48 protein-coding genes are annotated in these 54,278 nt (G+C 70.8%); 27 read left to right on the forward strand and 21 right to left on the reverse strand.

Annotated features, from left to right (window positions below):
- Positions 1 to 319: 319 nt before the first annotated feature.
- Positions 320 to 1,339 carry a class I SAM-dependent methyltransferase gene (locus AAGI91_09845; GenBank protein ID MEM1042919.1) on the reverse strand — a complete coding sequence of 340 codons (1,020 nt, stop codon included), beginning with the start codon at positions 1,337 to 1,339 and terminating at the stop codon, positions 320 to 322.
- Between the two features lie 260 nt (positions 1,340 to 1,599).
- Here AAGI91_09845 and AAGI91_09850 point away from each other — a divergent pair, with 260 nt between their 5' ends.
- From AAGI91_09850 to AAGI91_09860, 3 genes are read left to right on the forward strand one after another with little or no spacing between them, the layout of a single operon-like run.
- Positions 1,600 to 2,229, forward strand: coding sequence for a S24 family peptidase (locus tag AAGI91_09850; GenBank protein ID MEM1042920.1), 630 nt, complete (start codon positions 1,600 to 1,602; stop codon positions 2,227 to 2,229).
- Positions 2,230 to 2,278: 49 nt separating this feature from the next.
- Positions 2,279 to 2,947, forward strand: a complete 669-nt coding sequence (locus tag AAGI91_09855) for an ECF-type sigma factor (GenBank protein MEM1042921.1) — start codon at positions 2,279 to 2,281, stop codon at positions 2,945 to 2,947.
- Positions 2,944 to 4,164 carry a serine/threonine-protein kinase gene (locus tag AAGI91_09860; GenBank protein ID MEM1042922.1) on the forward strand — a complete coding sequence of 407 codons (1,221 nt, stop codon included), beginning with the start codon at positions 2,944 to 2,946 and terminating at the stop codon, positions 4,162 to 4,164. The genes AAGI91_09855 and AAGI91_09860 overlap by 4 nt, the downstream gene beginning before the upstream one ends.
- A 5-nt stretch (positions 4,165 to 4,169) precedes the next feature.
- Here AAGI91_09860 and AAGI91_09865 read toward each other — a convergent pair whose 3' ends face one another.
- Together AAGI91_09865 and AAGI91_09870 are read right to left on the reverse strand one after the other, a co-directional pair.
- Complete coding sequence (locus AAGI91_09865; GenBank protein MEM1042923.1) at positions 4,170 to 4,598, reverse strand: hypothetical protein; 429 nt, start codon at positions 4,596 to 4,598, stop codon at positions 4,170 to 4,172.
- A gap of 33 nt (positions 4,599 to 4,631) precedes the next feature.
- Positions 4,632 to 5,411, reverse strand: a complete 780-nt coding sequence (locus AAGI91_09870; protein ID MEM1042924.1) for a ParA family protein — start codon at positions 5,409 to 5,411, stop codon at positions 4,632 to 4,634.
- 194 nt (positions 5,412 to 5,605) lie between these two features.
- Between AAGI91_09870 and AAGI91_09875 the strand changes: the two genes are divergently transcribed.
- The 5 genes from AAGI91_09875 to AAGI91_09895 all read left to right on the forward strand — a co-directional run bounded on the left by AAGI91_09875 (position 5,606) and on the right by AAGI91_09895 (position 10,693).
- On the forward strand, positions 5,606 to 6,124 hold the full coding sequence (locus AAGI91_09875; GenBank protein MEM1042925.1) for a S26 family signal peptidase: 519 nt from the start codon (positions 5,606 to 5,608) through the stop codon (positions 6,122 to 6,124).
- 176 nt (positions 6,125 to 6,300) lie between these two features.
- Complete coding sequence (gene trbB, locus AAGI91_09880; GenBank protein ID MEM1042926.1) at positions 6,301 to 7,290, forward strand: P-type conjugative transfer ATPase TrbB; 990 nt, start codon at positions 6,301 to 6,303, stop codon at positions 7,288 to 7,290.
- Positions 7,291 to 7,414: 124 nt separating this feature from the next.
- On the forward strand, positions 7,415 to 7,753 hold the full coding sequence (locus AAGI91_09885; GenBank protein ID MEM1042927.1) for a TrbC/VirB2 family protein: 339 nt from the start codon (positions 7,415 to 7,417) through the stop codon (positions 7,751 to 7,753).
- Positions 7,750 to 8,094 carry a VirB3 family type IV secretion system protein gene (locus tag AAGI91_09890; GenBank protein ID MEM1042928.1) on the forward strand — a complete coding sequence of 115 codons (345 nt, stop codon included), beginning with the start codon at positions 7,750 to 7,752 and terminating at the stop codon, positions 8,092 to 8,094. The genes AAGI91_09885 and AAGI91_09890 overlap by 4 nt, the downstream gene beginning before the upstream one ends.
- Positions 8,095 to 8,131: 37 nt before the next feature.
- Positions 8,132 to 10,693 (forward strand): hypothetical protein, encoded by a 2,562-nt coding sequence (locus tag AAGI91_09895; protein ID MEM1042929.1) that lies wholly within the window; start codon positions 8,132 to 8,134, stop codon positions 10,691 to 10,693.
- Between the two features lie 38 nt (positions 10,694 to 10,731).
- Here the strand turns inward: AAGI91_09895 and AAGI91_09900 are convergent, their stop codons facing one another.
- On the reverse strand, positions 10,732 to 11,727 hold the full coding sequence (locus tag AAGI91_09900) for a hypothetical protein (GenBank protein MEM1042930.1): 996 nt from the start codon (positions 11,725 to 11,727) through the stop codon (positions 10,732 to 10,734).
- Between the two features lie 94 nt (positions 11,728 to 11,821).
- Here AAGI91_09900 and AAGI91_09905 point away from each other — a divergent pair, with 94 nt between their 5' ends.
- The 3 genes from AAGI91_09905 (at position 11,822) to trbL (ending at position 14,099) form a co-directional block, all read left to right on the forward strand.
- A complete protein-coding gene (locus AAGI91_09905; protein MEM1042931.1) occupies positions 11,822 to 12,583 on the forward strand; it encodes a type IV secretion system protein in 762 nt (253 codons plus the stop codon).
- Between the two features lie 85 nt (positions 12,584 to 12,668).
- Positions 12,669 to 13,145: a hypothetical protein gene (locus AAGI91_09910; GenBank protein ID MEM1042932.1), complete on the forward strand. Its 477-nt coding sequence runs from the start codon at positions 12,669 to 12,671 to the stop codon at positions 13,143 to 13,145.
- A 3-nt stretch (positions 13,146 to 13,148) separates the two neighbouring features.
- On the forward strand, positions 13,149 to 14,099 hold the full coding sequence (gene trbL / locus AAGI91_09915) for a P-type conjugative transfer protein TrbL (protein ID MEM1042933.1): 951 nt from the start codon (positions 13,149 to 13,151) through the stop codon (positions 14,097 to 14,099).
- Between the two features lie 109 nt (positions 14,100 to 14,208).
- On the opposite strand, the gene AAGI91_09920 is transcribed toward trbL, so the two are convergent.
- The gene (locus tag AAGI91_09920) at positions 14,209 to 15,363 is read right to left on the reverse strand and encodes an AAA family ATPase (protein ID MEM1042934.1); all 1,155 of its coding nucleotides are present in this window, start codon (positions 15,361 to 15,363) and stop codon (positions 14,209 to 14,211) included.
- Positions 15,364 to 15,497: 134 nt separating this feature from the next.
- Here AAGI91_09920 and AAGI91_09925 point away from each other — a divergent pair, with 134 nt between their 5' ends.
- From AAGI91_09925 to AAGI91_09940, 4 genes are read left to right on the forward strand one after another with little or no spacing between them, the layout of a single operon-like run.
- Positions 15,498 to 16,385 carry a type IV secretion system protein gene (locus AAGI91_09925; protein ID MEM1042935.1) on the forward strand — a complete coding sequence of 296 codons (888 nt, stop codon included), beginning with the start codon at positions 15,498 to 15,500 and terminating at the stop codon, positions 16,383 to 16,385.
- Between the two features lie 37 nt (positions 16,386 to 16,422).
- Entirely contained in the window at positions 16,423 to 17,466 is a 1,044-nt protein-coding gene (locus AAGI91_09930; GenBank protein MEM1042936.1) for a TrbG/VirB9 family P-type conjugative transfer protein, read from the forward strand.
- 31 nt (positions 17,467 to 17,497) lie between these two features.
- A complete protein-coding gene (locus AAGI91_09935) occupies positions 17,498 to 19,096 on the forward strand; it encodes a TrbI/VirB10 family protein (GenBank protein MEM1042937.1) in 1,599 nt (532 codons plus the stop codon).
- A gap of 1 nt (position 19,097) precedes the next feature.
- Complete coding sequence (locus AAGI91_09940; GenBank protein MEM1042938.1) at positions 19,098 to 20,996, forward strand: type IV secretory system conjugative DNA transfer family protein; 1,899 nt, start codon at positions 19,098 to 19,100, stop codon at positions 20,994 to 20,996.
- On the opposite strand, the gene AAGI91_09945 is transcribed toward AAGI91_09940, so the two are convergent.
- From AAGI91_09945 to AAGI91_09990, 10 genes are all read right to left on the reverse strand, one after another.
- On the reverse strand, positions 20,942 to 23,503 hold the full coding sequence (locus tag AAGI91_09945) for a heavy metal translocating P-type ATPase (protein MEM1042939.1): 2,562 nt from the start codon (positions 23,501 to 23,503) through the stop codon (positions 20,942 to 20,944). The genes AAGI91_09940 and AAGI91_09945 overlap by 55 nt on opposite strands.
- Complete coding sequence (locus tag AAGI91_09950) at positions 23,496 to 24,140, reverse strand: methyltransferase domain-containing protein (GenBank protein MEM1042940.1); 645 nt, start codon at positions 24,138 to 24,140, stop codon at positions 23,496 to 23,498. Before AAGI91_09950 ends, AAGI91_09945 begins: the two co-directional genes overlap by 8 nt.
- A gap of 2 nt (positions 24,141 to 24,142) precedes the next feature.
- Positions 24,143 to 24,946, reverse strand: coding sequence for a cation transporter (locus AAGI91_09955; GenBank protein MEM1042941.1), 804 nt, complete (start codon positions 24,944 to 24,946; stop codon positions 24,143 to 24,145).
- A gap of 127 nt (positions 24,947 to 25,073) precedes the next feature.
- Positions 25,074 to 25,811, reverse strand: a complete 738-nt coding sequence (locus AAGI91_09960) for a methyltransferase domain-containing protein (GenBank protein MEM1042942.1) — start codon at positions 25,809 to 25,811, stop codon at positions 25,074 to 25,076.
- Positions 25,812 to 25,989: 178 nt separating this feature from the next.
- The gene (locus tag AAGI91_09965; GenBank protein MEM1042943.1) at positions 25,990 to 27,048 is read right to left on the reverse strand and encodes an efflux RND transporter periplasmic adaptor subunit; all 1,059 of its coding nucleotides are present in this window, start codon (positions 27,046 to 27,048) and stop codon (positions 25,990 to 25,992) included.
- A 46-nt stretch (positions 27,049 to 27,094) separates the two neighbouring features.
- Positions 27,095 to 31,618, reverse strand: coding sequence for a CusA/CzcA family heavy metal efflux RND transporter (locus tag AAGI91_09970; protein MEM1042944.1), 4,524 nt, complete (start codon positions 31,616 to 31,618; stop codon positions 27,095 to 27,097).
- Positions 31,619 to 31,815: 197 nt separating this feature from the next.
- Positions 31,816 to 32,181: a hypothetical protein gene (locus tag AAGI91_09975; protein ID MEM1042945.1), complete on the reverse strand. Its 366-nt coding sequence runs from the start codon at positions 32,179 to 32,181 to the stop codon at positions 31,816 to 31,818.
- The gene (locus AAGI91_09980) at positions 32,178 to 32,600 is read right to left on the reverse strand and encodes a metalloregulator ArsR/SmtB family transcription factor (GenBank protein ID MEM1042946.1); all 423 of its coding nucleotides are present in this window, start codon (positions 32,598 to 32,600) and stop codon (positions 32,178 to 32,180) included. Before AAGI91_09980 ends, AAGI91_09975 begins: the two co-directional genes overlap by 4 nt.
- 61 nt (positions 32,601 to 32,661) lie before the next feature.
- Positions 32,662 to 34,473 (reverse strand): relaxase/mobilization nuclease domain-containing protein, encoded by a 1,812-nt coding sequence (locus tag AAGI91_09985; protein ID MEM1042947.1) that lies wholly within the window; start codon positions 34,471 to 34,473, stop codon positions 32,662 to 32,664.
- Position 34,474: 1 nt separating this feature from the next.
- Positions 34,475 to 34,843, reverse strand: coding sequence for a MobC family plasmid mobilization relaxosome protein (locus AAGI91_09990; protein MEM1042948.1), 369 nt, complete (start codon positions 34,841 to 34,843; stop codon positions 34,475 to 34,477).
- A gap of 125 nt (positions 34,844 to 34,968) precedes the next feature.
- Here AAGI91_09990 and AAGI91_09995 point away from each other — a divergent pair, with 125 nt between their 5' ends.
- From AAGI91_09995 to AAGI91_10040, 10 genes are all read left to right on the forward strand, one after another.
- Entirely contained in the window at positions 34,969 to 35,328 is a 360-nt protein-coding gene (locus tag AAGI91_09995) for a hypothetical protein (GenBank protein MEM1042949.1), read from the forward strand.
- Positions 35,329 to 36,330: 1,002 nt separating this feature from the next.
- On the forward strand, positions 36,331 to 37,845 hold the full coding sequence (locus AAGI91_10000; protein MEM1042950.1) for a replication initiation protein: 1,515 nt from the start codon (positions 36,331 to 36,333) through the stop codon (positions 37,843 to 37,845).
- Positions 37,846 to 38,043: 198 nt separating this feature from the next.
- Complete coding sequence (locus AAGI91_10005) at positions 38,044 to 38,430, forward strand: hypothetical protein (GenBank protein ID MEM1042951.1); 387 nt, start codon at positions 38,044 to 38,046, stop codon at positions 38,428 to 38,430.
- Positions 38,427 to 39,536: a site-specific integrase gene (locus AAGI91_10010; GenBank protein ID MEM1042952.1), complete on the forward strand. Its 1,110-nt coding sequence runs from the start codon at positions 38,427 to 38,429 to the stop codon at positions 39,534 to 39,536. The genes AAGI91_10005 and AAGI91_10010 overlap by 4 nt, the downstream gene beginning before the upstream one ends.
- Positions 39,537 to 39,630: 94 nt before the next feature.
- On the forward strand, positions 39,631 to 39,936 hold the full coding sequence (locus AAGI91_10015) for a DNA-binding protein (protein ID MEM1042953.1): 306 nt from the start codon (positions 39,631 to 39,633) through the stop codon (positions 39,934 to 39,936).
- 2 nt (positions 39,937 to 39,938) lie between these two features.
- Positions 39,939 to 40,394: a PIN domain-containing protein gene (locus AAGI91_10020; GenBank protein ID MEM1042954.1), complete on the forward strand. Its 456-nt coding sequence runs from the start codon at positions 39,939 to 39,941 to the stop codon at positions 40,392 to 40,394.
- A gap of 146 nt (positions 40,395 to 40,540) precedes the next feature.
- The gene (locus AAGI91_10025) at positions 40,541 to 42,286 is read left to right on the forward strand and encodes an N-6 DNA methylase (protein MEM1042955.1); all 1,746 of its coding nucleotides are present in this window, start codon (positions 40,541 to 40,543) and stop codon (positions 42,284 to 42,286) included.
- Positions 42,283 to 44,586: a sensor histidine kinase gene (locus AAGI91_10030; protein MEM1042956.1), complete on the forward strand. Its 2,304-nt coding sequence runs from the start codon at positions 42,283 to 42,285 to the stop codon at positions 44,584 to 44,586. Before AAGI91_10025 ends, AAGI91_10030 begins: the two co-directional genes overlap by 4 nt.
- Positions 44,587 to 44,596: 10 nt before the next feature.
- Positions 44,597 to 45,793, forward strand: coding sequence for a hypothetical protein (locus tag AAGI91_10035; GenBank protein ID MEM1042957.1), 1,197 nt, complete (start codon positions 44,597 to 44,599; stop codon positions 45,791 to 45,793).
- A gap of 37 nt (positions 45,794 to 45,830) precedes the next feature.
- Positions 45,831 to 46,610 (forward strand): hypothetical protein, encoded by a 780-nt coding sequence (locus AAGI91_10040; protein MEM1042958.1) that lies wholly within the window; start codon positions 45,831 to 45,833, stop codon positions 46,608 to 46,610.
- Between the two features lie 14 nt (positions 46,611 to 46,624).
- On the opposite strand, the gene AAGI91_10045 is transcribed toward AAGI91_10040, so the two are convergent.
- The 3 genes from AAGI91_10045 to AAGI91_10055 are packed head-to-tail and all read right to left on the reverse strand — an operon-like array spanning position 46,625 to position 51,007.
- Entirely contained in the window at positions 46,625 to 46,852 is a 228-nt protein-coding gene (locus AAGI91_10045) for a hypothetical protein (protein MEM1042959.1), read from the reverse strand.
- Between the two features lie 54 nt (positions 46,853 to 46,906).
- Entirely contained in the window at positions 46,907 to 47,620 is a 714-nt protein-coding gene (locus AAGI91_10050; GenBank protein ID MEM1042960.1) for an HNH endonuclease signature motif containing protein, read from the reverse strand.
- Between the two features lie 3 nt (positions 47,621 to 47,623).
- Positions 47,624 to 51,007, reverse strand: a complete 3,384-nt coding sequence (locus AAGI91_10055) for a DNA methyltransferase (GenBank protein MEM1042961.1) — start codon at positions 51,005 to 51,007, stop codon at positions 47,624 to 47,626.
- A gap of 113 nt (positions 51,008 to 51,120) precedes the next feature.
- Between AAGI91_10055 and AAGI91_10060 the strand changes: the two genes are divergently transcribed.
- Positions 51,121 to 51,603, forward strand: a complete 483-nt coding sequence (locus tag AAGI91_10060) for a hypothetical protein (protein ID MEM1042962.1) — start codon at positions 51,121 to 51,123, stop codon at positions 51,601 to 51,603.
- A gap of 85 nt (positions 51,604 to 51,688) precedes the next feature.
- Positions 51,689 to 52,153, forward strand: a complete 465-nt coding sequence (locus AAGI91_10065) for a hypothetical protein (protein MEM1042963.1) — start codon at positions 51,689 to 51,691, stop codon at positions 52,151 to 52,153.
- 16 nt (positions 52,154 to 52,169) lie between these two features.
- On the opposite strand, the gene AAGI91_10070 is transcribed toward AAGI91_10065, so the two are convergent.
- The 3 genes from AAGI91_10070 to AAGI91_10080 all read right to left on the reverse strand — a co-directional run.
- The gene (locus AAGI91_10070) at positions 52,170 to 52,481 is read right to left on the reverse strand and encodes a hypothetical protein (GenBank protein ID MEM1042964.1); all 312 of its coding nucleotides are present in this window, start codon (positions 52,479 to 52,481) and stop codon (positions 52,170 to 52,172) included.
- A gap of 109 nt (positions 52,482 to 52,590) precedes the next feature.
- Positions 52,591 to 53,388, reverse strand: coding sequence for a JAB domain-containing protein (locus tag AAGI91_10075; GenBank protein MEM1042965.1), 798 nt, complete (start codon positions 53,386 to 53,388; stop codon positions 52,591 to 52,593).
- 169 nt (positions 53,389 to 53,557) lie between these two features.
- Positions 53,558 to 54,278: hypothetical protein (locus AAGI91_10080; GenBank protein ID MEM1042966.1), on the reverse strand; the 721-nt coding region annotated here is incomplete at its 5' end.

The raw sequence follows: 54,278 nt of genomic DNA on the forward strand, positions 1-54,278 counted from the left end.
CCTGGGACTCGGTCGCGTGAGATGCGACGCTGGATGTAGAGGGAGCCACGGGATTTCCTGTTGGCTGGTGGTGCGGAGCTCAGCCCAGCCCGCGGCCCGTGGAGGGCCGCTCTGGGGGACTCCGGCCCGCCGCGTTGACGGGCTCGCCCATCGGCCCGGCATTGCGGCAGGCCGCGCACGTCCCGTCTCGTGTATCACACCCCTCCGTCGCTCAACCTCCCCTCCTCGGTGAGCGTGCCGCTCCCCGTCTCACGTCAGATGCCCCGACCCCTCGGTCTGCCCTGCCGATTCTTTCGATTAGCGAGGCTGTTTCTTTCGATCAGCCGAAGTAGCGGTCCGCCTGGACGGGCGCGAGGACGCCCAGAGCCTCGGCCACGCTTCCCACGGACGCCTCCACGCATGCTCTGCTGCGCGCGGGAGCGTTCTCCGGCTCCCGGTCCACGACGAGGACCCGCGTGCGCACGGAGGTCCCGTATGGCCGGTACACGGCCCCGCCGACCTCGACGTCGGCCCGGAGCCGGAACGGGGTGCGGTCGACGGCCTCGAAGAAGGCCCGGTGCGTCGTCTTGCCACGCCGGACGCCCGCGCTGAGCACGGCCACGAGACGCCCGCCCGGGTCGAGGCGCTTCAGCGCCTGGAGGACGTGGTCGGTCCCGACGGTCACGACGCGGCGACTCCCGAGCCGCCCGGCCGTCCTCGAGAAGGGGGGGTTCATGAGCACAACGTCGGCGCGAGCCTCTGGCGGGAGGATGGCATCCAGGTGGTCTGCGTTCTCGCGCGTCATTGTGCGGGACGGGTCGCGGCCCGCCTCGTCCAGCAGGACCGCTAGCAGGTCGGCCCGACGGTCGCACAACTCGTTGGCGTGGACCGTCGCGTCAGAGGCCAGGGCGAACGTGCAGAGCGCGCCGGTCCCGGCTGAGGGCTCGATCACACGCGACCCGCGCGCGGAGCCGCGCGCACCCACCCCGCTCACCCACGAGCAGAGCGCCGCGTAGGCGGCGGGCGTCGAGAACTGCTGGTAGTCGTTCTGCGCCGCCGTCCGGCGCGTCTGGCTGGGCAGGAGCGCCGAGAGCCGCTCGACCTCGGCGAGCCCGTCCGAGGGGTCATCCTCGAGAGGGAGGTCGAGGCGGAGCAGGTGAAGGTGGAGCCCGAGCTCGGCGGCGTCGTAGGCGTCGCGGGGCGAGAACGCGCCCTCGGCGAGGGTCCCGCCGAAGGCGTCGGCCGCGAGCGCGAAGAGTTCGGCGGACGAAAGCGGTGTCCCGGCTGCGACGGAGCGCCCGACGGACCGAGCGAGGGCGAGGTTGGCGGTCGAGTTGGGCGGGTTCGGGTTGTGGGTCATAGCAGAGGTGGACGGGGTCCGGTCGAGTGGGTGGTGCCGACGGTGCGTCACCGGGGGTCGCGCCGTCGGCACCGCTAGCCGGGCGCGGCTCACCGACAGTCCGCCAGCTCCCTGCGTCGCGTTTACTCTTATTTCCGAACGACTTGCGAGCGCACGGACCTCAGCGTGACGACCTCTCCCTCACTCCGATAAAGATTTCCGGGACCCAGTTATCACCTAGAGGTGTAAACTGACAGCCACCCCGTCACACGCCCCTCCCCGTGCTCTACCCTCGCCAGTCCGAGCTCCTCGGTCTCATTCGGGACGCCGTCCGCCGCTGCGGCGAGGCCCCGAATGGCCGAGAGCTCGCCCGGCGGATGGGGCTTCAGAGCACGTCGGCCGTTTATGCCCACCTCCGCAAGCTCGAGGACGCCGGGTTCGTCCGGCTCACGTCGGGCGGGCGAGGCGTGCCGCTCCAAATCGCTCTCACAGATGAGGGCCACCGGAACGAGCGCGTCCAGCTCTGGCCTCGCCTTGGGACCATCCCGGCCGGGCCGATCACCGACGTCTCGCAGATGGCCGACGAGTTCGTCGCCACGCTCCCCGACCTCGTGCCCCAGATGCGGCCGGGCGACTACCTCCTCGACGTCGAGGGGTACTCGATGATCAATGACGGCATCGGGCCGGGCACGACGCTTGTCATGCGGCCCGACGTCGAGCCGACCGAGCGGGACATCTGCTCGGTCTACGTCGAGGGCGAGGGGAACACGCTCAAGCGCGTCGCCCGCGACGGGTCCTACGTCGTCCTCGTCGCGGCCAACCCCGACTTCTCCGACCAGCGCCTGCCCGCGCGCATGATCCGGATCCAGGGCGTCGCCATCGCCACGCTGGCGGTCCGCGCCCTCCGCTGATCCGGCCGCTAGCCCACCTCTCGTCCCTCCGCCTTCCTTACCCCGCCCGATGATCGCCACGGCCCACCTCCCCGACCGCACGACCCGACGGACGCTTTCGGTCCGTTCGATCCGCACGGCCCTCGACGCCGAGCGCGCCGTCTACGCCGACCTCCGGACGATGGCGAGGCGACTCCGCTCGCGCGAGAGCCCTGGGATCACGCTCGGGACGACGGGGCTCGTCCACGAGGCGTACCTCGCGCTCCAGCGGGAGTCCACGCGCGAGGCGAGCGAGATCGGGCAGCGCGACGCCGTGCCGCTCGGGCTCTACGCCCGCGCGATGCGGAACGTGCTCGTGAGTGCGGCCCGGAAGCGCCGCGCCGACAAGCGCGGGGGCGGCGTCCGGGCGCTCCCGCTCAGCGAGCACGACGTCCGGGCGGGCTCCGATCCGATGGGCGCCGAGGGGTGGGCCGCGCTCACCGTCGACCTCGACGCGGCGATGGAGCGGCTCCGTCGCGTCGGCCCGCGCGGCGAGCGGCTCCGCCGGGTGGTCGAGCTCAAGTTCTTCGCGGGGCTCGAGATCACGGAGATCGCCGAGGCCACGGGCACGAGCCCGGCGACCGTGAAGCGGGACTGGGAGAAGGCCCGCGTGCTGCTCTACGCCTACGTCACCGACGACGCGGTCTCTGGAGAGGCAGTCTCCGAGGCCGCCTCAGCCGAAGCGCCAGAGCACAGATGAGCCCCTCCCCCGCCCAACCGGACGGCGGGGACGCCGCCGGGCCGCACGCACTTGATGCCCTCCGACGCCTGATCGACGAGGCGTTGGGGGGCGACCCCGTGGGGAGCGCCGTCCGCGTGGACGGGGTCCTCCTCGACCTGCTCATGGACGCCGCCCCCGACGGGCGGGAGGCCATCGTCGAGCGGGCACGGTCGTTGTCGCTCGACCTCGGCGAGCGGGCCGCCCGGCTCGCGCGCGCCGTCAGCGCCGCGCCGGAGGCCGGATTCCTCTCGGGGTCGGCGGCCGAGTCGTTCGCGGCGTGCGTCGCCGACCCGTCCCTCGCGCCTGGAGACGCCGTCGGCGAGTACCGCGTCCTGGGCGAGATCGGGCGGGGCGGTATGGGCGTCGTCTACCTCGCCGAGCGTCCGGACATCGGACTTCGGGCCGCGCTGAAGGTGCTCTCGGGGATTGTCGTAGACCCCGATGCCGACCCCGAGACCGAGCGGTTCCTGGAGGAGCGGCGGCACCTCGCGGGGCTCTCCCACCCCAACGTGGCCCGGCTCTACGACGCGGGCACCACGCCCGACGGGCGGCCCTACTTCGCGATGGAGCACGTGGACGGCGAGACCGTCACGGCCTACGCCCGTCGCCGGGGGCTCGGCCTCCGCGACCGGCTCGCGCTCTTCGAGCAGGTCTGCCAGGCCGTCCGGCACGCGCACAACCGCGGGCTCGTCCACGGCGACGTCAAGCCCGAGAACGTGCTCGTCACCGACGACGACGAGGGCCGTCCGGTCGCCAAGCTCCTCGACTTCGGCGTGGCTGCGCGCTGGCGCTCATCGAGCGAGTGCTCTGCTGGCGATGGTGCCCCTCCCCCGTCGTGGCGGCCCTTCACCTACGGGTTCACGGCCCCCGAGGTCGTAGCAGGAGGCGAGCCGACGCCCGCGTCCGACGTGTACGCTCTCGGCGTGCTGCTCCGCGATCTGGTGGAGCGGTCTGAGCGTCGTCGGGTGCCTCACGCAGTCACTGAGGTCCTCCGGTTGACTATCGACCGGGCGGCCAGCACCGCCGCGGGCGACCGCCAGCCCTCGGTGGTCGACCTCTCTGCCGAGCTCCGAGCGCTCCCGTGGGAGGTCCGGCGGACGCCCCGCGCCACGCCGTGGGCGGTCGGCGTCGTGCTCGGTGCCCTCGCCGCGCTGGCGGGGGCCGTCGCCGTCACGTGGAAGTCCGAGCGCGAGTAGCGGTGCTACCTCCCGCCGCGCCGGAGGCCGAAGTGACGGGCTTCGAGGGCGAACCCTCCTCCCCTGCCCCGCTCGGTCTCCTCCAGGTGCTGTCGGAGCGCCTCCTGGACCACGTCGTTCTGGCTTACGCCGCCCTCCTCGGCCGCCGCCCGGACCTTCGCGCGCATCCAGGCCGGGACGTTCCAGTTGCCCTGGACGATCCGGTCGTACTCGTCGTCGCCCGGCGCGGGTGCCTCGGGCCGCTGGACGGGCTTGGCCGGTCCGACGGCTCCTCCAGAGGCCGTTTGCCGCGGTTTCTTCTTCGGCTTCGGGCTCTCGGTCTTGAGGGGCTCGTCCGTCACCGGCGGGGTGGCCGCGCCGAACGCGCCCTCGAAGGCGGTCCCCTCGGTCGTGGCCGGTTCGATGTTGAGGCGGGGCTTGCGAGACTTCGCCATAGGTACTAGGGTCTAGGCGTTAGAGACTAGGGGCTATACAATTCGCGGTGACGGCCGCGACTCGATCTCGTCGGCGAGCGCAGCGTAGTCCTGCGCCGCCGTCGAGGACGGGTCGTAGAACGGGAGCGGGACGCGGGCCATCTCGGCCTCGCGGACACGGACGGTCTCGCGGACGTATGTCTTGAGTCCCCCCTCCCCGTCCGGCCCAGCCGCCTGCTCGGCCACGTACGCGGCGAGGTCGAGGTCGTGGTGGCTCGACACGTTGACGCGCGTCGCGAAGGCGCCCGAGACCGGCGTCGTCCCGAACCGCTTCGAGAGCTCGACGACGTCGACGAGACCGTCGAGCGCGCCGCGCCCCGAGGCCACGGGGACGTAGACCTCGTCGGCGGACGCGAGCGTGGCCGTCACGAGCGCCGACGCCTGGGGCGGCGAGTCGATGACGGCGAAGTCGTAGTCGGCCTCGACGGCGTCGAGGAGCCCGACGAGCCGGTTCGCCAGCCGGGCGACGGCCTGGCCTTCGAACTGGACGAGTTGGCGGCTGGCGGGGACGAGATGGAGAGCCCCGCCGCCATCGCCGAGCGCGCCGTCCCAGTCCGGCGTCTCGACGGCGTCCGACGCCTCGACCTCGCCCTTGAGGAACCGTGCGGCGGCGTGGGACGGGTCGAGTCCGGCCGACTTCGTGAGCGTGGCTTGGGGGTCGAGGTCGACGAGAAGCACGCGGTGGCCCCGCCGAGCCAGCTCGGCGGCGACCGAGAGCGAGGAGGTCGTCTTGGACGACCCGCCTTTGAGGTTGCTGAAGGCGATGACGCGCACGAGGGAGAGGGCTGGGTCCTGCCTCCTAGATACTACTAGCTAGGGTCTATTGTCGAGCGTCTAGACGCTAGACTATATGATATGAGCCTCTGGGCGGTGCCGACGCGCTGTGGAAAAGGACAACTAGAGCCTTGATGCTAGAACGACACTGTGCCACCACCGCTGTCAGGGGAGCGACCACAACTCGATTTCGCATGTGGCCGCTAGCGCTGGTCGTCGGAGTCCTCGTGGTTCTCGTGGCGACGGCGTCCGGCGTCCGCGTCAACACGACGCCAAGCCTACCACGCGGCCTCTACATCGCCTCGGCGGTAGGGGAGCGGCCCGTCGCGCGCGGCGATATCATCGCGGCCTGCCCCGACACGCTGGCGGTCCTACGGCTCGGGCGGTACTGGACGAACGGGCGGTGCCCAGGTGGCGCGAACCGCTCCGACGGCGTGCGGCCCCTGGCGAAGCCCGTCGCGGGACTCCCCGGCGACACCGTCCGCGTCGACAGCGCAGGCGTGTGGGTGGGGGAAAGGCTCCTGCCCGCGAGCCGCCCGCTCCTCCGCGACCGCGCGGGCCGCTCCGTCCGGCCTCAGTTCGGGGTCCACGCCCTCGGTCCCGGTGAGTACTGGCTCCACTCGGGCCGCGTCCCGACCTCCATCGACTCCCGCTACGCCGGTCCCGTCCGCGTCGTCTTGGAGCGCGTCCGACCGCTCTGGACAGAGCCATGAGCCATGCTCGTGTTCGCCTAGAGCATAGGGTCTAGATCCTAGCAATAGTCGTGAGCCACGTTCAAGCTGCACCGCGCTCTACCCAGCGGATCCGCCCGAACCGCTCTCCGAACGAGGTGATAGCCCGGTGAGCCCGGCCAAACGCGGGTCCCCACTTTCCAGCCGCCGTGCCCCCGATGATTTCCTCGCCCTCGCCTGAGGCCCCACCGCCGGGCGGGGGCGGGGACCGCGAGGCCCGTTACCGCGAGCTCATGGAGCGGTACCTCGGCCCCGACGTCGTGCGCGCGTTCGCCGACGACGACGTGACCGAGGTGTACGCCAACGCCGACGGCCGCCTCCGTCTCGACACGCACTCGCACGGCAAGGTGCTCGCGGGCGCCCGGCTCCGCCCGGCCCGCGTCGAGCAGTTCTTGCACGCGGTCGCCGCCTTCCACGGCGACGCGCTCCACGGCGGGACCCCGTCGGTCCAGGCCGAGCTCCCGGACGAGACGTTCGGGGGCGCCCGTCTCCAGGGGTTCCTCTCGCCGCTCGCGGCGGCGGCCTCGTTCGTGATCCGCAAGCGGGCCGCGCGGGTGTTCAGCCTCGACAGCTACGTCGACACGGGCGTGATGACGGCCGAGCAGCGCGACGCGCTCCGAAAGGCCGTCCGCGAGCACGAGAACGTCCTCGTCTGCGGCGGGACGGGGTCGGGGAAGACGACGCTGTGCAACGCGCTCCTGCGGGAGATGACCGGCCAGTTCCCTGAGGAGCGGATCGTGGTTCTCGAGGACACGGGCGAGCTCCAGTGCACGGCCGACGACCACCTCGCGCTCCGAACGTCCGACGACGTCTCACTCGCCGACCTTGTCCGCCACACGCTCCGCTGCACGCCCGACCGGATCGTCGTCGGCGAGGTCCGCGACGAGGCCGCGCTCCACCTCCTCGACGCCTGGGCGACCGGCCACCCCGGCGGGTGCGCGACGCTCCACGCGACGACGGCGCTCGGGGCGCTCCACCGGCTCGGACGGCTCGCGCAGCGGGCCAACGTGCCGCCCCAGCACGAGCTGGTGGCCGAGGCCGTCGGCGTGGTGCTGGTGATCCAGGGCGGCAACCAGGGGCGGCGCGTGACGGAGCTCGTCCGCGTCGAGGGCAAGACGGGCGGGGCCTACGAGCTCACGCCCGTCTGAGCGCCTCTGTGAGCGCGACGTCGCCCGGGTGAGCCTCGGACGCGGCCCGCCGCGCTCTCGCGCAGTAGGCGGCCCTCCAGAGCCTCTGGCGAGCCGCCGCGACCCCTCACTCCACCCCACGCCCATGCCCCGCTCGCTCCAGCCCGACTCTAGCCGCCGTGTCCTCGTCGGACGCGCCCTCACGCTCCTCGCCCTCGCGGCCGTCCTCGCCGACCCCGCCGCGGCCTCTGGCGGCGCGGCCATGCCGTGGGACGGCCCGCTCCAGACCATCGCCGACGCGCTCACCGGCAACACGATCCGGCTCGTCGCCGTAATCGCGCTCGCCGCCGGCGGCATCGTGTGGGCGTTCACTAAGAACGAGGAGGGCGTCAAGCGGATTGGCCAGGCCGTGCTCGGTCTCGGCGTCGCCATCGGCGCGGCCTCGTTCGCCGCCACACTCGGCATCTCGGGCTCGACGTTTTGAGCGCGGCCCGCAGCGGGGGAGGGGGGAAGCTCCCCGAGCGGCCCGTCCACCAGTCGCTCGTCCGGACGCCGCGCTACGCCGGGGTCGACCGGACCTTCCTCGTCTTGGAGGTCACGCTCGTCGTCTGCCTGGGCTACCTCATGGGGCTCTCGTGGGCGACGGCGGGCGTCGTGCTCCTCACCGTCGGCGTGGTCCACCCACTCATGGTCCGGCTCTCGGCCGACGACGAGCTCCTGCCGCACCTCGTCGTGCGGACGCTCACGCAGGCCGACGCCTACGACGCGCTCCCACACGCCTCTGGCCCCGTCCGCAAGCCGAGCCCGGCCGTTCCCACGCCCTAGCCGTGACGGCTAGTCCCTAGCGTCTAGACCCTAGATCATGAGCTTGATTTCTGCCGCCGCCGGCCTCGCCGCGGGGTCCCTGGGCGCCGCCGCGTTTGGGAAGCTCCGCGAGCACCGGAAGGCGCCGCGTGCACTCTCGGACCTTCTCGGCTGGGGATTCCTAGTAGGGGAGGGAGTTGTGCTCACGAAGGACGGCTCGTTCCTGGCCGCCTGGCGCGTCCGGGGTCGCGACCTCGCGTCCTCGACTACGGGCGAGGTCGCCGCGCTGGCAACGCACGTCGGCGCCGCGCTCTCGGCCTACGGCGACGGCTGGATGGTCCACGCCGATGCCGTCCGCCGCGAGGCCATCGGCTACGCGCCGCCCGAGCAGTGCCACTTCCCGGACCCTGTGAGCGCGCTCGTCGACGAGACGCGGCGCGCCCGCTACACGGCGACCGCCGAGCACTACGAGACCGAGTCGGTCTTCTCGCTCACCTACACGCCGCCGCCGGGACTGGTCGGCCGCCTGCAAAAGGCCGTAGTCGCCGGACGAGACGGGGCCTCTGGCGTCGACTGGGACCGGCTCCTCGGCCAGTTCGAGCGCGAGGCGCGCGGGCTTCGCGACCGCCTCTCGTCGGCCGTCCGGATCGAGCGGCTCGGGAGCGCGGACCTGCTCCTGCATCTCCACGAGTGCCTGACCGGGCTGCCCCACGCCGTCGGCGTGCCGGGGCATGGGGCGTACCTCGACTACGCGCTCGCCGACCAGCCCTTCGTCGGCGGTTTCGAGCCGCGCGTGGGCGGCAAGCACGTCCGCGTCGTCGCCGTGCAGGGCTACCCGAACGCGACGACGCCTGGGCTCGCCGACCCGCTACTCCGGCTGCCGTTCCCGTACCGGTGGAGCCTTCGGTTCCTGCCGTTCTCGCCCGCAACGGCGACCAAGGTGATCGGAAAGGCCCAGCTCGGGTGGTTCCAGAAGCGGCGCGGCGCGGGCGACTGGGTCAAGGACATGGCCTCGAAGGAGAAGCGCCACGACACCGATATGGACCTCGCCTTCCAAGACGCGAACGCGAGCCAGATGGTGCTCGACGCCGGCGCCGCGCGGGCCTCGAACACCGGCGGCGAGCTCCGCTTCGGCTACCTCACGGCCTGCGCCGTCGTGATGGCGGAAAGCGGCCGGGCGGCCGACGACCGGGCGGCCGGGCTCCTCAAGGCCGTCCGCGACCTCGGGTTCACGGGCCGCGTCGAGGACGTGAACGCCGTCGACGCCCTTATCGGCTCCCTGCCGGGCCACGGCCACGCCAACCTCCGCCGCCCCGTCCTGTCGACCGACAACCTCGTCGACTTGCTCCCGCTCACGGCCCCGTGGGGCGGGCACCGCGAGGTACCGAGCGGGCTCTTCCCCCCGGGCTCGCCGCCGCTGCTGTGGGCGAAGACGGACGGCTCGACGCCCTTCCGGCTCTGCCTTCACGAGGGCGACGTCGGCCACACGCTCGTCGTCGGCGCGACGGGTGCGGGCAAGTCCGTCCTCGTCGGCCTCATCCTCGCGCAGTGGCGCCGCTACGCCGGGGCGCGCACGGTGACGTTCGACGTCGGCTACTCGCACTACGTCTCCGGCCGAGCGATGGGCGCGGCGCACTACGACCTCGCCGGGCCGCTGGCGGCCGGTCGCCCCGTCGAGATGCAGCCGCTCCGCGACGTGGACCGGCCCGAGGTGCGGACGTGGGCCGTGGACTGGGTCGAGTCCCTCGTCGAGCTCCAGGGCGAGCGGCTCTCGCCCGACGAGCGAGGTCGCCTGGCCCACGCCGTCGGCCTGCTGGCGGAGAGCCCGCCCGAGGACCGGACGCTGACGGCGCTCCTAGTCGGACTCGGCGACGAGCGGCTCCGGGCGCTCGTGCGGCCCTACACGCTGGAAGGCCCGTACGGCCAGCTCTTCGACGCTGACCGCGACTCCTTCGGGAGGGGAGAGGAGGCCGTCCGGCATCAGGTCGTCGAGCTCTCGCACCTGGTCGGGATGTCGGACCGCGTGCTCGTGCCCGCGCTGACGTACCTCTTCCGCCGCGTCGAGGAGGGCCTGGACGGCTCGCCGACGCTCATCGTGATCGAGGAGGCCTGGGCGGCGCTCATGCATGGCCGCTTCGCCGACCGCCTGCGGCAGTGGCTCCTGACCCTCCGCAAGCGGAACGCGGCCGTCGTGGTTGTGGCACACAGCCCAGCCCAGTTCCGGGACCCCGGCGTCAAGGGTGCGCAGCTCCTCGTCGAGAGCTGCCCCACGCGGATCTTCCTGCCCAACCCCGACGCCGCCGAGCCCGACACGGCGGCGCTATACCGCTGGCTGGGTCTCAACGAGGCCGAGGTGTCGCGGCTGGCGCGGGCACGGAAGAAGCGGGACTACTACGTCCGCTCGCCGTCGGGCGCCCGGACGTTCGACCTCGCGCTCGGTCCGCTCGAGATGGCGTTTCTGGGCACGCTCCCCGGCCGCTCGGCCGACGAGACCGTCCGCGAAGCGGCACGGCTGGCAGACGCTGACGGAGAGCGGTGGCCCGCCAAGTGGCTCCGCCTCTGCGGGCTAGATGCCGAATCGGAGGCACTGTTGTCTCACCTCGGCTCGGGATCACCTTGACTCGCTGTAGAATCTCCGGGTGTCGGTTACAGCCACTATCAGTCCTGTTCCGGCCTTTCTGACTGGCCCGAATCAAAGATCTTCGCGCGTCTACGGGTCGCTTGGCCGAGGCGTCGCCGGTCTCCTTCTAGGGCATCCAGCAGGCTGTCCGGGGGGCGTGCGATCTGGTCGAGGTAGTCCAGCACCTCCGCTAGCCCGCCGCCGCCGTGCTCGTATTGAGCCACGACCACAGCAGATGGGCAGTAGTGATTGACCATAACGCTCGTGAAATGCTCGACATCGCTGGTAAACGCCGATAGACTCTCGCCCAGGCGATCTCTACCACACCTCGTCACAAAGTCGTTGTAAACCCGCTCGGCGTGAGCCTTGAGCTGGGCTCCCCCTCCAGCGTTGAGCACGACAACCTTATGCGATGAGGCAACATCCTCGATGTCGCCAGCACCGAGCACGTCTGCGATCGTGGCGTCGTCGTGGAGGCGCAGCAGAGGTGCTGTCGTCACGACGACTGGTACGTGACTGAAAATGGTGTCGGCGAAGTGCCCTCCTCCGAGCTGAGTCTCGCAAGACCCTGCGAGTTGCTCGGGTAGGGCGTACACGAGTTGCGAGACTGCCCGCGTAATCGCGTTGGGGTTCGGGCCAGACTGAGTGATCTCGACACCGCTCGCGCAGAGGGGGCCGAGAACTGGGAAGGGGCGGTGTCTGAAGGGGAAATTGCGCTCGATGAAGTAGTCCTGAGCGTGGAGGACGTCCGTCGGAAATGTCTCATCTAGCGCACCGTAACGGTGCGGCGTGAACACCCACCGCGTTGATGGATGGCGGTATTTGCACTCCACCGCGAGGGAGAAGAAGTAGGGATCCGTGATGAACGTCGCGTCGACGTCGAACGAGAACTCGCGCTCGACGCCCTGCTCGTCCGAACGGAAGTAGGTGTACTCACCTCCAATGACGCCGCTTCTACCCTCCAGGAAGCGACGAACGTCAGCTTCGAGGGGGAGTCCTGAGCGTAGAAGGTGATCTTTCCAGGTCTTGGCCATAGGACAGATTCTACCGCCATAGCTGACAGTGAGCCGCCAGAGGCCCGGACCGCGCTCTCGGGGTGACGCCCCCCTCCACGAGCCCCCAGACCCCATGCTCCGTCCCAGCCTGTCCCTGCGCCTCGCGCGCATTCTCCGCCTCCGGCGCTCCGTCGGCCTCGCGGCGATGCTCGCCCTCGTCGCTCTCGCGCCCGCCCAGGAGGCGAAGGCGCAGTGGGCCGTCGTCGACCCGGCACACATCGCGAAGTCGGTCATGAACGGCCGCCAGATCATCCAGCAGCTCCGCGCCCAGCGCGACCAGCTCCGGGCCTTCCGCGACAACGTCCGCAAGCTCCGGTCCTACAACGTCCGCGACGTGACGGGCTTCATGTCGCACCTCGACCGGACGATCGCCTCCGGCGGCCAGCTCGCCTACTCGTCGGCCAACCTCGGGCGCGAGTTCGACCAGGCGTACCGCTCGTTCGACCTCGCCGACCCGACGGCCGAGATCGGGCGTGTGCTCGAGAACCAGCTCTCGGGATCGCTCAACACGCTCCGAGCGCTCCGCGAGCACGCAACGCAGCTCCAGGCGTCGCGCCGCGACCTCCAGGGGTTCCAGAGCCAGGTCCGCGCGGCGACGAGCGCCCAGCAGGTCGCCGAGCTCCAGGGGACCATCCAGGCCTACCAGGCCCAGGAGACCCAGATGCTCCGGCAGGTCATGATGCTCCAGGTCGACCAGGCGGCCCGGGCCGAGGCGAGCGAGGCGGCCGTGCAGGCCTACGCCCGCGAGGTCGGCAAGGCGCAGACGGCGCGGAGCCGCGACTACGCCCGCCGGATGGGCGGTCGCGACTACGGCCGCGGCCCGGTCATCGAGTAGCGCCCGGCTCACCGGATGACGGGAGGGCCGTCACCGCCGTCGCCTAGCGTCGGTGGCGATGGCCCTCTCACTCGTTTCCAGACCCATGCCCCGCTCCGTCTCCTCCGTGCTCCTGGCCGCTCTCGTCGTCCTCACCGCTGACTGTGGCCCTGGCGATGCGCCAGAGGCCACGCCGAGCGAGGCCGCGCCGGGCGTCGCCCACCTCCAGGCGTGCCTCGACGTCGCGCCGACCGAGCCCTGCCCCGCCAACCCCGACGCGGACGGGGCCTACTGGACGGCCCAGCAGGAGGCCCAGAGCGGAGCCTACCTCGACGCCGCCGAGCTCTGCCTCCGCGCCGCCATCGACGGGCACAAGGCGGCCCGCGAGGGCGCCTGCGTCGACGTCTACCGGGCCTACGTCGCCGAGGGCGTCCGCTCCGACCTGGGCGGCCGCTTGGACGAGACCGAGGCGCGGCGCGGGTACGCCAAGGCCCGGATCGCGCTCCAACGCCAGCGCTCCCAAACGTTCATCGACGGGATGCGGGCTGGCCCCGGCCCGGACGTCCCTCAAACCATCGACTAGCCCGTGACGAGCCTGCCCCTCCGACCTCTCGACGCCGACCGCCAGCGGCCCCGCGCGCGCCGCGTGCTCGGTGGAGCGGGACTCGCGGCCCTCGCCCTCGTGCTCGCGCCAGAGGCCGCGGCGCAGCTCCCGCCCCCGGAGGTGCTCGACACGATCGTCGAGGACTTCCGCACGGCGGCCGACTCGGCCCGGCCCGCGCTCCTCGCCATCGCGCGCGGGACGTTCGGCGTGCTGGCGATCATCGAGATCGCGCTCAGCGGGCTCTTCTGGACGCTCCGCGCCGAGGGTCCGTACAAGGTGCTCACCGGGCTCGTCGTCAAGCTGGGGTGGCTCGCGTTCGCCTTCGGGCTCATCGCGACGTTCGACCAGTGGTTCCCGCCGGTCATCAACGGGTTCCTCGCGGCGGGGCAGTCGGCCTCCCCGGGCACGTTCAGCCCCGGCGAGGTGCTGGGTCTCGGCGTGCAGATCTCGACGTCGATGGTGGGGGCCATGTTCGAGGAGCTGTCGTTGCTCGACATCGACGGCCCAACGCTGACCAACATCGTGCTCGTGGCCATCGCCGCGCTCGTGATGGAGGTGCTCTTCGCCGTCATCGCGGGCATGGTCGTCCTGGTGCTCGTCGAGTCGTTCCTCGTCTTGGCGTGCGGGTCGCTCGTGCTCGGGTTCGCCGCGTTCCGCGGGACGGCGTCGCTGGCGGACCGGTTCGTGGCCTACGTGTTCGCGGTCGGGATCAAGCTGTTCCTGCTCTTCCTCCTCGTGTCCGTCGGGATGGACATCGCGGAGGCGTGGCTCCCCATCATCGAGTCGAACCCGGGCGACGTGGCGCCGATGCTGGCCGTCCTGGGCGGGGCGATCACGTTCGCGCTGCTCGTGATCGTGCTGCCGTCGAAGGCGTCCTCGTTCCTCACGCGCGACTTCCAGCCCGGCTTCGTCAAGGCGCTCGCGTCCGTGTAGGCCCCGGCGCGTCCCCTCCGTTCTGGCTCGGCCCGCAGGGTGTAATCGTGGTTACATGGAATCGTAGGTACACCCTGTGCCGTGGCCCAGCGCTCTCATGCTGCAGGCTTCAAGACCCGGCGACGAAGAGCCTGAGCCAGGCCGCGAAGAAGGGGTCCTCCAGCCGCACCCGGACCCCTCCCTGGTGCTCCTCCTCGCGCGCGACGCCGGCCTTGACGAGCCCGGCGATGGCCGCCTGCATCGTGCTCGGCGAGGAGAGGTCGTAGGCGCGGAGGAGCTCGCCGGCGTACAACCCGGTCCCACCCTCTCGCGCGACGGCGAGGAGCGCCTGCTTCTGGGTCCGGCTGAGCCCGTTCCACGTCTGGGTGTAGAACGGGTCGTCTCGGCTCGCCAAGCGCTCGAGCGTGGCCCGGACGCGCTCGGCCGTCACCGGCTCGCCCGTGGCGAGCGCTTCGGCCCACGCCTCGTGGGCGAGCCGCTGGACGTTGTACGGGACATCCTCGGCGAGGTCGAGAATCGCCTCGACGGCGCCCTCGGACACGTCGAGCCCGGCGTCGGCGAAGCCGGACGCGAGGGCGGGGCGGAAGTCCTCGCGGGGCACCGGGCCGACGAAGAGCCGCGCGCCCAGGCGGTAGAACGGGCGGCTCTCGTCGCCGGTCATCTCGGCCAGCATCCGCGTCTTCGAGCCCGCGAACACGTAGCCGACGTGGTCGTGGGTCTGGACGGCGGCGCGGACCTGTCCCTCGGCGCTCACGCCGCCGTCCTCGACGACGCGCTGAAACTCGTCGATCACCACGGCGACGGGGTGCTCGGCGTCTGCCGCGAGGGCGTCGATGCCTGTGAGCGCGTCGGCGATGAGCGTGGCGTCGGGGCTGCGCGCTCCGGCCGCGAGCGACGCCGAGAACGTGTCGGTGAGGGGGTTGTAGCTCAGCTGGGGGCGGAGCGCGCCGAACGCCTCCTGCACCTTGCGCCCCGCCTTCTGGACCGGCCCGGTGAGCCGCTTCGCGCCGTCGGCGACGATCCGCTCGGCGAGCGCGGTGAGCGACGGGTAGCCCTCGGCGTTGTACCGCAAGACGACAGCGCCCTCGGCCTCCGCCCGTTCGGCAGCGGCGCGGAGGATGGACGTCTTGCCGAAGCGGCGCGGGCCGATGAGGAAGAGCCGCTCGCGCCCGCGGAGCGCGCGGACGACGGTGTCGACCTCGTCCGTCCGGTCGACGATCTCGGTGGCGGAGAGCTCGCGGCCGAACTCGAAGGGGTTGTTCATGGGTTATGCCGATCAACGTTACGCCAATCTACGTAGTGAGCGGATCGGGGCTAGCGCCTGCAGCAGATGGGCGAGAGGGAGTGAGCCTCCGAACCCTGCGAGCGCGCTCAGGGAGCAGAAGCCTCCCGCCGTCCATGCCGCTGTCTCGTCTCCGCCGCCCGTCTTCCAACGGGACCGTTCCGTCGACGCGGCAGAGCCCGAAGCCCGAGGGCTGGGACTACGACGGGAAGACGCCGCCGGAGGTACTCCGCGGCCGGTCCGAGTTCCACCGCGCGTTCTCCGACCTCGCGCGTGGCAAGCGGAACTGGCAGGTCGCCGCCTTCTTCGCGTTCGCCGTGCTCGCGCTCGCCATCGCCGGGCTGGTGACGCTCGCGGCCCAGAGCCGGGTCGTGCCGTACGTCGTCGAGGTCGACCGGCTCGGCCGGGCGTCCGCGATCGCGCCTGCCGAGGCGGTCCCGGCGGTCGCCGACCGCGTCGTGATCGCAGCGCTCTCGGCGTTCGTCTCCAACATCCGGACGGTATACGCCGACCCGGTCGCGCAGCGCGACGCCGTCTACCGGGCCTACGCCTACGTCGGCGGCGACGCGCGGACGTTCCTGGAGGGCTACTTCTCCGACCCGCAGAACGACCCACGCCGATTGGGCAAGGGCGCCCGGCGGAGCGTCGAGGTCGTCGCCGTGATCCCGGTACCCGGAGCGGCCTCTGGCGCCCGGACGTACCGGGTGACGTGGAACGAGACCGAGTCGTCGCCCCAGCGCGGCGACACCGAGCGGGCGTGGGAGGGCTACCTGTCCGTCGTGGTGGCGCCGCCGACGACGACCGAGGGCGTCGAGCGGAACCCGTTGGGCGTGTTCGTGACCGACCTCTCGTGGAGCCCGCTCGCGGGCGCGACCGACGTGGAGGACGACGAGCCCGAGGCGCCAGAGGCCGAGCCCGACGAGGCGCCCGCGCTCCGGGGCGTCCTCGCGCGCCCGACGCCCGATTCCCGACCCACGGCCCGTCCAGACACCCTCCGCCCCTAGCCACCTAGGGTCTAGACCCTAGCCGACACCCTGCTCCATGTTCGCCCGACTCCCCCTTCTCGCCGCCCTCCTCGTCTTCGCCGCCTCGGCGTCAGCGCAGTCGCCAGAGGCCACACCAGACGTTCAGACCGTCGTAGACCTCAGCGCCACACCGGCCTCTGGCGTCGCGGAGCGCGCCGTCGGTCGTCCGGTCGGCGACGGCTTCGACGGCGGCGCCGTAGTGGTGACCGCGGGCGAGATGGAGGAGGCGCTCGGCGAACTCGTCCGCGAGTACCAGCGGACAGGCCGCGCGGGCGTGCTCCGCCAGTCGGCCGTGTGGGTCTTCCCATTCGGCCACACCCAGCCGGTGCTCGCCTGCGCGCCGCTCCGGGCGTCGGTGGTCGAGCTCGAAGAGGGCGAGACCGTCCTGGGCGTCGTCGCCGGCGACACCGAGCGGTTCGCCATCGACCTCACGACGACAGGGCCGGGTGGGCGGACGCCGCTCGTGGTCGTGAAGCCTCTGGCGTACGACGTGACGACGAACGTCGTCATCTCGACCGACCGCCGCGTTTACCACGTCACGCTCGACTCAGCACCCCGCCCCAGCAGGGGAGGGGACTTGAATCCGCAGTCGCGCTACGCCCGCCACGTCCGGTTCTACTACCCCGACGACGCGTTGGCCGCGCTCGCGGCCGCCGAAAGCGGAGCGCCCATGCCGGCGGCGCTGTCGACCACTGGCTCGGCCTCTGGCGACGGCGTCTCGCTCGACGACTTGTCGTTCGGCTACGAGTGGTCGGGCTCGCCCGAGCTCCGCGAGCGCCTGGAGCGCGTGTTCGACGACGGGGTCCACACCTACCTCCAGCTCTCGGCTGATCCGAGTGGCGAGGCCCCGGTGCTCTACGCCATTGGCCCGGACGGCTCGCGCGAGATCGTCAACTACGCCTACCGCCCCGGCCGCGCGGGCGCCGGGACTTACGTCGCCGACCGGGTGCTCGACCGGGCCGACCTCGTGGTCGGGGCGACGGTCAAGAAGGGGCCGTTCGGGCTCTTCGGCCGCCGCCAGGTCGAGCGGTTCGTCCGCATCGCCCGCGTCTCCCGCTAGACCGACGCCGTCCACCCAACCGCCTTTCCAGATGGCCCACGATTCTTTCGACGCCCCCGACGGCGACGCCCCTCGCCACCCCGCCCTCGACGAGTTCGAGCTGGCGGACTCGGCCCAGCCGGACTCCGACGAGCCGTTCTCCTTCGACGACGACGAGCCCGAGGCCCCGCGCGGCGACTTCCTCTCGGGCACCGACGACGGCCGCTACGAGCCCGTCCGCGTCAACCGCCGCCTGGTGCTCGGCGGGCTCCTGATCGCGGGCGCCGCCGTGCTCCTGGGGCTCCTCGTGCTCTCGGGCGACCCGGCCACGCCCGACGCCGACCTCACGGTCGAACGGCCCGAGGCGGCACCCCCGGAGTTCCTGGAGCGGGGCGACCCGTACGTGGCCGACGACGGCGCCGGGCTCGCGGCCGAGCCCGAGGTGCTCTACGCCGATCCGTACGCGGACCCCTACGGCGCGACCTACGTGACCCCGCCCTACGCGCCGGACTACGGCTCCACGGCGTCGGTCGGCCCGACGGCTTCGGCTCCGTCGTACACGTCGCCCTCGTACGCCTCGGCCCCGAGAGGCGAGATGGCAATGGGGGAGACCGCGACGCCAGAGGCCGACGCCTTCGAGCGCGCGCTGCTCTCGCCGGTCGTGGCCCGCGCGGGCGCGCTCACGCTCGACGCGGCCTCTCCGTTCGGCGGGCCGTCGCCCGAGGTCGCGCCTCTCGACCCCGAGCTCCAGCGCGAGGTCGACGAGATCCGCCTGATCGCCGAGCAGTTCGCGCCGCCTGTCGCCGCGCCAGAGGCACGGGAGCGTGCGCCTCTGGCGACGGCGTCTGTTCCTCCGACAGCGAGCCCGTCTGGAGGCCTGGTCGCGCCCGAGGCGCCGCGCAGGGCCTCTGGCGGTTCGCCCGGCCCCGAGAGCCGCCGGGCGTTCGCCGCGCGCACGTCGGCGCTCGGCGAGGGCCGCTACGGCGTCCGCGTCCAGTCTCCCGAGACGCCATTCGTGCTGCAGGCCGGGACGGTGATCCCGGCTGCGCTCGTGACCGGGCTCGACTCCGAGCTGCCCGGCGCCGTCACGGGCCAGGTCACGCGCGACGTGTACGACAGCCGCTCGCAGCGCCACGTGCTCGTCCCGAAGGGGAGTCGGCTCATCGGCGAGTACGACGACCAGATCGCGTACGGCCAGAACCGGGCGCTCGTCGCCTGGACGCGGCTCGTCTTCCCCGACGGCCGCTCGGTCGCGCTCCCCGGCCTCGACGCGAAGGACCTCCGCGGCTATTCCGGGCTCCGGGGCCGCGTCGACCGCCACTTTATGCAGACGTTCGGCTCGGCCGTCCTGCTAGCGACCGTCGGCGCGGGCGCCCAGCTCGCGCTGCCTGACGGCGGGCGGGGCGAGGACTACGCGCAGAGCCCGCAGGAGGTGATCGCGGGGCAGATCGCGCTCGAGCTCTCGCGCGTGGCTTCGAAGGTGGTCGAGCGCGGCCTTGACGTGCAGCCGACGCTCCGGATCGCGCCGGGCCACCGGTTCACGGTCTTCCTCGCGCGCGACCTCGCCTTCGCCGGGCCGTACAAGACGCCTCCGGCGGAGCTCCGCTTTGTCCGGCCGTCCGTGCCGCGCCGCTCGCCGTCAGGGCGGTAGCGTGGAGGCGCAGGACACCGTCCCCGGCTCGCGCTCCGGCGGCGCGCTCCTGGCGCTCCTCACCGTCCCGGTGGGCGTCGGAGGCGTCGTCGCGACGCACGCGCTGGCGTGGTACGCCAAGTTTCACCCGGCGCTCGGCGAGCCGGTCTGGAGCGCGGACCCACCGGCGTACGCCCTGCTCCTCGCCGTGGCGGCGGGCGCGCTGGGCGGGATCGGGCACACGGTGCTCGTGGACCGCAACCGGGGCGGGTGGGCGCTCGTGCTCCTTCTCGTCGTGATGGCGCCCGTGTTCGTCGGCCCGCTCTACGAGCCCTCGGACGGCGCGCGGTGGGTCGCCCAGGCGATCCGAACGCAGGGCATCGGGTCGACGCCCGTCCAGGTGGCCGGGTGGTCGTTCGGGCTGGCGTGGACGCTCGCGCTCGTCGCGATGGCCTTCCTCACGGCGCCCGAGCCCCGCGAAGCGTCGTCGAGCCACGGGTCCGCCACGTGGGGCGACGGCGCCGCGCTGGCGGACGCCACGAGAGGCGTGCTCATCGGGCGCGGGCAGCCGAAACGGAGACGGAAGCCGGGGCCGGTCCTGCGCTACGACGGGCCGGGGCACCTGCTCACGGTCGCACCGACCCGAGCGGGCAAGGGCGTCGGCGCCGTCGTGCCCAACCTTTTGAATCACGGCGGCTCGGTCGTCGTGACGGACCCCAAGGGCGAGAACTACGCCATCACAGCGCGCCACCGGCGCCAGAGGCTGGGCCAGCGCGTGGTCGGGCTCGACCCGTTCGGGCTGGCGGGCCGCCTCGGGCTCCCCGAGGCCGAGGTCGAGGCGGCGCGCGGCGCGCTCAACCCGCTCGACCTCATCGACAGCGCGAGCCCGGACGCGGCCGACGACGCGGCTATGATCGCTGACATGCTCGTGGTGCCCCAGAAGGGCGGGGCCGAGGGCTCGTTCTGGGACGAGGAGGCGAAGGCGCTCCTGGCGGGGCTCGTGCTCTACGTCGCGCTCTCGCGCGTTGGAGCCGAGCGGTCTCTCCCCCACGTCCGCGAGCTCTTGACGCTCGCGCCCGAGCCCTTCGACGACCTGCTCGTCACGATGGGCGGCCACCCCGACGCGACCGTTCAGCGGACCTCGAACCGGCTCCGCCAGAAGGCCGACCGCGAGCGGTCCGGCGTCGTCTCGTCGGCCCAGAGCCACACGCACTTTCTCGACTCGCCCCGGATGGTGACGGTCCTGGGAGAGAGCACGTTCGACCCGGCGGACCTGGCCCGTGGCGGGCTCTCGGTCTACCTCATGGTGCCGCCCGACCGGCTGGACACGTTCTCGCGCTGGCTCCGCTTGGTCGTCGCGACCTCGCTCGTGGCCGTGACGCGAGCGCGGCCCATGACGGTTGGCGGTGGGGGAGGAGAGAGTCGCGTGCTCTTTCTCCTGGACGAGTTCGCCCAGCTCGGCCCGATGGCGCCCGTCCGCCGGGCCGTCTCGCTCATGGCGGGCTACGGGGTCCAGGTGTGGCCCTTCCTCCAGGACCTCGGCCAGCTCAAGCAGACCTACCCCAAGGACTGGGAGACGTTCATCGCGAACACCGACGTGGTCCAGGCCTTCGGGACGACGGACCAGTTCACGGCCGAGTACCTCTCGAAGATGACCGGCACCCGGACCGTGTTCTCGCACGGGGCCACGACGGGCAAGAGCCGGAGCCGTGGCAAGAGCCGGTCGTCGGGCCGGAGCGAGGGGGCGTCGATGAGCGAGCACGGCCGCCCTCTCGTGATGCCGGACGAACTCCGGCTGATGGACGACAGTGAGCAACTGCTCCTCGTGCGCGGCCACCGGCCCCTCCAGTGCCACAAGCTCCGGTTCTACGAGGACGGTGAGTTCGAGGGGCTCGCAGCGAGTCCCCCCGGCTCCTTGTAGGCGAGGAGCCGGAGGGCGTTGAAGACGACGATGAGCGTCGACCCCTCGTGGAGCGCGACCGCCGGGCCGATGCCGAGCCCGAAGAGCGTCGCCGGGACCAGGAATGCGACCATGCCGAGGCTCATCCACAGGTTCTGGCGGATGATCCCGCGCGTCTTCCGCGAGAGGCCGACGGCGAACGGCAGCTTCGACAAGTCGTCGGCCATGAGCGCCACGTCGGCCGTCTCCAGCGCCACGTCGGAGCCAGCGGCGCCCATCGCGATGCCGACCGTCGCGTTCGCCATCGCGGGCGCGTCGTTGACGCCGTCGCCGACCATCGCGACTTCACCCTGCTGGCGGAGGGCTTTGATGGCCTCCACCTTGTCGTCGGGCAGGAGGTCGCCGCGCGCCTCGTCGATGCCGACGGCCCGGCCGACCGACTCGGCGACGACCTGGGCGTCGCCCGAGATCATGATCGTGGTCTCGATGCCGAGCGCGTGGAGCTGGCGGATCACGGCACGCGCGGCCTCGCGAGGCGTGTCCATGAGCCCGACGACGCCTAGGAACCGCCCGCCGCGCTGCACGAGCATCGTCGAGCGGCCGTCGGCTTTGAGCGCGCGGTCGCGCTCCAGGAGGGCAGGGGGGGCCGCCGTCCCGCCGTCGAGCGTGAACAGGTCCGGCTTGCCCACCGAGACGGCCTCGCCTGCCAGCGTCGCGCGGATGCCGTGGCCGGTCACGCTCCGCAGGTTCTCGGCCTTCGCCGCGCCCGTGGCCCGGTCGGCCAGGTCGCGCACGACGGCACGCGCGAGCGGGTGCTCGCTCAGGCGCTCGACGGCGACGACGGCCTCGACGAGCTCCGCCTCGGTCGCACCGTCGGCCGGGACGACGTCGGTCACGCGCGGCTCGCCCTCGGTGAGCGTGCCCGTCTTGTCGAACGCGATGGCGGTCACGCCTCCGAGCGCCTCCAGCGGACCGCCGCCCTTGACGAGCACGCCGCTACGTCCGGCTCGGGCCACGCCCGAGAGCACGGCCGACGGCGTCGCGATCGCGAGCGCACACGGGGACGCCGCCACCAGGACGGCCATCGCGCGGTAGAAGCTCTCCGAGAACGGCTCCGACCAGACGCCCAGCACCCCCAAGAGCGGCGGCACGACGATCAGGCCGACCACGAACGCGAGCACGGACGGCACGAAGACTTTCTCGAACCGGTCGGTAAAGCGCTGCGTGGGCGAGCGCTCGGTCTCGGCCTGGGCCACCATCTGGACCACGCGCGCCAGCGTCGTCTCGCCCGCAGGCCGCGTCACGACCACGTCGAGCGCGCCGGAGCCGTTGAGCGTGCCCGCGAAGACGCGGTGCTCGGGCGCCGCGCCCTCGGCGTCTGCCAGCGCGGCGTCGAGGTCGGGCGCAGGTTGCTTGTCGACCGGCACGCTCTCGCCCGTGACGGGCGCCTGGTCGACCGCGCTCGTGCCGACGGCCACGATGCCGTCGGCCGCGATCCGCTCGTCGGGGCGCACCACGACCGTGTCGCCGACGCGGAGCTCGCCGACGGGCACCTCCGTCTCGACGCCGTCACGCCGGACGCGGGCCGTCGCCGGTGCGAGTTCGCCGAGCGCCTCGATGGCGCGGCGGGCCTTGCCCATCGCGTAGCCCTCGAGCGCGTGGCCGATGGAGAACAGGAACAGCAGGAGCCCGCCCTCGAACCACTCGCCCAGCGCGGCGGCGCCTGCGGCGGCGACCAGCATCAGGAAGTCGATCTCGAAGCGGCCCGCCCGGATCGAGTCGACGGCTTCGCGGACGGTGAACCAGCCGCCAAACAGGTAGGCGCCGAGGAAGAGCACGAACGGGATGGTCTCCGCGACGCCGGTGAACGTCGCCAGCGCCCATCCCAAACCGACGCAGACGCCGCTCAGGATGGCGAAGATGAGCTCGGTCCGCTCGCCGAAGATGCCGCCGTGGGAGTGGCCACCGTGCGCGCCTGGGGCGTGGTCGTGCCCGCTGTGGTCGTCGTGGCCCTCGCCGGGCGCGTGGTCGTGACCGGTGTGGTCGTCGCCCTCGACTGCGGCGACTTCCGGCGGATCGTCGCCGCGGACGGTGACGCCGAGGCCCGCCAGCGCGCGGCGCAGGTCGGCCTCGCTCGTCGCCTCGCGGTCGAACTCGATGCGGACCGGGCCGGTCGCGTTGGCCTCGGCCTCGACCACTCCGGGCGCTTTCTGGATGAGCTCGGTGACGGTCCGGGCGCGGCGCTGGTGCCCGAGCCCGTCGGCGGGCCAGAGCACGTGGCCGTAGCGCTCGGTGATGCGGGCACCGGCGGCCTCGGCCGTGCGCCGCAGCCGGGGGAGCGCGACCGCGCTCGGGTCGTAGTGCAGGCAGAGCTGGGCCGGACGACCGCCCTCGGCGGGGACGACGTGGGCGCGCTCGACGCCGGAAGTGGCCGCGAGCGCGTCGGTCAACCGCGTGACGCAGGCGTCGCGAGCGTCTGGGGCGTCGGGGAGAAGGACCGGGAGGTCGAGGCGGAGAAGGTCAGGCATCAGGAGAAGGGTCGGGAGAGGGGGGCTTGCGGGCGAGGGCGGCCTCTAACAGGCCGCCGAAGAGAGCGGGCTCGCGGTGGACGAGGACGAGCCCGGCGTGGTCCAGGAGCGGTCCGAGCTGGCGGTTGAGGTCGGTGGCGACGACGCGAGCGACGGCCCCCGCCAGGCGGCGGCGGAGCGACGGGCGCTCGCCGTCGGGGAGGAACTTGTCGAAGACGGCCACGCGGCCTCCGGGACGGAGCACGCGGGAGGCCTCTCGGATCGTGGCCTCGGGGTCGGGCACGACGGCGAGCAGCAAGTGGAGCAAGACCACGTCGACCGAGTCGTCGGGGAGATCGAGCGCGTGGGCATCCAGTTCCCGGACCTCGATGGCGGTCCCGAGGCGGGCCGCCTCGGCGCGCGCGGAGCGGACCATGCCGGGCGCTACGTCCCCGGCGACGACCTCCGCCTCTGGCGGGAGGTGTGCGAAGTCGAGCCCGGTCCCGCAGCCGGGGATCAGCACGCGCTCGCCGGGCTGGACCTGGGCGAGCGCGAGCGACCGGCGGCGTCCGGCGTCGAGGCGGCGGACGACGGGGTCGTAGACCGGCGCGTAGAGCGTGTACCGGAGGCGGTCCCACAAGGTCGAGCGGTCGGGCATGGCTACCGGGAGAGGGCGAGGATCCGCCGCGCGCCGTTCGCCACGACGACGAAGATGAGCGCGCCCGCGACGAGGTCGGGGATCGGAGAGGCCGTCGCCCAGACGACGAGGGCCGAGGCGATCACGAGGCCGTTGACCTTGATGTCGTTGGACGTGAAGATCCACGAGGCCTCGACGTGGGCCTCACCCGGGCTACCGCCCCGGGCACGGCGCAGGACGAGGAGCGTCGCCACGTTCCCCACGAGCGCGAGCGCGGCCACGACGATCATGGTCGGCACGTCGGGCGGCGCCTCGGCCGTGACGAACCGGCGGACGACCTCGACGAGTCCAAAGACGGCGAGGCCCGCTTGAAAATACCCGCTCCACCGTGCGAGCCGCTTTTTGCGGAGGACGGTCCCGCCGACCGCGAGCAGGCTCAGCGCGTAGACGAGGGCGTCGGCGAGCATGTCGAGCGAGTCGGCCACCAAGCCCATCGAGCCCGAGACGAGCCCGGCCGTGAGCTCGCCGACGAAGAACGCGGCGTTGATGGCGAGCGCGATCCAGAGCGGCCCGCGCTCCTGCGCCGGTTCGTCGCGGAGGTCGCCCGGGGCGGCCAAGCCGCTCTCGATCTCGCGGGCGCCCAGCCCCAGCCCGTCGAGCGCCTCGGTGACCCGCGCCTGGTCTCCCTCATGGACGACGTCGAGACGGCGAGCGGGGAGGTCGAAGCGGAGCGGCCCGACGCCCTCGACGTCGGCCAGCGCCATGCGGACGAGCCGCTCCTCGGCGGCGCAGTCCATCTTCTCGACGTGGTAGCGGGTCCGGGTCACGTGCGGTCTACGAGGGGATGAGGAGGGGCAGCGCTCGATACGTTTGAGCAGACGCTCAAACTAACAGAACATTTGAGCCGACGTGCAAACGTTCGGTGTATTGGTTTCGCGGAGGGCAGCGGAGCTGTCACGAGAGACCTGGAGCCTGCCCGGTGGCGAGGTAGGCCGCCCCGAGGAGGTGCTCTTCGTAGTGGACGTCCTCGGCGTGGGCCTCGACCGAGCGCCACGGCTGGATGTCCTCGTAGGCTCGGCTCACCCCGAACGGTCGGTTGACGATCTCGCCCGCGCGGATGAGCCACTCGGGCCAGCCGTCGGGGCGGCGGAGCCCGCCGACGGCGATCCGGCCGCCGGGCGTGAGCGCGTCCACGGCGCGCGCGATCACGTCGGCGTGCTCGGGGACCATCTCGATCCCGAACGTCGAGAGGACGCCGTGGACAGGCCCGGGGAACGCGAACTCCCGGACGTCGGCCTCGACGAGCTCCACGTACTCCCATCCTTCGGCCTCGACGCGCTGACGCGCCTGGGCGAGCATCCCGGGCGAGAGGTCCACGCCGACGACGCGACCCGTCGGACCGACGGCCTCCACGAGGAAGGGGAGGTTGGCACCCGTGCCGCAGCAGAGGTCGACGGCCGTGTCGCTAGGCGAGAGCTGGAGCGACTCGACGGCCCGGCGCCGGTAGCGGTCGCCCCCGACGAGCCCGTAGGCGGTGGCGGCCTGGTCGTAGACGGGTGCGAGGCGGTCGTAGAGTCGGCGGACGGCGTCGGGTCCAAGGACGCTGGGGTCGCCAGAGGCCGAGCGCCGGGCGCGGCGCCAGAGGAGGGCTCCGCCAGCGGCGGCAAGCAGAAGGGGGACGGTGCGTTTCATGAGATAGAAGCGGGTAAGGGTCCTGGGGTCAGTGCTCGTGCTCGGACAGTTCGCCTCGGCTGCGGAAGCTCTTGAGCGCGAACACGCCGTCCACGGCGACGCGCTCTCCCGGCTCCAGGCCCGCCGTGACCTCGACGCGGTCGCCGGTCGCTTGTCCTAGCGTGACCGCGCGACGGGCCTAGGTGCGGGGCTCACCGTCCACGGGCACGTAGACGAACGCCTGGGCGCCGTCGCGCTCGACGGCCTCCGTCGGGACGGTGATCGCCGTACGCCCGGCCTCAGCGCCTTCGCCCGCCTCGACGTCGAACACGACAGTCACGAAGGTTTCGGGCCGGAGCTCGGCCGTCGCGTTCGTGACGCGGAGCCGGACCGTGGCTGTGCGCGTTTCGCCCGCCACCTCGGCCCCGACGAACTGGACCACGCCCCGGTAGCGGCGGCCGCCGGGCGCCTCGACCACGGCCACGTCGCCCTGCCCGATGGCGACCGCGGCGGCCGGGTCGATGCTGGCGTCGGCGTAGACCTGGCCGGGTGCGATGACCTCGTAGAGCGGGGCGCTGGCCTGGACGAAGGCGCCGAGCTCGGCCTGGCGCTCGGAGACGACGCCCGAGATGGGCGTCGCGACCGTCACGCGGCCCGTGACGCCGCCCGGCCCCGACGGGATCGCGCCGCCGTGGGCGCGGACCTCGCCCGCGAGCGCGGCGGCCTGCGCCTGCGTGGCGCTCGCGTCGGCGACGGCCTGCTCCAGGAGCGTGCCCGAGATGAGGTCCTCGGCGGCGAGCTGGCGCGAGCGGTCGAGCTGCTGCCGGGCCTGCGTCACGCGCGCCTGGGCCTGGAGGTACTCGCCCTGCAAGCGGGCCACCTCGGGGCTCTCGATGGCGGCGACGGCGGCGCCGCGGCGGACGGCCTGGCCTTCGGCTGCGAGGAGCTGCACGACGCGTCCGTCTACGAGCGCGCCGACCTGGGCACGGCCCGTCTCGGTCGGCACGATCCGCGCGGGCACGCGGAGTTCGGCAGCCAGAGGCGACGCCTGGACGACGGCGGTCTCGATCTCGACCGCCGCAGCCTGCGCCTCGGTCAGCGTGATCTCGTCGCCGTGGTCGTCGGCCTCGCCAGAGGCTTCGTCGTCGGAGTGAGCGCCGGGTGCCTCACCGGCGTGGTCGTCGATGGCCTCGGTGTCGGAGCCGCAGCCCGCGAGGGGGACGGCGAGGAGGAGAGCGAGCAGAAAGAGTCGGTTCATCGGAGTCGGGGTCAGAGGTCTGGTCCGCCAGAGGCCTCGGGAGGATCTAGAAAGAGGGGTCGAGGAGCGCGTCGATCTCGGTCCGCAGACGGGCGGCGTCGAGGCGGACGTCGAGCGCGTCGGCGCGCGTCTGGAGCAGCGCCGTCTGCGCTTGCAGCACTTCGAGGTAGGTGGCCGCGCCCTCGCGGCGGAGCCGGATGGAGATGGCGTAGGCGCGCTCGGCCTGGGGCACCAGGCGCTCCTCGTAGAGCCGGACCTGCTCGGCGTCGGCGCGGAGCCTGGCGACGCGGGTGCGGAGATCGACCGCCAGCCCGACCAGGAGCCGGTCGCGCTCGAAACTGGCCACCTCGACGGCCGCGGCGGCGGCCCGGTCGGGCGCGTCGTTCGCGCGTCGCGCCAGAGGCACGGACACGCCGACACGGCCCCCGAGGAAGCCGACGGCGCCGCCCTCGGTCTGGAGCGAGGCCTCGGCCCCGAACGACGGCAGCCGCTCGGTGCGGACCGCTCGGGCCTCCGCTTGGGCAACGCCGATGGCCGCCTCGGCCGCGGCGATCCGGGGGTTGGCCCGGGCCAAGAGCGAGTCCAGCGCACCGGTCGCAGCCAGCCGGTCGAGGTCCGGGAGGCCGGCGTCGAGCGGCCCGTCGGGAAGCGTGTCTGCGAGCTCGACCGGGTCGCGGGCGGCGAGGAGCGTCCGGAGGACGGACCGCGCGGACTGCGCCTGCCCGGCGGCCTGAGCGCGGGTGCGCTCGGCCTGGGCGAGCGCCACCTCAGCCTGGAGCGGCTCCAGCGCGCCGGTCGCCTCCAGCTCGAACCGGCGGTTCGAGGCGTAGGCGAACCCTTGGGCGACGGCGACCGACGAGTCTGCGAGTGCCAGGCGGGCGTCCGCAAAGACGACCTCGACGTAGGCGAGGGCCGCTCGCAGCCGGACGCCTCGGCGGAGCGCGTCGCGCTCGACCTCGGACTGGCGAAGAAGCGCGTCGGCTGCGCCGCGCTGGGCCTGGTAGTAGGCCGGGAGCCGGAACGACTGCGCCGCGCCCACGCTCGTCTCGGTCCCGCCGAACCCGCCGTCGATGGTCGGGACGCGGTCGACGCCCAGGAAGAACTCCGTCGCCGGCAGGATGCCCGCGCTCTCGCGGCGGGCGGCCTCGCGAGCGATGGCGGCCGTGCCAATCGAGAGCTCGGGCGCGACGGCCTCGGCTTGGTCGAGCGCACCGGCCAGCGTCAACCCTCCGGTGGGGAGCCGGGGCACGTCCTGGGCCTGCGCGGTCCCAGCCCCGAGGAGGAGCACGATGGCGAGGGCGGGTCCAAGCCCTGGGCGGCGCCCGGGTGTCGGATCCCCCAGCGCGTCGCCGTCGCCGTGCGGGTCGGCGCGGCGAACGGCCGGAGCCGTCGGCGCCCAGTCCGACGCGATCTCGGCGTCGAGCTGGCGGTCGAGGTCAGCGTCGGCTTCGTCACCCTGCGGGAGCGGGTCGGGCGCCTGGCCCGAGCCGACCCAGGCGTAGACGGTCGGGAGGACGAAGAGCGTCAGGACCGTGCTCGTGAGCAGGCCGCCGATCACGACGGCCGCGAGGGGCCGCTGGACCTCGGACCCGGCGCCACTACCCAAGAGCATCGGCATGAACCCGATGCCCGCCAGCGTGGCCGTCGTCACGACGGCGCGGAGCCGCTCGTCGGCCCCCGCCAGCACGGCCTCGCGGAGCGGAAGCCCGTGCCCCTCGAACTTGCGGATGGCGCCGACCATGACCAGCCCGTTGAGGACCGCGATGCCGAAGAGGGCGATGAAGCCCACGCCCGCCGAGATCGAGAACGGGAGCCCGAGCGCGTAGAGCATCGCGACCCCGCCGACGATCGACATCGGCACGCACAGGTAGATGATCGCCGCGAGGCGCATCGACCCGAACGTCTGGAACAGGAGCACGAAGATCAGGACGAGCGCCAGCGGGACGACGAGCGCGAGCCGGGCCGTGGCCGCCTCCAGGTTCTCGAACTGGCCGCCGTAGTCGACCCGGTAGCCGGGCGGGAGCGCGACCTCGGACCGGATGCGGGTCTGGACGTCCTCGACGAACGACGCCAGGTCGCGGCCCGTCACGTTGGACTGAACCGAGACGAAGCGGCTGCCCTCCTCGCGCGAGACGGACACCGGCCCGGAATCGACCGTGACGGACGCCAGCGCCGAGAGCGGCACGCGCGCGCCGGTCGGCGTGACGACCGGTAGCGCCTCGACGGCGGCCGGGCTACTCCGCGTGCCCTCGGCGAACCGGACGACGAGGTCGAAGCGGCGCTCGCCCTCGTAGACCTCGCCCGCGACCGACCCGCCGACGGCCGTCTGGACGATCTGGTTGAGGGCGGCGACCGTGAGCCCGTAGCGGGCGAGCGCCGCGCGGTCGGGCCGGATGACGAGCTGGGGGGAGCCGGTCGTCTGGTCCATCGACACCGACGAGGCGCCGGGCGTCTCCTGGACGATCCGCTGCACCTGCTCCGCGAGCGGCGTGAGCTCGTCGTAGCTCTCGCCGAAGAGCTTGACCACGACATCGCCCCGCGCCCCGGCGATGAGCTCATTCGTGCGCATCTCGATGGGCTGGTAGAACTGGACGCCCGCCGGCACGTCCTCGACGGCCTCCTGCATGGCGGCCACCAGCTCGGGCTTGGTCCGGCGGTCGCCGTCGACCTCGGGCCACTCGTCCTTGGGTTTGAGGATGACGTAGGAGTCCGTGATCTCGACGCCCATCGGGTCGGTCGAGATCTCGGCGCGGCCCGTGTTGCCGACGACGGTCTCGACCTCGTCGAAGGCCATCAGCCGCTGCTCGACGTCGCCCGCGATCTCGACGGACTCGGTCAGCGACACGCTCGGGAGCCGGATGATCTGGACGGCGATGTCGCCCTCGTCCAGGCGCGGGACGAACTCGGCGCCCAGCCCGCCGAAGCCCATGACGGCGACGGCGAAGAGCACGGCGGCGCCCCCGACCACGACGGCGCGCATCCCGATCGCGCGGTCGAGGAGCGGCCGGTAGATCTTGTGGAGCCAGGTGATGATGGGCGAGTGCTTGACCGGCTTCTCCGGGTCGAACACCAGCGAGCACATGACGGGCACGTAGGTGATCGAGAGCAGGACGGCGCCCAGGAGCGCGAAGCTCACCGTCATCGCCATCGGCGCGAACAGCTTGCCCTCAATGCCGCGCAGGAAGAGGATCGGCAGGTAGACGACGAGGATGATGACCTCGCCGAACTGGGCCACCTTGCGGACTTCCAGCGTCCCCTCGTAGACCAGGTCGCGGAAGGCCTCCTTCGACAGCCTGGCGCCGCCGTCCTTCTGCATCACCCCGATTCGCCTCAGGACGTTCTCGACGATGATGAGCGAGCCGTCGACGACGAGCCCGAAGTCGATGGCCCCGAGGCTCATGAGGTTCGCGCTCTGGCCGGTCAGCCACATCCCGATAAAGGCGAACATCATCGCGAGCGGGATCACGCTCGCGAGCACCAGCCCGGCGCGGAGGTTGACGAGCAGGATGAGGAGCACGACGATGACGAGGAGGGCGCCCTCGGCGAGGTGCTTGCCGACCGTCGCGATGGTGCGGTCCACGAGCGCCGTGCGGTCGTAGTAGGGCACGATCTCGACGCCCTCGGGGAGCGCCCGCTGGATCTCCTCGATCCGGTCCTTGACGGCAGACACCACGACGCGGGCATTCGCGCCTTTGAGCTGCAACGCGAACCCGGTCACGACCTCGCCCTCGCCGTCCTGGGTCGCCGCGCCGAAGCGGACGGCGGGGCCGAGCGTGATCTCGGCCACGTCGCCGAGCGTGACCGGCGTGCCGCCGCGCGTGGCGACGACCGACTGGCGGAGGTCGTCCATCGACTGCACGAGGCCGTCGGTACGGACCGCCAGTTGCTCGGGGCCGGTCTCGATGGTGGCCGCGCCCGCGTTCCCGGACGCCTCGGCGGTCGCGTCGAACACCTCGCGGAGCGTGAGCCCGTAGCCCGCGAGCCGGTCGGGGTCGACGAGCACCTGGTACTGCTTGAGGTAGCCGCCGATGGAGTTGACCTCGGCGAGGCCCGGCACGCCCAGGAGCTGGCGGCGGACGATCCAGTCCTGGATCGTGCGGAGCTCCATCGGCGAGTACCGGCCCGTCGTGTCGCGGAGCGTGTAGCGGAACACCTCGCCCAGGCCCGTCGAGACCGGCCCGAGCTCGGGCGTCTCGGCGCCGGGCGGGAGCTCGTCCTCGATGCCCCTCAGCTGCTCCAGGATGAGCTGGCGGGCGAAGTAGGTATCGACGTCGTCCTCGAAGACGACGGTGATGACGGAGATGCCCTGGCGCGAGAGCGAGCGGAGCTCGACGAGGTCGGGGAGCGACTTCAAGGCCAGCTCGACGGGGACGCTCACGAACCGCTCGACTTCGAGCGAGCTGAGGGCCGGGGCCTGCGTGAGGACCTGGACTTGGTTGTTGGTGACGTCGGGGACGGCGTCGACCGGGAGCCTGGTGGCGGCGTAGAGGCCGGCGGCGACGAGGCCGACGGTGGCGAACAAGACGAGCACTCGCTGGCGGAGCGAGAACGCGACGATGCGATCGAACATGGGGGGACCGAGAACCGGGGAGGACGGGGTCCCGCCAGCCGCACGGCGACGCACGGGCGTGCGTCCGCCAGTGGCGGGCGGGGTGGGTTCGGGCCACGTCTCCAACAGACGTGGCGGTCCACACGGGCTGGCGCTCTACGCGACCGAGGCAGACGACCTCAGTACGCGGACAGACCTATCCCTTCGTGTGGACGGTCCTAGGCGAGGGGGACGTGGTCCAGCCCCAACGGCTCGACCTCGGGCGGCGCGGCGACGAAGGCCGCGAACTCGGCGGGCTCGGACGCCGGACGGACGCCGGCGTCCGGGACGATCCCGGTCGGCGTGAACACGACGTGGCACAGGCAGTCGGCGAACGTGCCCTCCTCGTGCTCGCCTTCGTCGTGGCTGTCGCCGGGCGCGGGCACGTCGTGGCCGCCCTGCGCGACGCGGGCGTCGGTGTGCGTCTCGCCGGTCTCGGCCGCGAGCGCCTCGTCGGCGCACGCGACGAGGTCCGTCGTCTGGACGACGACGAGGACCGCGAGAAGCGCGGCGAGCGAGGGCAGGAGGCGGCGGAGCTTGGTCATGCGTCGAGAGCCAACGCAGTATCGGCCGGTTCCGGTTCCTGCTCAACGGCTCCTTCGGCGACGTGCTCGGCGGCCACGCTCAGGAGCGCGGCCACGTGGTCGTCGTCGAGCCGGTGGTAGACCATCTTCCCATCGCGCTCGCTCGCGACGAGCCGGAGCGCGCGGAGGCCGCGGAGCTGGTGGCTCACGGCCGACTCGGTGACGCCGAGCGTGGCGGCGAGGTCGCACGTGCAGAGCGGGCCGGTCTGGAGGGCTGCGAGGAGCCGGAGCCGGGTCGGGTCGCCGAGCGCGGCAAAGAGCGCGCGGGCGCCGTCGAGCACGTCGGCGCGCTCAGACAGATGGTCGGCCGCAGCCTCCACCGCGTCGGGGTGGACACGGCGGACGGCGCAGGCGTCGGAATCGATTGACGTTTGAGTCACAGCTCAAACATACGGACGACTCGGAGGACGATTCGGAGCCAACACACGATTCGCGCTGGGTTCACTCTCGTCCCACCGATTTGGCCGCCGTCTTGGCCGCAGCCTGGGCGACGGACACCCCCACGGATCCGACGCGGGCCTGGAGCGCTCGGCCCACGGCGCCGTCCGACCGGACGGCCTGGAGCCGCACGCCGGGTGCCCGCGTTCCCTTCTCCCTCAGCGCCCGGTCCAACCGCTCGAGCCGTGCCCGGATCGCATCGGGGCCAAACCCGTGAGCGTTAGACAACGGAGCAGACGAGCGGAGGCTCGAGAGCTCGGAGGCCACCGTGCGGTGCGTTTCCCCGGCTCGCTTCACGTCCGTCTCCGCCGTCCGCACGACCTCGCGGGCCTCCACGAACGCGCGCCCATGGCGCGCCGCCAGCGGAGCGGCCGTGCGGGCAGGCTCCGTCGTCGTCCCCCTGACCAGGCTGTACTTCGACCGCGCCGGAGTCGCCCTGAGCACCCCGTACCGCTCGGGGTCGACGGCCATCCGCTTGCTCGCCCGGTCGAGTCCGACCGCCTCGGCGTCTTTCAGGTACGCCTGCGCAGCCGCGCCGGGCTCCGCGTACGTCTCCGCCATTGCGGACCCGAACGCGCGCTTTACGTCTGATGCTCGCGCCTGGGCCTCAGCGAGTCCCTTCTGCGCGCGCGTGACGGCCGCTGCGGCCGCGCCCTCGATCCGGGCGACCGCCTGGAGCGCCTTCTCGCGCTCGGCCACCAAACGAGCCGTCTGGGCGTGGTCGAGGACGGCCCGTTCCATCCGGTCGACGCGGCCTCCTCGGCGCACGTCTCGAGCTCGCGCGCGGGCCTCGTAGGTCCGGCCAGCGTGTGACGAAGGGGTCTCCCGAGCACGTGGGCTCTCGCCAGAAGCTTTCCGTCCACCTCGACCGGCGGCGCGGAGCGCCGCCCTGCTCCCCGTTTGCAGGACGGATCGGGCGAAGACCTCGTCGGCGTCGCGCTCTCCGTCCGCGGCCACGGCGTGCCCCAAGGACCGACCCACAAGGCGGGCACGGAAGACGGAGCGACGCGCGGCGCCAGAGGCCCGTCGGCGTGAGGCGTGACCCTTGGCGGGCTTCTCAGGCGAGCGCCTCTGCCCCTTTGGAGCTCCTGCTTCCCGTCCCCGCTGATGAGCCCCGAGGCTCCCCAGGCGCTTCTCCAAACGGGGGCGGCTGACCGTCCGGCTCACCGACGACAGCTTGGCCTCCCGTTTCCCGTCGGTGACCACGGCCCCTCGGCCCCGTCGCTCGATGCGGATCCCCTTCGCCTGAAGCCGGGCGTCGAGGTCGGCCCAGGTCGGCGCCTCTTTGAGATCCCCGAGTGCCCGGTCGCGGACCTCGCGCGCAAAGCCCCGGTCGGTCTCGCGGGCGACGCCAGCGGCGCGGGCGTTCCGGCCGGTCCACCGGACGCCGAGCTCTCGTTCCTGGCTTTCGACCGACGCCCGGAGCCGCCGCCGGTCCTGCGACGTCGACCACGCGCGGCCGTCCGGCCCGACGCGGTTGACCATCACGTGGACGTGCGCGTGGTCCCGGTCGACGTGCCGAACGACGAGGGCCTGGTGGTCCTGGAGCCCAACGTCCCGGAGCGTCCGGTCGACGGCGCCGCGGACCTCCGCCTCGGTCGGGTTGTCGGACGGGTCGAAGGCGATCGTGACGTGGTAGACCGGCTTCTCGCACCGCGCCGAGAGCCCGGCCTGCTCGCGCATCTCGGCGACCGTCCCGGGCACGTCGTCCGCGAACACGTTCCGGGTCTCGACCCACCCCACGCGCTCCTCGCCGCCGCCGAGGTAGTCGGCGAGGCCGGCGAAGCTGGACCCCGTGCTGGCGCTCGCGACCATCTCAGCCGAGCCCTGTGAGCACTTGGCGGAGCTGTGCGAGCGCCTCCTCGAGCGGGCCGCTGGCGGCGGTCGCCCCCGACGTGTTCGCGACCCGCGCGAGCTGGTTGAGGTTGACCCCGATCCGGCGGAGGAGCACGCGGGTCTCGCGGTCGGCCCGCGCCGTGACGGGCTGGCCGAGAGACCGTCGGCGGACGTACTCGGAGACGGTGAGGCCGGCCTCGCGGGCGGAGCCCTGGAGGCCGGCTTTCTCGGCCGCGCTCACACGCACCTCGACCTTGGTGCCTCGTCGGCTTCCTCGGGGTCGGCCGCCCTTCTTCCGTGGTGTCGGGCTGGCGCTCTGGGCGCCGCCCGAGGTGGAGTCGGTCGTCATCTCGGCCGCCTCGTCGTGCCCCTTGAGCCTGCCGCCAGCGGCAGTGCGAATGCGGCCCGAGCGGGCCGTCGCAGGCGGCGCGCCTGCTGGGCCGTCAGGGGTTTTCGTCCGGACGAAAACATAACTTGCCACCGCTGTTCATCTGCCTTCTGGCGAGCCAGAGGCGCGCCGAGAAACGGGGCCGGGTCGAGCGCTCGCCCGGAGGCGTCGCGGACCTCGAAGTGGAGGTGGGGACCGGTCGAGGTGCCGTCGCGGCCGGGCACGCCGCCGCTGGCTCCGACGGGCTGGCCACGTCGGACTTGGGTGCCGTGGCGGAACCTCTGGTCCGCCTCGGTGAGGTGGGCGTAGAGCGTCCGGATGGGCGCGCGCCCAGGGGCCGGTCGGTGCTCGATCTCGACGACGAGCCCGTATCCGGATCGGCGACCGACGGAGCGGACGACGCCAGAGGCCACGGCCCGAACGGTAGTGCCGAGCGGGACTGCTAGGTCGGCGCCGTCGTGGTGGCGAGACCGTCCTGAGACGGGATGCCGCCGCCAACCAAAGGGGGAGCTGACCGGGCCACTGGCGGGGCGCGCGAACGGAAGCACCAGCTGGCGAAGAGCTCGCTTTCGAGACGTGTCGCGTCGTGGCGGTGGAGGCGTAGCGTCCGTCGCCTGCTCGGTCGAGTCATCGGCGCTGTGACTGAACGCAAGGAGGCGGCCGAGCACGACCGCGGGGCGAGCTGGTGACTGGGTGACAGCCTGAGGCGCGGAGTCCGCGAACGGGATCGCCAGCGCGACCGCGAGCACGCAGACTTGAGTCGCTAGGCGGAGCCGGCGCGGGGTCAGGCGGAAAGGGAGAGGCATGGCAGCGTGGCACGTCGCCTTGCCCAGCGCGCTGCGCATTCGTGGTGGCTCACGTGTCCGGACAAAAACTGCTCGCGGACTGAGCCTCAGCCGCTCTCGGCCGCGCTTCCCTCGTGACGTCCGGCCACCCGGGTCTCCCTTTTCATCCCCTCAAATCCACGACGCGACGCCCTCGTCGTCGTTTAATAGAGTTTAGAAGATGTTTAATACGTTTAGGGATCGCCATCCTGCTGCGGGACAACGAGATCCGGCGACAAAGGTACCGGTTTACAGGGCCAAAGGTACCGCTCTCCGGGGCGAAGGGTACCGGTTTACGGGGCCAAAGGCACCACTCTACGGGGCGAAGGGTACCGGTTTACGGGGCGTTCCCGAGCAGGAGCCCACCGAGCTGCAGAATCAGGACGCACGGGGCCACGGGAGCCGATTTCGAGACCGAGTCAGCCTCTCCGACGCCGAAGGGTACCGGTTTACAGGGCACAGAGGTACCAGTTTACGGGGCGACGTGCGAAAGGCACCGGTTTACAGGGCGCGAACCGACCCAAACGGTACCGGAGGGGGCGATCGGTCGCGGAAGGGTACCGGTTTACAGGGCGCTCGGCGCCAGCGGCCTGTCGCCTTCGAAACGCGCTCGGGGTGGCCTCCATGCGCGTGATACATTCCGGTGTCCATCCCTCCGCCCACCTTCAGGGCGGCCCCGCACGGCAGGCTCGCGCTGACGTCGGCCTGCTCTCCGAGCGGCCGTCGGGCGCCCGGCCCCCGCGCGAGCGCCGCCTCCAGACGATCATCGAGAGCCGCGTCACCGGAGCCGAGCTGAAGAAGCACGTGGGAGCCATCCACGTGAAGGCGCCGCTGTCGCTGCTCCAGCGGAAGCTCTCGAACGTGCTGCTGCTGAACGCCTACGAGGAGCTCCCCGACCCCAACGTCAAGGAGCACGAGATCCCCGTCCGCGTGCTCGCCGAGGTGGCCGGCTACGACTCGAAGGACTTCGCCTACCTCCGCGACGCCCTCCGGGCGCTCGTCGACTGCCGGGTGGAGTGGAACGTGCTCGGGGAGAACGGCGAGGAGGACGAGTGGGCGGCGGCGTCCCTCTTGGCGCAGGCCAAGACGAAGGGGGGCGTGTGCCGCTACGTCTACGCCCCCGACCTCCGCGAGAAGCTGTACCGGCCCGAGGTGTACGCCCGGATCAACCTGGCCATCCAGGCCCGGTTCGGGTCGGGCTACGCGCTGGCGCTCTACGAGAACTGCGCCCGGTTCCGGAAGGTCGGCACGACGGGCTGGATCGCGCTCGAGACGTGGCGCGACCTGCTGGGGGTGGGGGAGGACCAGTACCCGGCGTTCAAGGCGCTCCGCCAGAAGGTGCTCTCGCCCGCCATCAAGGAGGTCAACGAGTTCTCGGACGTCCGTGTCGAGATGGAGACGCGGCGCGAGAAGCGGCGGATCGTCGCGCTCAAGTTCGTGGTCACCGAGGCCCCGCCGCACGAGCCGGGAGTGGCCGCGAAGGGGCTCGGGCTCCGGGAGGCGCTGGGGGCGGAGGGCGTGCCCGACGCCCGCTCGGCCGCGCCGGAGCCGGCCGAGGTCATCCAGGACCACCCGCTCGCCGACCTCCAGCGCCGGTTGCTCGGGTTCGGGCTCACCGAGGCCCAGGCGCTCGACCTGTCGACCGAGTTCCCCGAGGGCCGTGTGGCTGCCAATCTGGACCACGTCGAGGCCGAGGTCGCGCGCGGCCTGGAGCCCGGTGGTCGCGAGGTCAAGAACGTGGCCGCGTTCACGGTCGCCGCCGTCCGGGGCGACTACGCGAAGGGCTCGGCGACGCCCGACGTGGTCCGGAAGGCGTCGGAAAAGAAGCAGGAGGCGGCGTCGGCTGCGAAGGCGAAGCAGGAGCGGACGGCGGCCCAGAAGGAGGCAGCGGCCCAGGCCAAGCGCTCGGCCGAGGAGCGCCGCCAGCGGGCGCTCGCCGACGCGTGGGGCGCGCTCTCGGACGACGAGCAGGCCGGGTTCACCGAACGGGCCGTCGCTCGGCTCAAGGGCGAGGCCCCGCAGGTCCACTGCTGGTACGAGGAGGAGCGCGACGCGGGCAAGGCGCTCGGCGAGATGCGCCCGGCCGTCCGCTCGACGCTCCGGTCGTTCCAGTACGAAGAGATGGGCCGTCTCTTATAGGCTATCCGTTATTGCACGTTGAGGCCACTCGATCTGGACGGCGGTCAAATCGAGTGACGACTAGGTCAGCGCGCCTCGCTCCAAATGACTTCCGATAAGGACAATTTATCGGAAGCCGACGCCCCGCCAGAGGCTATACTCCGTCGGTGCTCGGCACTTCAGGTTGGAGATGCTGAGCATGCAATAACAGCTACACTAATGCGCGCTCACCTCTTCTTCATCAAGCCCAGCCTCACCGACGGCCGCCTCGGTCGCGAGCACGATGAGCCGTTCGAGGACCGCGACGGCTGGTACGACCACGCGGCGACGCTGGAGCTCGATCCACGCGAGACGACCGACGACACCCTGGAGGCCGTCTACTACCAGACCCAGCATGGGCGCGACGACTGGACCGGGAACGCCGAGGTCCGGTGGGTCTCCGGTCCAGGCCTTCGGTCGTCCTCTGTCGGGGACGTGATCGTCTTGGAAGGACCGGGCGGACGAGCCGTCTACGAGATTGCTCTGGCAGACTTCCGTCGGATCGACGTGCCAGCGGACCAGATCCCTCCGGCGCAGACCGTGCCACCGCCGCCCGAGATCCAATGAGCGATCTCGTCCCCACCCAGTCCGGTCTCCCTGCCGCACTCGCGGCCGACGCGGAGTCCGCCCGCCGGTTCGCCGAGGCGGCGCGGAGCGACGCCACGCTCCGCGCTTACCGAAGCGACTGGGCTGACTTCGCTCTGTGGTGCGGCGACCGCCAGCTCGTGGCCATGCCGGCGAGGCTAGAGACCGTCGCATTATATATAGCGTCCCGCGCGGAGGCCGGACCCGAGGACGACGACGGGCGGCCGACGGCCCCACTGAAGGTGGCCACGCTCGAACGGCGGATGGCGGCGATCTCCCAGGCCCACAAGCTGGCCGGCGTCGAAAGCCCGGCGCTCCGCTCGCGCGAGCCGCTTCACTCCGTCTGGGCGGGCGTGACGCGTACGCTCGGGACGGCGCGAGAGAAAGTGGCGCCCGCGCTCGCGGCCGACGTGGTGGCCATGGCCGCGGCGTGCGATGAGACCATGCGGTGGGCGGAAGATGCCCGCCTCGGGGACGTGGCCGAGGCGGTTGCAGACGACGCACCGCCAGGTACGGCGCTCCGGGCACGGCGAGACAAGGCGCTCCTGCTCCTCGGCTTCGCCGCCGCGCTCCGCCGGAGCGAGCTGGCGGCCGTCCGGACGGAGCACCTGTCGTTCACACCGGACGGACTCCGGCTCCTGATCCCCAAATCGAAGAGCGACCAGGAGGGCGCGGGCCAGGTCGTCGGCGTGGCCTACGGGAGCCGGTCCGAGACGTGCCCCGTGCGCGCGGTGCGGTCGTACCTCGCCGCTGCCAGCCGGGCGCTTGCGGACCAGGGCCGACCGTCTCCCCTCTCAGGACCCGTCTTCCGGTCAGTCGACCGCTGGGGACGCCTTGGACGATCGTCGATCACCGGACGGACGGTCGCGAACGTGGTCAAGGCCTACGCCGAGGCTGCCGGTCTCGACCCGACGCTCTACGCGGGGCACTCCCTGAGAGCGGGGTTTGCGACCACGGCAGCGCGGGCGGGGAAGCCCGACCGGGCCATCCAGAAACAGACCCGACACAAGAGCACGGCCATGCTCGCCGAGTACGTCCGCGAGGGCCGGCTCTTCGACGACAACGCCTCCGATGGCATCGGGCTGTAGCAACTGTCAGGACGATCTGAGTCGAGTCGAACATCGAGCAACACAACTGATGTAACGAGGCCTTATCATGTCGGACCCCCGCCCCGCCGGCCACATGCCTGCCTCTCCGCCCAGCCGGTACGTCCGCAAGCAACTCAGCGTCACCCCCGAGCAAGACCGGGCACTCAAGCGCCGGAGCCGAGAGCTCGGTGTGTCCGAGGCCGAGCTCGTCCGCCGGGCGCTCGACGCCGCCCTCGCCGACGGCCCAGTCACCTCACCTGCTGGTTCGCCACTCGACGAGCTTCTCGCTCACACCCGAGAACTAGGCGATGGTCGCCGCCTGGAGGGTGGATGGGACCGCGAAGCCCTATATGGTGACCGGGGCTACCGGCGCGATCGCGACGACGCGGCCAGGGCGTAGCGGTGGCCCAATACCTCCTCGACACGAACGTCCTCGTCTACGGCGTCGACTCCCGCGACCCCGAGAAGCAGAACCTTGCGCTCGATGTTCTCGCCCGCGTTGGTCGGCCAGGGCCGACCGGGCCGTCGGCCACGCTCCCAGCTCAGGCCCTCGCCGAGTTCTCGCGCGTCACCATGTCCCGGCTCAAGCCGCCGGTCCCACCCGACCGCGTCTACCACCAGATCGGTCTCTACGAGCGAACGTTCCCGGTCGTCCCGCTGACTCCGGCCGTCGTGCTGGAGGCGGTCCGGGGCGTCCGAGACCACCAGTTCCCGTACTACGACGCGCAGATCTGGGCGGCGGCTAAGCTGAACCAGGTGCCCGTCGTGCTCAGCGAGGACTTCGCCTCGGGCTCGACCGTCGAGGGCGTCACCTTCGTGAACCCTTTTTCTTCCACCTTCGACCTCGACGTGTTGTGAGTTCTGAAGGCCACTCATCTATTCATGTCTCACGTACTGCGGGTTCCCCGCAGAGCCCGCTGCTGGATGCGGCCCGGGTGATGATTTCAGAGCCTGGCGGGGACGGAGCGGTTGGAGAACCGTCTCGTCCAGGTGGAGATGGCGAGGTGACTACCGAGGCTAAAGACCGAAAACGGCTGGGGATCTACTACACGCCGAGCGGGGCCGCCAATATCCTGTGCAATTGGGCGATCAGATCTGGCGAGGACCGTGTCTTGGAGCCCAGTTTCGGCGCGTGTGGGTTTCTAGAGGCAGCAGAGACCCGGCTCCGCGACGTTGATGCGCGAGTACCTCTAGACCAACTGTACGGGTGTGACATCGATGAAGACGCTTTCTCGGTGTACCTCCAGGAGAAGCTGGGCCGAGGCGCAGGAGATGGACGGTTTCTCCACCGAGATTTTCTGAGCGTCCGACCCGGAGATTTCGAAGGAGGACCTTTCGACGCCGTCGTCGGGAACCCCCCTTATGTGTCCTACCACACGATGGACGAGGACCAACGTGCGACTGCCGAAGAGGCCGTCGCTTTGTCGGGGTTAGGCCTGAGCCCTAAGGCCAGCCTGTGGGCGTACTTCCTCGTTTACGCGACCGTTTTCTTGAAGCCAGGCGGGCGGATGGCCTGGATCCTCCCTAGCAGCTTCCTCTATGCGGAGTACGCGGCGCGCGTCCGGGAGCACCTCGCGGATCGGTTCGACCGATGCCTCGTCATCCAGTTGGGCCAACGGCTCTTCCTTTCAGAGGGGACGGAGGAAGCCACTATCGTGGTTCTGGCCGAGGGGTACGGGGAGAACCGAGATGGGGACGTGCGACTCGGCTTCGCCGAGACTTTGGCCGACTTGGACAAAGCGGTCACTGACTGGGATGCCGGAGTCGGCGATTCGAAACCATTCGATGGTCGAGCCAGCACGCTACTGCTGAGCAGTGCGGCCTCGGCCGCGATGAGCGTTGCGAGCGATGCTGGCCGGATCGTCAGCCTGGGTGAGGTCGCAGACGTTCGAATCGGGATTGTGACGGGCGCGAACCCTTTCTTTGTGATTGACGAGCCAACGGCCACCCGGCACGGGTTGCCTCAGGACGCTCTCCGACCGATCCTCGCGAAGTTTGCGATGGCCCCCGGCACCGTATTGCGCGACGCGGACCTGGACACGGCTAGGCGAGACGGGCGGAAGCTCTTGCTTGTGGATACCGACCACCCTGATCTCGAGAGAGGCGGGTCCGCTCTCCAACGGTACTTGGGCCTTTTTCCTGTCGACAAACGGAAGGCCAACAAGACGTTCCGGAAGCGGAAGCTGTGGCACCGTCCCGATGATGGACGAGTCCCGGACGCCTTCTTTCCCTACATGTACCAGCACGGCCCCAGAATCATTCTCAACGAGGCCGAGACGACATCCACGAACACGATCCACCGAGTCTACTTCAAGGGTGCGATGGCGAGTGGTCGAGGCAGCTCGGAGCTACCGTTTCCCCTCCCGACCTCTGAGGCTACGGTCGGCGCTGAGACTTGGAGACGTATGTGCGCGGTGTCGATCCTTAGCACGTTCAGCCAGCTCTCAGGAGAACTCCAAGGCAGGAGCTATGGAGCCGGTGTGCTCAAGCACGAGCCGTCGGAAGCCCGGCGAATCAAATTGATCCTGCCTGAACAGCCTGTTGATGTCGACCGCGTGTTCAAGGAGGCAGATGAGGCTCTCCGTGAGGGAGACTTGGTTGCAGCACGCACGACGGCGGACGCCTTCGCTTTGGGATCCCTCCACGAGGAAGAACGGACCACGATGCAGCAGATTCTGGGCGTCGCACTCGACGCGGCTCGGAGGAGACGAAAACCGGTCCGCCCCCAACCAGTCACCCCGAGGGAATGAACGTTAGCACTCCTGAACGGGCAGATGAGATACGCGAGGAACTCCAGAGAGTGCTCACGGAGTCTCCGACCGACTACTCGCGCGTCCTTTCGTTGTCCACTGAGCTCGCGAAGCTCGACCCAGACAACGTCCGGTTCTTCGCAGACGCGGGGCTTATCAGCCGTCTCGGTCGGGAACTCGTATCTCGGAAGGAGACGGCTCTGGCTGAGCTCGTCAAGAACGCCTACGACGCGGACGCGACTGCGGTCGAGATCGTCTTCGAGGACGCGGAGTCCAGTGGGGGACGGGTCGAGATCTCCGACAACGGGATGGGAATGACCCGGGATGCTCTCGTGGAGGGGTTCATGCGACTCTCCTCGACCATCAAAGTCAGCGAGCCCGTCTCGCCGCGGTACCGCCGTCAACGCGCGGGCAGAAAGGGGATCGGAAGATTCGCCGTGCAGAGGCTCGGCCGCCAGCTCGTGATTACGACGCAGACGTTGGGGTCGGACACGGCCCTCCGCGTCAGGATCGATTGGAGCCAGTTCGAGAGCGGGCAGGATCTCTCCAACGTGGTCAGCGAGGTGGTCGAGGTCCCAAAAGACCGGGACGAGGGGACGGTACTTCAGATCGAAGGGCTCCAAGACCGCTGGACCGACGCCGAGTTACGGCGTGCGTTCCGGTACGTCGGTGACCTCTTGCAGCCGTTCCCGCTGACCGCGCGGACGCGGCGGAGCGACACCGACCCTGGGTTCGAGGTCTTCCTCTACAGGAAAGAAGACGACGACCTCCGGCTCGTCGCGGACGACGAGAGTGAGATCCTTTCGTACGCGCTCGCGGAGATCGAGGCGGTCGTAGACGACGACGGACAGGGGTACTGGTCTATCAGCTCCAAGCTCTACCCATCCATCGACGAGGATGTCCTGCCGATTGGAGGGGACAAAGACTACCCATCAGCGCGGTTCGACTTTATTCGTGGCGTCCACCTAAAGGCGTACTACTTCATCACCGGTATCGGTGAGATACCCCGTTCCCTTACCAAGACGATCCGCGACTTCCTGGAAGAAAAAGGGGGTATGAGGGTCTATCGGAACGGCTTCAGAGTTGCCACCTACGGCGAACCCGGTAACGACTGGCTCGGCCTGGACTCTGCCCAAGCTCGGCGTGTACTCCTCGTGCCGCTCAGCAATAGGAACGTGTACGGGTTCGCCGAACTGTTCGACCCAGTCGGAACGCTCTTCGAGGAGACGGCGAGCCGCGAGGGTCTGATCGAGGACAAGGCGTTCGAGGAACTCCAGGAGTTCGCTACGCGCGTCCTGAGAGCTGCCGCCCTACGCGCGAACAGCGCTCGAAAGGTCAAGAGGATAGCGGCGGGGCGTGAGAAGCAAATCGAGCAGCCGCCAGAGGACCGGGTCCGAGCGGCCACCGAGCGAATCCGTCGAGCCGCGAAGGGCAGTGAGGGCGCGTCGCCCGGACCTGCGCCCTCGCACGCCGACTCGGACTTCGAGGCGGACCTGGACGAGATCACGCGGGGGCTCGATGAGATGACCCGGGAGCGCGAGGAACTCCTCAACGAGCTCGGGATGCTGCGCGTCCTCGCCAGTCTAGGTATCGTCATCAGCGAGTTCACGCACGAGATCCGGCAGCTCGTTCCGGCTGCCGTGACGGACGCTCGGAGGCTCCAGCAGAAGCTCGCAGGGGGTCCGCTGGAGCGTGCGTCCGAGCGGCTACACGAGAACGTTCGACGCTTTCAGACCTACGCTGCCTACTTCGACCGAACGGTGCGTGAGAACGTGAGTCGCGACCTCGACACTCAAGAGGTCGGGGACGTGGTGAAAAGGTTCGCTGAGGTAATGGGACCGGCCGCTCGACAGGCAGGCACGACACTCACGGAAGAGATCGAGGGGGCGGGCCTGTTCTCCACCCCCATGCACCCCTCCGAATGGGCATCAGTCCTGTTCAACTTCTACTCGAACGCTCAGAAAGCGATCAAGCGAGCGCGAACGGTCGGCTCCATCCTTATCCGGGCGGGAAGGACGGGCGACAGTGTTTACGTTGATGTCGCCGACAACGGGGACGGGATTCCTGACGAGAACGCCGACCGGGTCTTTGACGCCTTCTTTACGACATCCACCCAGGGTGGTCCATTCGAATCGAGCGAGGAACTTCAGGGGAGCGGCTTGGGGCTCAAGATCGTCCGCGACATCGCGGACAGCTACGGCGGGGTCGTAGAATTTGTACCTCCTCCCAGCGGGTATGTCACCTGTCTCCGGTTCCGAGTCCCTGCTGAGGACGAAACGGAGACCACGCCGGGCTCCTAACCAATCGACCATGAGCTGCACGTATCTCTATCTCGACGACGAGAAGCCGGAGACGGTCGAACCCTACATCGAGGAGGTCGAGGACTACGCAGAGCCCCTCACAATACGCCTTGCCCATCCCAAGCTATACCAGCACCAGATCGAGGAGGTCATGGAGGGCGGATACGATGGGATCATCCTCGACCTTCGCCTCGACCGGGCGCCGAACCCAGACCCGGACTCGGAGGGCAAACGGGCTGATTACCGAGCGTCTACGCTCGCTCAGGAGATCCGGACGCGCGCAGCCGAGAGCAGCGCGAAGAAGGCTCGGCGTGGACGGGGGGAATGCCCGATCGTGCTCTGGTCAACGGACGACCGCTTGGACACGTCATATACCCGCGACCACACCAGCCACGACCTGTTCGACCTGCTGTGCGTGAAGCAGGACATCGTCAGCGACGAACCGAGCGTCCCAGAGGAGAAGAAAGCCCCGTGGGTCGCGAGGCGGCTCGTCGCGCTCGCCGAAGGCTACGATACAATCGGAGACGTGCGAGACAAGGTCGGCCTCAAATCTCGCCAGTTCTACCGGTTCTTAGGGTTTGAGGAGAGACCGACGTTCCTCGACCAGCGGTTGGCGGAACTCGACCCGTTCCGGGACCCTCAGTCCCGGTTCCGACCCGCCCACGAATATGCCCGGTTCATCCTCCGCGAGCTTCTGGAAGCGACGGGTCCACTCATCGACCGTCCCACCCTTGCGACCCGCCTGGGAATCGACGAGGCCCGTTCTCCTGCGTTTGATGAAGTGCTGGAGTCCCTGTTTAGTGAGGCAGAATACACAGGCCCTTTCGCAGCTGGATGGCCTCGCTGGTGGGCCTCCAAGGTCGATGAAGCATGGGTGGCTCTGCTCGACAAACCCGGACCGCTTCGGTCCACACCAGCGGACGAACGGGTCGCCATCCTGAAGGAGAAGGGGGGTGTGAAGAAGATCGCGCCCGCGGACCCAATTGCCGCCGGCGGCAGCACGACGTATTGGGTGGTGTGCCGAGCGACAGGGAGACCGCTCGATCCGAGGGAGGGGTTCGTGCTAGAGACTCGGCGCAAATTCCCGTGGCAGGGCGACGAGTACGTCTCATCGGCGGCCGTGCTACAGGGTTTGTTGAGTCAATCGGACCTCATCCTCGCCCCCTCCGAACAGCGTCGTGCCGACCTCCTCCGGACGCGCTCTTGACCCCTTCATTCGGGCTACCGAACGACGAGAACTTGGAATGACGAAGCGCCAGACTGCCAAACTGCGTGCCGCGTACTTCGACGAGCGCGTGAGCGAGCTCCATCAACTGGCCGCCATCCTGTCCAAGATCGAGGGTGTTCGGTCGGTGGACCCGCTCAATCAAGCTCACGTCGGCAAGTTGGAGCAAGGCGAGTGTTGGTCCCTGAGCCTCTCCGGGCTGACGTTCGATCTGGAAGGGGAAGAACTCGAAGCGCAACGCCATGCGAAGCCGCCGGGGCTGGCGAGCGTCGAGTTAGTTCTAGATGTCCGGTTGGAGGGGTGGTGCGTACCCGAAGACAGTCTGCGAGACCCCTTCCGGCAGCTCTCTGTCGAGTGCGTCTTGGCCGGGACCTGCTCAGGCGAAACCATCCACCATTCGGCTTGGCACCTTGAGCGTCACGGCGCAGCGAGCGCCGATGGCGACTTCGCCCACCCGGCCTACCACCTCCAATATGGCGGGATGAGACTCCCTAAGAAGATGGATATCGGTCATCACCTTCTTCTCGACTCTCCCCGCGTGGCGCACCCGCCGCTCGACGCCGTCCTCGCCATCGACTTCGTGGTGTCGAATTATATGCCTCGCCTCTGGCATGACCTCCGGAACGAACGTCCCGAGTACGAGCCGCTGATTGAGCGGGCGCAAGCCCGATGTTGGCGTCCTTACGCGCAGGGGAGCACCGCCCGTTGGTCGGCTGAGGACTCAGGCTGGGATGGCCCGGACATCTGGCCCCAGACCGTGTACCGAGGTGAGAGTGGCGCAGAGGCCGAATCTAGCTGAGTGGTCGGAGCCTTCTACATCCGCCGGATGTCTTCGCGGAGGCGGCGGACCTTCGTGACCACCGCATCAACGGCATCGGACCGCTCGCGGCGGGCCAGGTATGCCTCGCGGTGGTCAAGGAGCGGGTCGAGCAGCTCCGCGTCGATCTTCTGACGGAGGAACTGGAGGGCGTGAACGACCGTGTCGAGGTCGGCCTCGGTGAGCTCGTCGTCGGAGGTGAGGGGGTCGAGGAGCGGGTTCATCAGATCGCGGGTGGGAAGGGTTGCATCGTACGCGCCCGCCCTGCCTTCGCCCTGTCAGCCCTCACCCTGCTCGCGAGCGAAGTCCTCGAACGACGAGTATGCGCGGTGGCCGCGAGCTTTGTTTGTCTTGCCCTGAATGGTGCGATCAATGCGCCCGTGGAGGTACCGGATGAGTTCGTCGAAGCGCTCGATAGGAACGTGGTAGACCCCCGCGACTTTGAACTTCGACTTGATGTTGCTCGAGATGACGCCGTGGTTGTGGCGGCCCTTCTGCCCATAGCTCTGGAGTCCGGTGGACCGAAACTCGTTGTACCGAGTGATGAGATAGCCGACGTAGTTCTTGCGGTGAAGGTCGGTGCCAATGCTCCCCGCCGGGTAATGCATCCTCCCATTCGGCTTCACGTCGCCGTGGACGTGGATGTCGCCACCGGCGACGATGCTGCCGGTAGCGTCACGGCCGATGGAGACGATGTTACCGAGCGGCCGTGACGTTGACCTGCCGGGCATCTGGTGGATGACGGCTCCCTGGGACGCCTTGACGCGCCGGACCTCCGCCTCGGGGATGGCTTTGCTGTGGATGCGGGCGTGGCAGTTCTTGCAGGCGAGGACGAGGTTGCCGGGCTCGTTCGACCCGTCCTCCGACCGGGGGACGATGTGGTGAATGTCGAGGGCATCGATCTCGTCGAAGCTGCAGAACGAGCAGCGGCTCCCGGCCTGTTGGTAGATCAGCTTCTCCGTCGGCTTGGGGATCGGTTTCTTGTTCGCCATCGGTCAGACGGGTGAATCGAGGGGCATCCGGGGCGGGGCCGTCTTCCAGACGAGGGCGCGCTCGTCGGGCGTGATGCCGTAGGCGTCGAAGACAGCCTCAGTGATGGCCCGCTCGTGGGCGAGCGCGGACCCTTCGAGGACGGCGAGGCGCATCGTGGCCTCGGCGTAGTAGTCGAGGATCTCGCGGAGGAGCGCGGGCGAGAGCTTCGAGTGGCCGGAGCGCTTCTTGACCTCGCGGGCGAAGGTCGCGTCGTCGAGCGTCCAGAAGGACTCGAGCTTGCGGCCGGGCGTGGCGACGCCGTGCTCGATGCAGAGCCAGTCGAGGAGCTCGGCGGCGTGCTGGCGGCGCTCGTCGGCGAGGCGAACGAGGTCGGCGACGTGAGTCTCGACCGTGTCGCGCGTCTCCGCCGACGGCTCGGCGATGGGGAGATCCGTCAGGAGGTACCCGGCCGGGCTCAGCGCGTCGTCTTTCATGTGCGGCAGGTACCGCCAGGCGTACCACCACATCAGCGGGCTGTTGAGCACGCCCAAGAGGTACAGGTCGTCGGTCGGGAGGAGGAAGACCTTGTTGTTGCCGTAGAGCCCGTCGGTGTCGAGCGCGTACTGGGGGTGGAACTGGATCTCCTGATAGACCAGCTTCGGGCCGTCGAACAGGTCGTAGTAGTCGACAGAGTCCTGGATCTCGTACCACTCGTAGGCGCCGCCCTTCCGTCCAGGCCACTTGCCTGACCAGCCAGAGGGCTTCGGTTCTAACCGCTCCCGGAAACCTTCGAGGTAGCGCTTGACGGCGGGGTAGGCGTCGATGTCGATGCCTCGCCGGGTGAACACCATGTGCTCCCCGCCCCACTCGGGCGACCAGCGCGAGACGTCGGAGCCACGGAGAAACGGCTTGATGATCTCGGCCGAGCGGCCGTCCTCGGCCACGAGCCGGTCGCGCGTCGCCTGATCGACGAGGAACGCCGCGTTGAGACCGGTCACGACGCCCCGGTACGGTTTGACCCCTGCGAACTCCGCCAACCCGGGTCCGGCACGGCGCAGTCGCTCCATCAGGTCGTCCACGGCGGGGGGCTCCAGACTCCACGGCTCAGCCGAGAACCGGGACCACGGGACGCGGAAGGCCTCCTCGGCCACGAACTGCGCCAGCGGCGCCTCGCGGAGCCGCTCCCTGGGAACCGTCGCGACCTGGACCGTGGAGCCGCCACCTCCCCCCTCCCCTGCCCCGTCGGCCGGGACCCGGAGCGAGAGGATGACCGGGAACGTGTCGGCGTCTTCGAAGACCGGCGCGTGGCCGAAGTCGAGGACCGTCTCGGCGACCGTGTGCTCGGCGAGGAAGGCCCGGAGCGGCTCGCCGTAGCCCGCCCGCATCCACTTGTTCGAGACGATGTAGGCCAGCTTCCCACCCGGCGCCAGGAGCCGCGCACCCTGCTCGACGAAGTAGGCGTAGAGGTCGGCCGAGCCGTGGTAGACGTCGAACGCCTCGGCGAGGTACGGCTTGAGCTCCGTGAACCACTCCGCGCGGACGTAGGGCGGGTTGCCGAGCACGCAGTCGAACCCGCCTTCCGGGAGCGGTCCGGGTGCGGCTTGGCCGTCGCCACCCGCAGGGCCGCCGAAGACCTCGGGGAACGCCGCGTGCCAGTCGAAGGCGCGGGCGCGCGTCTCGGCGGGGAGCGCGTCGAAGACGGGCTCCATCGCGTCGCCGGACTCCGGCGGGACCACGAGCGAGTCGCCCGTGCGGATGGTCTGGTCGAGGTTGGAGAGCGGTCGGTCGGTCCGGGCCGTCTTGAGCCACAGGCTGAGCCGCGTGATCTCGACCGACTCCGCGTTGAGGTCGACGCCGTAGAGGTTCTCCTGGAGGATCTGCCGGTCGAGGTCGAAGAGACCGGCCTGGCCGCCCTCGAACGAGGCCAGCTTCCGGTTCACGCGCTGGTACTCGGCGTGGAGGTAGTCGAAGGCGGCCACGAGGAACGCGCCCGATCCGCAGGCCGGGTCGAGCACCTTGATCCGGCGCAGGCGGTCCTGGTAGTCGAGCCAGAGCGCGCGCTCGGCCTGAGCGCGCTGCTTGGTGTAGCTCTCCGGGAGCGCCTCGAAGTCGTTCGCCGCGCGGGCGGCCTCGAACTGCTCGGCGAGCCAGGCCCCGACCGTCTGGGCGACGACGAAGCGGGTGACGAACTCGGGCGTGTAGAACACGCCGTCCGACTTCCGCTTGGACCGGGCGGGGGCGTCGCCGCCGTCGATGGCCGCGTGGAGCGCTTCGAGGTCGGCGATGGAACGCTCGAAGATACGACCCAGGATGTCGACCGAGAGGTCGGAGTTGAAGTCGTACGCCGCGATGTCGAGGAGCGGCGCGAGCGCCTCGTCGGGGACGGCGAGCGCGTCGAGGACGGGGTCGGGCGCGAAGAGCCCGCCGTTGTAGGCGTTGATCCGGGGCGAGGCGTTCCCTTGGTCGACGGCGCGGAAGAGGCCGCGGAGCTGGTCCCACCGCGACGTGGTGACGAACCCGGTCCCGGCGGCCGTGAGCGCCTGGCGGAGCACCTCGCGGGGCAGGAGCCCGGTGTCCTCGCAGAAGCAGACGAAGAGGGTCCGGTCGAGGAGCGTCTGGGCCGCCGCCAGCAGGGCGCGCTCGTGCTCCGGTACGGGCGTGCCCTCCGGGGCCGGGTTGTGATCGACGAGGTCGCGGAAGAGCCCGAGCCGGGTGCCGCGGTAGAGCTTGTAGAACTCGGCCGTGATCTCGACCTCCTGTGTCTTCGAGGCCTCGACGAGCCGGTCGGTGGGGCTGGGACCCGAGCCGGACCCCAGGAGGCGGTCGCGGTGGAGGACGGCGAGGAGCTCGCGGAGCACCTGGTCGTCGCCCAGGTCGGCGACCCGGACCTCGACCGCGTAGCCCTCGCCGCGGTCGGCCCGGTAGAGCCGGACGTGGGTGAAGTTGGAGACGACAACCCAGCGGCACCCGTCGAACTTCGAGACGTAGCCGAACGCCTGCTCGACGGGCGTGAGCCGGGCGGCCCGGCGCTGGGGAGCGTCGAGGTCGGCCCCGGGCCCCTTCAGCTCGACGACGGCGACCGTCCGGCCGGACGCGTCGACGCCGTAGCGGCCGAGCGAGGCGTCAGGGGTCTTGCCGCCAGCGGTCTCGGACGAGGCGCTCTCGGCCTTGAGCTCGTAGCGGTCCGGGGCATCGGCAAACTGGCGGTAACCGAGGACGGTCCCGAAGAGGTCGGCGAGGAACTTGCCCTGGTGCGGTTTCTCGTTCTGGCCGACGAAGGCGGGGTCGGCCGACGTCCGCGCCCACCGGGCGGCGGCTTGGCGCTGGGCGTCCGTGGGGTCCGGGAGCGCGGCCGCTTCGCGGGCGAGCAGACGGGGAGAGACGAGCGGCTTGGACGGGGCGGGCACGGAGCGGCGGCTGACGGCGGAACGGGAAGCTACCGGGGCGCGCCGCGATTCGTAGATCGTTTAAGCCTCGTCCGTCGTCGCCCGACTCTCCCGGGGCACCTCACCTCAATTGAATGCGCCTCCCGCTCGCCCTCCTCTCCGCCCTCCTGCTCTCCGGCTGCACCGGGCTCGCCGAAGCCCTCGACGAGGCGTTCCCGACCTACGTCGCCGCCGACGTCGAGTCCGTCACGCTCCTCTCGCTCCCGCCGTCGAAGCCGGGCGGCGGGGCGTGGGACCTCAGCGGCGCGGCCGACCCGTTCGTGGTCATCCGGGCCGAGAGCGGCGCTGTACTCTACACCGGGTCCGTGGTCGAGAACGCCGTGCCCAGCCGGTACCCGCTCCCGTGGGCCGTCTCAGGCGTCAGGGTCGGGACCGACGACGTGGTCTGGTTCGAGGTCTACGACGACGACGTGGCCGAGGACGACGTCGTCGCGAGGTACCGCGTCCGGCTCGCGGACGTGGGCGGGCTGGTCAAGCCCGCGACGTTTCCGCTCCTCGGGCCGGGCGGGCAGCCGATGGCCGAGGTCCGCGTCCGCTGGATCGAGGCGGCGGGGTAAGCGCCCCGTCGCTGGCCGCCCGGAGGGGTGACAGAGGGTCGGCGCGGGTCGTGCCGACGTTCCCCGTCCACACGGCACCCGCCCCATGCCCCAAGACTCTGTCGACCGAGAAGCGTCCCAGGCCCGAGTCGCAACAGCGGAGAACGAGGCTCCTGAGAGCGTCGAGGTGATCCTCGGCCTGCTGCCCGACCTCTCGGCCGAGGTCGTCCGTCAGGACGTGGCCTCCGGGCGCCTCTACGGCGTCCGCTCCGAGGAGCACGACCGCCTCGTCGGCCTCGTCCGCGCGCTCCGAACTCGGCTCCGCCAGGCGGAGACCTCCGCGCTCCACGCGCTCATGGCCGCCGGGTGCGACGCCTCGGCCGCGCTCCGCTGGCTCCGGACTGACGCCGACGGGGAGCCTCGCTACCAGCGGGCCGACGCGGACATGGTCCACATCCCGATCCTGAACGGGATCGACGACCTCGAGAAGCTGGGCGGCGTCGCGTGGCCGCCCCGGTCGCGCAAGGCCCCCGTGACTGGGGCGGGAGACGAGGGCGACGGAGCGACCTGATCTCACGGGCGACGGCTCAGTATTCGGACGGAAGGAGAACGGTCGTCGCCGAGCGGTCGGCCTCGGTGATGATCCAGAGCCGACCGCCGGCCGTCTCGTAGGCCGAGAGGACGCGGGTGCCCTCCTCGACGGCGCGGTCGTTGGCCCGTGCGTCGTGCTCGGAGACCGATCCCCAGTCGCCAGCCCGGTGGCGGTGGAGGAGCCCCACGACGTCGAGGCTGTAGTCGCGGACGACGTCGAGGGCGCCCGGCGTGGCGACCACGTGCCCGAGCGGGAGGCGGACGGGACGGGTCTGGCGACGTTCGGTCTTGGCAGCGGTCGTGCTCATGGCAGCGATGGTTGAAGTGGATGGGTCCCCCGGCGCGGGGGCGTTCGCCACTCGGCGCCTCCTCGCCGGGGGAGCCCAGCCACCACCTGCTGCGGGCCGAACCTCTCAGCTAGATCAGCCCCCGCTCTGCCAGGCTCGTGTGCCCGTGGTCAGTGAGGATCAGGTGGTCGTGGACCGCGATGCCCATGACCTTCCCCGCCTCGACGAGCTGGCGCGTGACGGCCACGTCCTCCCGACTCGGCTCCGGGTTGCCGGACGGGTGGTTGTGCGCCAGGAGCACGGCTGCCGCGTTCGCGAGCACCGCCGCCTTGAACACCTGCCTCGGCTCGACGATCGACGCCGCTAGCCCACCGACCGAGGCCACGTGGAGGCCGGTGAGGGTGTTGGCCGTATCGAGGAAGGCGACCACGAACTCCTCGCGGTCGCGGTCGGAGAAATACTCGGCGAGCACCGCCGCCGCGTCGGCGGGCGAGCGGACCTGGTCGCGCGTCGGGAACGTGAACGTCCGCTCGCGGACGAGCCGGGTCGTGTAGAGCGGGACGCCCGAGAACAGGGCGTCCCGGTAGGCCACGTGCACCTCGGGCTGGCGGAGCACGTGGGCAGGCTCTCGAACGACAGATTGAGGGCCACTCACTGCAGGCTCGGCCACCGAGCCGTAGAGCACGGTCCGCCGCGCGAACCACGGTGCGTCGGACTCCAGCCGCCGGAGCCGCCCGCGCACGGCGAGGCGCCGGGCGTGGTACCGCTCGCGGCGGTCGAGCTTGGGCTGGGGGACGACGGGCACGCCGTCGTAGCGGTCGCCGCCCTCGGGCATCTTGGCCTCGATGTCGCAGAGCACGCGGAGGTTCAGGGCCGTCAGGCCGCTCGGCGTTGCGAGCCGCGCAGCGTCAGGGTTTCGGTTCGCCATCGGATTCCAGGCATCGCTCCGCACAGACACACGTCAGCCGTGGTGGGAGCGCCCCCGTCGGCCGACGCGCTCTCGCGGCCGACGGGGGCGCCTCTACCTTCCCCCTTTGCGGCAAAAAAGAAGCCCGGCGACCGTGTGGGTCGCCGGGCTGTGAGTCCCAGGCTTGGGGCTACTCGTCGTCCCAGTCGGTTTCGCCGTAGGCGTCGGTGCCGTAGAGGAAGCCTCCGTAGCTCGCCCCCGGTGCCACCGTGTCCCGGTAGGTCGCCCGGTAGGCGTACGGGCTCTCCTCGGCCACCGCGTGGGCCTCGGCCCAGGCCTTCCGGTCGTCGGCCCAGTCGAGCCAAGCCGCCGCAGCCTCGTGCGCCCGGCTGATCGCGACGTGGACCTCGTCTGTCTGGCCTCCGGTCACGTGGTACCGGAGGACGGTGCCCGTGCCGTAGGCGTCGGACTCCAGCCGGATCAGAGGGGCCACCCACAGAGCGTCCTCCGGCGGGAGCTTCCCGAGCAGGTGCTTTTCCGCATGCGTGCCCGTCCGGTCGGCCACTTCGAGGAACAGGTGGACCTCGTCGGCCGATGCGTCGTCGGGATCGACCACGGCGATCCGGGCCACCAGCTCCGGGTACTTGTCGCCAGAGGCGGCCCGAGCGGCGAGCCGTGCGAGCCCAGCGGCCTCGCAGTCTTTGAGGCGCGACGGGAGGATGATCGACCGGCTGCCGAGCCGGAAGCTCTCGCGCAAGGCGTCCTCCTTCATGAGGTGCGGATGGAACTGGGGGCACGACGTGCGCCGGAGCCAGCAGGCGAACCGGTACCAGGTCCGGGCCTGAGCGTAGTGCGGACGGGAATAGATGCGGGGCATGACAAGACCTCGAAAGAGGGGCTCGTGACGACCG

The sequence above is a fragment of the Bacteroidota bacterium genome (assembly GCA_038746285.1).
Classification (GTDB): Bacteria; Bacteroidota; Rhodothermia; order Rhodothermales; family JANQRZ01; genus JANQRZ01.

What these genes read in the sequence shown, in the direction of transcription:
- AAGI91_09845 (MEM1042919.1), bottom strand. Translation starts at nt 1,339, where the DNA reads ATGACCCACAACCCGAACCCGCCCAACTCGACCGCCAACCTCGCCCTC.
- AAGI91_09855 (MEM1042921.1), top strand. Translation starts at nt 2,279, where the DNA reads ATGATCGCCACGGCCCACCTCCCCGACCGCACGACCCGACGGACGCTT.
- AAGI91_09860 (MEM1042922.1), top strand. Translation starts at nt 2,944, where the DNA reads ATGAGCCCCTCCCCCGCCCAACCGGACGGCGGGGACGCCGCCGGGCCG.
- AAGI91_09865 (MEM1042923.1), bottom strand. Translation starts at nt 4,598, where the DNA reads ATGGCGAAGTCTCGCAAGCCCCGCCTCAACATCGAACCGGCCACGACC.
- AAGI91_09875 (MEM1042925.1), top strand. Translation starts at nt 5,606, where the DNA reads ATGTGGCCGCTAGCGCTGGTCGTCGGAGTCCTCGTGGTTCTCGTGGCG.
- trbB (MEM1042926.1), top strand. Translation starts at nt 6,301, where the DNA reads ATGATTTCCTCGCCCTCGCCTGAGGCCCCACCGCCGGGCGGGGGCGGG.
- AAGI91_09885 (MEM1042927.1), top strand. Translation starts at nt 7,415, where the DNA reads ATGCCCCGCTCGCTCCAGCCCGACTCTAGCCGCCGTGTCCTCGTCGGA.
- AAGI91_09895 (MEM1042929.1), top strand. Translation starts at nt 8,132, where the DNA reads ATGAGCTTGATTTCTGCCGCCGCCGGCCTCGCCGCGGGGTCCCTGGGC.
- AAGI91_09900 (MEM1042930.1), bottom strand. Translation starts at nt 11,727, where the DNA reads ATGGCCAAGACCTGGAAAGATCACCTTCTACGCTCAGGACTCCCCCTC.
- AAGI91_09905 (MEM1042931.1), top strand. Translation starts at nt 11,822, where the DNA reads ATGCTCCGTCCCAGCCTGTCCCTGCGCCTCGCGCGCATTCTCCGCCTC.
- AAGI91_09910 (MEM1042932.1), top strand. Translation starts at nt 12,669, where the DNA reads ATGCCCCGCTCCGTCTCCTCCGTGCTCCTGGCCGCTCTCGTCGTCCTC.
- AAGI91_09920 (MEM1042934.1), bottom strand. Translation starts at nt 15,363, where the DNA reads ATGAACAACCCCTTCGAGTTCGGCCGCGAGCTCTCCGCCACCGAGATC.
- AAGI91_09925 (MEM1042935.1), top strand. Translation starts at nt 15,498, where the DNA reads ATGCCGCTGTCTCGTCTCCGCCGCCCGTCTTCCAACGGGACCGTTCCG.
- AAGI91_09930 (MEM1042936.1), top strand. Translation starts at nt 16,423, where the DNA reads ATGTTCGCCCGACTCCCCCTTCTCGCCGCCCTCCTCGTCTTCGCCGCC.
- AAGI91_09935 (MEM1042937.1), top strand. Translation starts at nt 17,498, where the DNA reads ATGGCCCACGATTCTTTCGACGCCCCCGACGGCGACGCCCCTCGCCAC.
- AAGI91_09945 (MEM1042939.1), bottom strand. Translation starts at nt 23,503, where the DNA reads ATGCCTGACCTTCTCCGCCTCGACCTCCCGGTCCTTCTCCCCGACGCC.
- AAGI91_09950 (MEM1042940.1), bottom strand. Translation starts at nt 24,140, where the DNA reads ATGCCCGACCGCTCGACCTTGTGGGACCGCCTCCGGTACACGCTCTAC.
- AAGI91_09960 (MEM1042942.1), bottom strand. Translation starts at nt 25,811, where the DNA reads ATGAAACGCACCGTCCCCCTTCTGCTTGCCGCCGCTGGCGGAGCCCTC.
- AAGI91_09965 (MEM1042943.1), bottom strand. Translation starts at nt 27,048, where the DNA reads ATGAACCGACTCTTTCTGCTCGCTCTCCTCCTCGCCGTCCCCCTCGCG.
- AAGI91_09970 (MEM1042944.1), bottom strand. Translation starts at nt 31,618, where the DNA reads ATGTTCGATCGCATCGTCGCGTTCTCGCTCCGCCAGCGAGTGCTCGTC.
- AAGI91_09975 (MEM1042945.1), bottom strand. Translation starts at nt 32,181, where the DNA reads ATGACCAAGCTCCGCCGCCTCCTGCCCTCGCTCGCCGCGCTTCTCGCG.
- AAGI91_09985 (MEM1042947.1), bottom strand. Translation starts at nt 34,473, where the DNA reads ATGGTCGCGAGCGCCAGCACGGGGTCCAGCTTCGCCGGCCTCGCCGAC.
- AAGI91_09990 (MEM1042948.1), bottom strand. Translation starts at nt 34,843, where the DNA reads ATGACGACCGACTCCACCTCGGGCGGCGCCCAGAGCGCCAGCCCGACA.
- AAGI91_10000 (MEM1042950.1), top strand. Translation starts at nt 36,331, where the DNA reads ATGCGCGTGATACATTCCGGTGTCCATCCCTCCGCCCACCTTCAGGGC.
- AAGI91_10005 (MEM1042951.1), top strand. Translation starts at nt 38,044, where the DNA reads ATGCGCGCTCACCTCTTCTTCATCAAGCCCAGCCTCACCGACGGCCGC.
- AAGI91_10010 (MEM1042952.1), top strand. Translation starts at nt 38,427, where the DNA reads ATGAGCGATCTCGTCCCCACCCAGTCCGGTCTCCCTGCCGCACTCGCG.
- AAGI91_10015 (MEM1042953.1), top strand. Translation starts at nt 39,631, where the DNA reads ATGCCTGCCTCTCCGCCCAGCCGGTACGTCCGCAAGCAACTCAGCGTC.
- AAGI91_10030 (MEM1042956.1), top strand. Translation starts at nt 42,283, where the DNA reads ATGAACGTTAGCACTCCTGAACGGGCAGATGAGATACGCGAGGAACTC.
- AAGI91_10035 (MEM1042957.1), top strand. Translation starts at nt 44,597, where the DNA reads ATGAGCTGCACGTATCTCTATCTCGACGACGAGAAGCCGGAGACGGTC.
- AAGI91_10040 (MEM1042958.1), top strand. Translation starts at nt 45,831, where the DNA reads ATGACGAAGCGCCAGACTGCCAAACTGCGTGCCGCGTACTTCGACGAG.
- AAGI91_10045 (MEM1042959.1), bottom strand. Translation starts at nt 46,852, where the DNA reads ATGAACCCGCTCCTCGACCCCCTCACCTCCGACGACGAGCTCACCGAG.
- AAGI91_10050 (MEM1042960.1), bottom strand. Translation starts at nt 47,620, where the DNA reads ATGGCGAACAAGAAACCGATCCCCAAGCCGACGGAGAAGCTGATCTAC.
- AAGI91_10060 (MEM1042962.1), top strand. Translation starts at nt 51,121, where the DNA reads ATGCGCCTCCCGCTCGCCCTCCTCTCCGCCCTCCTGCTCTCCGGCTGC.
- AAGI91_10065 (MEM1042963.1), top strand. Translation starts at nt 51,689, where the DNA reads ATGCCCCAAGACTCTGTCGACCGAGAAGCGTCCCAGGCCCGAGTCGCA.
- AAGI91_10070 (MEM1042964.1), bottom strand. Translation starts at nt 52,481, where the DNA reads ATGAGCACGACCGCTGCCAAGACCGAACGTCGCCAGACCCGTCCCGTC.
- AAGI91_10075 (MEM1042965.1), bottom strand. Translation starts at nt 53,388, where the DNA reads ATGGCGAACCGAAACCCTGACGCTGCGCGGCTCGCAACGCCGAGCGGC.